General features: G+C 43.2%; 44 protein-coding genes and 1 pseudogene. 20 read left to right on the plus strand and 25 right to left on the minus strand.

What is annotated here, in order from left to right:
• Positions 1-353: 353 nt before the first annotated feature.
• From RM049_RS30965 to RM049_RS31025, 13 genes are all read right to left on the minus strand, one after another.
• Positions 354-2,273, minus strand: a complete 1,920-nt coding sequence (locus tag RM049_RS30965; protein WP_322670370.1) for an iron uptake porin — start codon at positions 2,271-2,273, stop codon at positions 354-356.
• Between the two features lie 551 nt (positions 2,274-2,824).
• Positions 2,825-3,337: a hypothetical protein gene (locus tag RM049_RS30970; protein WP_322706928.1), complete on the minus strand. Its 513-nt coding sequence runs from the start codon at positions 3,335-3,337 to the stop codon at positions 2,825-2,827.
• Between the two features lie 257 nt (positions 3,338-3,594).
• On the minus strand, positions 3,595-4,353 hold the full coding sequence (locus RM049_RS30975) for an isoprenyl transferase (RefSeq protein ID WP_322670359.1): 759 nt from the start codon (positions 4,351-4,353) through the stop codon (positions 3,595-3,597).
• Positions 4,354-4,397: 44 nt separating this feature from the next.
• Positions 4,398-5,336: a ferritin-like domain-containing protein gene (locus RM049_RS30980; RefSeq protein ID WP_322706895.1), complete on the minus strand. Its 939-nt coding sequence runs from the start codon at positions 5,334-5,336 to the stop codon at positions 4,398-4,400.
• Positions 5,337-5,534: 198 nt separating this feature from the next.
• A complete protein-coding gene (locus tag RM049_RS30985) occupies positions 5,535-6,752 on the minus strand; it encodes an ABC transporter permease (RefSeq protein WP_322706896.1) in 1,218 nt (405 codons plus the stop codon).
• A 39-nt stretch (positions 6,753-6,791) separates the two neighbouring features.
• Positions 6,792-8,261 carry an efflux RND transporter periplasmic adaptor subunit gene (locus RM049_RS30990; protein ID WP_322706897.1) on the minus strand — a complete coding sequence of 490 codons (1,470 nt, stop codon included), beginning with the start codon at positions 8,259-8,261 and terminating at the stop codon, positions 6,792-6,794.
• A 396-nt stretch (positions 8,262-8,657) separates the two neighbouring features.
• Positions 8,658-9,299, minus strand: a complete 642-nt coding sequence (locus RM049_RS30995; RefSeq protein WP_322706898.1) for a Uma2 family endonuclease — start codon at positions 9,297-9,299, stop codon at positions 8,658-8,660.
• A gap of 159 nt (positions 9,300-9,458) precedes the next feature.
• Positions 9,459-9,668 (minus strand): hypothetical protein, encoded by a 210-nt coding sequence (locus RM049_RS31000; RefSeq protein WP_322706899.1) that lies wholly within the window; start codon positions 9,666-9,668, stop codon positions 9,459-9,461.
• A 454-nt stretch (positions 9,669-10,122) separates the two neighbouring features.
• Complete coding sequence (locus RM049_RS31005; RefSeq protein ID WP_322706900.1) at positions 10,123-10,578, minus strand: response regulator; 456 nt, start codon at positions 10,576-10,578, stop codon at positions 10,123-10,125.
• A gap of 641 nt (positions 10,579-11,219) precedes the next feature.
• Positions 11,220-11,822: a hypothetical protein gene (locus tag RM049_RS31010; protein WP_322675661.1), complete on the minus strand. Its 603-nt coding sequence runs from the start codon at positions 11,820-11,822 to the stop codon at positions 11,220-11,222.
• 45 nt (positions 11,823-11,867) lie between these two features.
• Positions 11,868-12,893, minus strand: a complete 1,026-nt coding sequence (locus RM049_RS31015) for a glucokinase (RefSeq protein ID WP_322683475.1) — start codon at positions 12,891-12,893, stop codon at positions 11,868-11,870.
• A gap of 84 nt (positions 12,894-12,977) precedes the next feature.
• A complete protein-coding gene (locus tag RM049_RS31020) occupies positions 12,978-13,625 on the minus strand; it encodes a histidine phosphatase family protein (RefSeq protein WP_322675659.1) in 648 nt (215 codons plus the stop codon).
• Between the two features lie 454 nt (positions 13,626-14,079).
• Positions 14,080-17,328, minus strand: a complete 3,249-nt coding sequence (locus tag RM049_RS31025; protein WP_322706901.1) for a WD40 repeat domain-containing protein — start codon at positions 17,326-17,328, stop codon at positions 14,080-14,082.
• A 409-nt stretch (positions 17,329-17,737) separates the two neighbouring features.
• Between RM049_RS31025 and RM049_RS31030 the strand changes: the two genes are divergently transcribed.
• On the plus strand, positions 17,738-19,636 hold the full coding sequence (locus RM049_RS31030) for an ArsA family ATPase (RefSeq protein ID WP_322706902.1): 1,899 nt from the start codon (positions 17,738-17,740) through the stop codon (positions 19,634-19,636).
• Positions 19,637-19,681: 45 nt separating this feature from the next.
• Positions 19,682-19,966: a hypothetical protein gene (locus RM049_RS31035; RefSeq protein ID WP_322706903.1), complete on the plus strand. Its 285-nt coding sequence runs from the start codon at positions 19,682-19,684 to the stop codon at positions 19,964-19,966.
• Between the two features lie 185 nt (positions 19,967-20,151).
• On the opposite strand, the gene RM049_RS31040 is transcribed toward RM049_RS31035, so the two are convergent.
• The 5 genes from RM049_RS31040 to RM049_RS31060 all read right to left on the minus strand — a co-directional run bounded on the left by RM049_RS31040 (position 20,152) and on the right by RM049_RS31060 (position 22,372).
• Positions 20,152-20,514: a hypothetical protein gene (locus RM049_RS31040; RefSeq protein WP_322706904.1), complete on the minus strand. Its 363-nt coding sequence runs from the start codon at positions 20,512-20,514 to the stop codon at positions 20,152-20,154.
• A gap of 399 nt (positions 20,515-20,913) precedes the next feature.
• On the minus strand, positions 20,914-21,315 hold the full coding sequence (locus tag RM049_RS31045) for a hypothetical protein (RefSeq protein ID WP_322706905.1): 402 nt from the start codon (positions 21,313-21,315) through the stop codon (positions 20,914-20,916).
• Positions 21,316-21,317: 2 nt separating this feature from the next.
• Entirely contained in the window at positions 21,318-21,683 is a 366-nt protein-coding gene (locus tag RM049_RS31050) for a retroviral-like aspartic protease family protein (protein WP_322706906.1), read from the minus strand.
• Positions 21,680-21,997 carry a hypothetical protein gene (locus RM049_RS31055; RefSeq protein WP_322706907.1) on the minus strand — a complete coding sequence of 106 codons (318 nt, stop codon included), beginning with the start codon at positions 21,995-21,997 and terminating at the stop codon, positions 21,680-21,682. The genes RM049_RS31050 and RM049_RS31055 overlap by 4 nt, the downstream gene beginning before the upstream one ends.
• A 123-nt stretch (positions 21,998-22,120) precedes the next feature.
• Positions 22,121-22,372 (minus strand): gas vesicle protein GvpG, encoded by a 252-nt coding sequence (locus RM049_RS31060; protein WP_322706908.1) that lies wholly within the window; start codon positions 22,370-22,372, stop codon positions 22,121-22,123.
• 211 nt (positions 22,373-22,583) lie between these two features.
• On the opposite strand from RM049_RS31060, the gene gvpN reads away from it, so the two are divergent.
• From gvpN to RM049_RS31140, 16 genes are all read left to right on the plus strand, one after another.
• On the plus strand, positions 22,584-23,756 hold the full coding sequence (gvpN, locus tag RM049_RS31065; RefSeq protein ID WP_322706909.1) for a gas vesicle protein GvpN: 1,173 nt from the start codon (positions 22,584-22,586) through the stop codon (positions 23,754-23,756).
• Positions 23,753-24,103, plus strand: coding sequence for a gas vesicle protein (locus RM049_RS31070; RefSeq protein ID WP_322706910.1), 351 nt, complete (start codon positions 23,753-23,755; stop codon positions 24,101-24,103). Before gvpN ends, RM049_RS31070 begins: the two co-directional genes overlap by 4 nt.
• Entirely contained in the window at positions 24,090-24,527 is a 438-nt protein-coding gene (locus RM049_RS31075; RefSeq protein WP_322673884.1) for a gas vesicle protein K, read from the plus strand. Before RM049_RS31070 ends, RM049_RS31075 begins: the two co-directional genes overlap by 14 nt.
• Positions 24,528-24,750: 223 nt before the next feature.
• Positions 24,751-25,500: a GvpL/GvpF family gas vesicle protein gene (locus RM049_RS31080; protein WP_322690750.1), complete on the plus strand. Its 750-nt coding sequence runs from the start codon at positions 24,751-24,753 to the stop codon at positions 25,498-25,500.
• Between the two features lie 95 nt (positions 25,501-25,595).
• Positions 25,596-27,413: an AAA family ATPase gene (locus RM049_RS31085; protein WP_322706911.1), complete on the plus strand. Its 1,818-nt coding sequence runs from the start codon at positions 25,596-25,598 to the stop codon at positions 27,411-27,413.
• Between the two features lie 283 nt (positions 27,414-27,696).
• On the plus strand, positions 27,697-28,386 hold the full coding sequence (locus tag RM049_RS31090) for a GvpL/GvpF family gas vesicle protein (RefSeq protein WP_322706912.1): 690 nt from the start codon (positions 27,697-27,699) through the stop codon (positions 28,384-28,386).
• Between the two features lie 240 nt (positions 28,387-28,626).
• Entirely contained in the window at positions 28,627-28,848 is a 222-nt protein-coding gene (gene gvpA, locus RM049_RS31095; RefSeq protein ID WP_163931998.1) for a gas vesicle structural protein GvpA, read from the plus strand.
• A gap of 75 nt (positions 28,849-28,923) precedes the next feature.
• On the plus strand, positions 28,924-29,619 hold the full coding sequence (locus RM049_RS31100; RefSeq protein WP_322673880.1) for a gas vesicle protein GvpC: 696 nt from the start codon (positions 28,924-28,926) through the stop codon (positions 29,617-29,619).
• A 432-nt stretch (positions 29,620-30,051) separates the two neighbouring features.
• Positions 30,052-31,461 (plus strand): response regulator, encoded by a 1,410-nt coding sequence (locus RM049_RS31105; RefSeq protein ID WP_322706913.1) that lies wholly within the window; start codon positions 30,052-30,054, stop codon positions 31,459-31,461.
• Between the two features lie 119 nt (positions 31,462-31,580).
• The gene (locus RM049_RS31110) at positions 31,581-31,943 is read left to right on the plus strand and encodes a response regulator transcription factor (RefSeq protein WP_322651336.1); all 363 of its coding nucleotides are present in this window, start codon (positions 31,581-31,583) and stop codon (positions 31,941-31,943) included.
• A gap of 14 nt (positions 31,944-31,957) precedes the next feature.
• Positions 31,958-32,491, plus strand: coding sequence for a chemotaxis protein CheW (locus RM049_RS31115; protein WP_322673878.1), 534 nt, complete (start codon positions 31,958-31,960; stop codon positions 32,489-32,491).
• Between the two features lie 65 nt (positions 32,492-32,556).
• Positions 32,557-37,794, plus strand: coding sequence for a GAF domain-containing protein (locus RM049_RS31120; RefSeq protein ID WP_322706914.1), 5,238 nt, complete (start codon positions 32,557-32,559; stop codon positions 37,792-37,794).
• A gap of 16 nt (positions 37,795-37,810) precedes the next feature.
• Entirely contained in the window at positions 37,811-40,972 is a 3,162-nt protein-coding gene (locus RM049_RS31125; protein WP_322706916.1) for a hybrid sensor histidine kinase/response regulator, read from the plus strand.
• A gap of 329 nt (positions 40,973-41,301) precedes the next feature.
• Positions 41,302-42,327 (plus strand): chemotaxis protein CheW, encoded by a 1,026-nt coding sequence (locus RM049_RS31130; RefSeq protein ID WP_322706917.1) that lies wholly within the window; start codon positions 41,302-41,304, stop codon positions 42,325-42,327.
• Positions 42,328-42,356: 29 nt separating this feature from the next.
• Positions 42,357-43,586, plus strand: coding sequence for a GAF domain-containing protein (locus tag RM049_RS31135; RefSeq protein ID WP_322706918.1), 1,230 nt, complete (start codon positions 42,357-42,359; stop codon positions 43,584-43,586).
• Between the two features lie 38 nt (positions 43,587-43,624).
• Positions 43,625-45,853, plus strand: a complete 2,229-nt coding sequence (locus tag RM049_RS31140) for a chemotaxis protein CheW (RefSeq protein ID WP_322706919.1) — start codon at positions 43,625-43,627, stop codon at positions 45,851-45,853.
• A gap of 12 nt (positions 45,854-45,865) precedes the next feature.
• Here the strand turns inward: RM049_RS31140 and RM049_RS31145 are convergent, their stop codons facing one another.
• The 6 genes from RM049_RS31145 to RM049_RS31170 form a co-directional block, all read right to left on the minus strand.
• On the minus strand, positions 45,866-46,168 hold the full coding sequence (locus RM049_RS31145; protein ID WP_322706920.1) for a hypothetical protein: 303 nt from the start codon (positions 46,166-46,168) through the stop codon (positions 45,866-45,868).
• An 8-nt stretch (positions 46,169-46,176) separates the two neighbouring features.
• The gene (locus RM049_RS31150; protein WP_322706921.1) at positions 46,177-46,500 is read right to left on the minus strand and encodes a hypothetical protein; all 324 of its coding nucleotides are present in this window, start codon (positions 46,498-46,500) and stop codon (positions 46,177-46,179) included.
• Positions 46,500-46,823: a hypothetical protein gene (locus tag RM049_RS31155; protein ID WP_322706922.1), complete on the minus strand. Its 324-nt coding sequence runs from the start codon at positions 46,821-46,823 to the stop codon at positions 46,500-46,502. The genes RM049_RS31150 and RM049_RS31155 overlap by 1 nt, the downstream gene beginning before the upstream one ends.
• A 19-nt stretch (positions 46,824-46,842) precedes the next feature.
• On the minus strand, positions 46,843-48,027 hold the full coding sequence (locus tag RM049_RS31160) for a hypothetical protein (protein ID WP_322706923.1): 1,185 nt from the start codon (positions 48,025-48,027) through the stop codon (positions 46,843-46,845).
• Positions 48,028-48,291, minus strand: a complete 264-nt coding sequence (locus RM049_RS31165; RefSeq protein ID WP_322706924.1) for a hypothetical protein — start codon at positions 48,289-48,291, stop codon at positions 48,028-48,030.
• A gap of 240 nt (positions 48,292-48,531) precedes the next feature.
• Positions 48,532-48,894 (minus strand): hypothetical protein, encoded by a 363-nt coding sequence (locus tag RM049_RS31170; RefSeq protein ID WP_322706925.1) that lies wholly within the window; start codon positions 48,892-48,894, stop codon positions 48,532-48,534.
• A gap of 475 nt (positions 48,895-49,369) precedes the next feature.
• On the opposite strand from RM049_RS31170, the gene RM049_RS31175 reads away from it, so the two are divergent.
• Together RM049_RS31175 and RM049_RS31180 are read left to right on the plus strand one after the other, a co-directional pair.
• The gene (locus tag RM049_RS31175; RefSeq protein WP_322706926.1) at positions 49,370-49,978 is read left to right on the plus strand and encodes a tyrosine-type recombinase/integrase; all 609 of its coding nucleotides are present in this window, start codon (positions 49,370-49,372) and stop codon (positions 49,976-49,978) included.
• 158 nt (positions 49,979-50,136) lie between these two features.
• Positions 50,137-50,322 carry a hypothetical protein gene (locus RM049_RS31180; RefSeq protein WP_322706927.1) on the plus strand — a complete coding sequence of 62 codons (186 nt, stop codon included), beginning with the start codon at positions 50,137-50,139 and terminating at the stop codon, positions 50,320-50,322.
• Between the two features lie 13 nt (positions 50,323-50,335).
• Here RM049_RS31180 and RM049_RS31185 read toward each other — a convergent pair.
• Positions 50,336-50,810 (minus strand): annotated as a pseudogene (locus RM049_RS31185) (hypothetical protein); the annotation flags it as partial.

Consider the following 50,810-nt stretch of genomic DNA (forward strand, 5'->3'; position numbering starts at 1 on the left):
GAAGGAATAAAGCTGTACTGAGTTTTTTTCAAAAATCAAATATGAGTCCTATAGTTTTGCATAACAGATTTTGGGCAATGCGACTATATTTTTGTCAAAACTAAACAATATTATTCAAAAAACATCCACCGAATTTATACGTATTTATTAGTCGTTATTTTATCCTTGACACTACTTCTAAAGATGTGACTAATAGATAGCCAAAGCATCGAGAAGGGGAGCCTTTGCTTTACTCAAATGCAAGGTGGGGTTCTTTATTGTTAATTTATGCAAGAGGTCTACTGTGAATTTTGTTATCCAATCTCAAAATCCCCCAATTTCTTGGGGGATTTTAACTGCGTAATCTCAATCTCTTAAAATGTGAAAGTAGTCCGAAGTACACCTACAGTCGTAGTCTCATTGTTGCTGTTACCTTCTGGGTTAAATAGAACAAACGCACCAGGGGTAATGCTGATATTATCGCTAACTTGAAGGCGGTAATAGGCTTCCAAATGGTAAGGAGTCGCCCGATTCTCGCCTGTGGGGGTAAGTTGAGCAGAACCACCAGTATCGCTACGGAAAAGCGGCTGACCAAAAAGAATCCCGGCTGTATTTCCTGACTTGAATAAATCTTTAAAGTGAATTCCCGCCATCCAACTTGTAAAGGTGGTGGAAGCATCCACGCTATTTGAAGCAGCATCAACAAATATTGCTGCACCGTAGCCAGATAAGGCTATCTTGGGAGACAATCGCCATGTTACCGTACCGCCAACAGAGTTGAGTGTGAGCGGTGTTCCAACTGCAACTCCTGATAAAGCACCGATATCACTACTAACTAATCCTGTAGCCAAAATATTGATTTCGTGATAACTGTGGGCATAGTTTAAACCAATATCAAAAGCAGGACTTGGCTTGAAGGTTAACTGTGTGGCAATAATACTACTACCACTAAATAAACCTGCTCCCAAAGGTGTAGTAGAAACTCCTGGTACTGCTTCAGCCGCAGATTTTTCCGGTAAATTGGCATTTACACTGCCGTATAAAGCTCTTAAATCAAAATTTGGCGAAATGTTAAAAATAAATCCCGCCGCCGATGCTAAACCAGTACCCGAAGTTCCACCAGAAACCCGTAGTACAGGATTCAAGTTGCCAAAACGAGATATTGACTCTTGTCCTTCACCATAAAAAGGCGTAATTGTTGGGAAAGCATCTGATGTCTCTGCCGCAGTTCCCGCAAACAAGGTTAATTTATTAGCCACGGGAAAGACATATAGCAATTTGTAAACCTGAACGCTGTTTGCGCCAACGCCCGACAAAGTATTGACATTTATCCCCGGAAATTGCGGCTCAAAACTGGTACGAGCGCTACTTGCACTTAAAAGTGGCGAAGCTAATCCTAAACCTTGTTGCAGGCTACCCTCTCCAGTGGCTCCACCCAAAAAATTATAGGCTTGCAATCCAGTAATTAATGAATCTTTACCAGTAAAGCTAGTGGTGAGATTTAACCGTACTCTATTGACTAAGATGATGTTCGGGTCACTATCATTAGGAGCGCCACCGCTAGCACCAACACCAGCAATAATTACCTCACCATTGAGTTTGGTCGTAGTAGAAAACTGATTTGCTTCTAGTTCTGCTGTGCGAGCTTCTACAGCATCTACTCGACCCCGCAATGTTGCCAATTCCGCCGCAAATTGTTCTTGTAGTTTCTGCAATGTGGCTAAATCTTCTTTTTTGACCAAATCACCAGTTGCAGTCGCAATCAGTTCATTTATTCGCTCTAAACAAGCATTTAAGCCAGCAGCAAATTCATAGCGAGTCATCGCCCGATTACCGCGATAGGTTTGATTGGGATAACCTGCAATACAACCATAGCGCTCGACTAAAGATTGGAGTGCCTGAAAAGCCCAATCATTCGGCTGTACATCAGACAATTGCGATACGGATGTTACTTGTGCAAGTTTGTATGAGGTTGGAGATGAACTTGCAGGTTGTGGTGTGATTGGCTGCCATAAGTTAACAGCAGAATCTATTCCTAAATCTTGAATTTTTTGCTGTTCATTGACTGAGGGTAAGTTTTTTTGGCTCTCATTAGCTATCAGCAATTTACTGGAGATATTATTTGCTAAATCGCTTTGATGAGAATAATTATTTTCATAGCTGCCGTCATTTTGATTAACAGCTACGTTTTTATCTGCAATTTTTAAACTAGGAAGGGCTTGCACAGGTGATAACCCGACAATTAAACATAAAAATCCCATCCCACTAGCAAAAGCTAGTAGATATTTTGCCATCATGACTCCCAACACCTATAAAATAGTGGAAAAATTCATTGCGATTTTAAAATGGATTGATAAGTAAATTTAAAGTAGATTTAGCAAGAGAGTCTTGTCAACTTTAAATTTTGGATATCAGGATTTTTTCTGAATTAACTTATCAAAACGTCAGCTTATATCGCAGGTATTAAATTCTAGTAAATACTATTTTCGGAAAGAATTAACAAAACATCATATTGATAGTTTCTATAATTACGATAGCAATCCCAAATGATTTTTGAACAACGCATTGCGTAAAATGCTTGATTCATAAGCCTTCTAAATTTTCTCTGTTCAAATATAAAAAATAATTGCTATATTGACAAAAGAATAATTTCCATAAGTCTGATTTTGTGATATATGAATATAGGTATTGATCCGAGGATTTCGGCTCAATACCTAATAAAGAATAATTGACTCAAAAAAATTAAGAGGCTGCGATCGCTGCTAAATTTGGGTGTAGGCTAAGATTCGGCAAGAAAACAGCATATTGTAGTTCACGATTTCTCTGATTGAGATATTTCAAGTATTCAATCCCACCAATAGGCAACAACCACCGCATCACAATCTTGGTGAACATCCTCACCCCATAATGCCCCTTCCAATCTAGTTCTCAGTCGGCGCTTCAGGCGGAAACCATAATCTTCATTCGTGCCATCACTTACCTCTACTGAATCAGCTCGCCATTTTTTGCCCAAGTCTAAAAGCTCAGACACTTTTGTATCTTGGTTCTCTGTCAGAATGTACAGTGTATCGGCAGGATAGGCAACGAAATGAATGATGCTGGTTTCAGGCATGGGACGATAGTTTGCCATTGCAAGTAGGGTATCGACCATACCACCAAAGCTTAAACCGTTTTCATCTGGTGCAAAGATTGGTTTTGTGAATAGAAAGCTTGACCATAAATTTCTGTGGTTGGAAAGGTCAGTAATCACTTGTTTGCCATCAAACTCATTGAACCGACGCTGCCAAACCAAGCCAGCGAAGAGTTCTTGGGGAGAATAGGATTCCGCAATCGATTGGATTTTGCCTAAATCAAGCATCACATTTACGGTAAGTAATATTTTTAACAAAACATTTGTAACTACCCTTGCAGTTTATTTACCCAGTGCCTGCTATTCTTATAGTTACTTCGGTCTGTCATAGCAGATAGATTATCCTCGATAATGTTTTATTTGTGAGCGCTCATATACCATCGTGGTAATGTGGGTGCTTTTACTTTATCAACAAAGGCAGAAGGCAGAAGGAATATTGCCCTCTGCCTCCTGCCTTCTTCTGGTGATGTCTGGTGTTTGGTACACTAAGCTGATAATGAAGCTTTGACTTGACCAAAACGGCGATCGCGATTTTGGTAGCTCAACAAAGCTTGATGAAATGCTTCTCGATTAAAATCTGGCCAAAGAATATCGGTGAAATACATCTCTGTATAAGCCATTTGCCATAAGAGGAAATTACTCAATCGCATCTCACCGCTAGTACGAATCAGCAAATCGGGTTCTGGAGTGTCTGCTGTGTAGAGGTGTTGTTCTACAAGACTTTCATTCACTTCTTGGGCGCTAAGTTCGCCCTGTTGCACGAGTTGAGCTACTTGACGACAAACTCTGGTAATTTCGTTGCGGCTACCGTAATTGACTGCAATAGTAAAGTGGATTGCTTGATTGTTCAATGTCTCTGTCATTGAACGTTCCATTTCCATTTGTAGAGACTTGGGTAAAGCCGATAAATCTCCAATAAACGAGATACGTACTCCTTCTTGATGCATCTGAGCCAACTCGCGGCGTAGTAATCGCTCAAACAAATGCATTAGAAAATCCACTTCTTCAACAGGACGCTGCCAATTTTCTGTGGAGAAAGCGTAGGCTGTCAACGCTTTGATTCCCCAATCTTTGCAGCAACGCAATAGTTCTTTGAGCGTTCTTGCTCCTTGGCGATGTCCAGCAATGCGCGGTAATCCTCGACTGGTTGCCCATCGGCCGTTACCATCCATGATGACGGCGATATGTTGGGGGATTTTTTGGGGATTTAAATCTATGGGTAATTTTGATTTGTTATTTGTCATTTGTCACTTGTCCTTTGTCTTTTGTCATTTGTCTTTTGTTTTTACTAATGAGTAGTTTCAAATAAATTTTGTAAGTACTCTGGTGTGAGGGTGTTGTTCCAACTCCACAAACGATGCATTGTGTAGGTGAAGGTAAATAGGAGAGTTATTTTGTTGGTTAATGACCAAGCATTCCAGTTGAGTGTACCCATCATCCGGCGAAGAGTACGCATGAGGTTGTTACGCTGATAGTTTGGCGATCGCGTTTTAATCAGGGTGCGTCCAATTCGCATCAACCCAGTATCAGGGAAAGCCCAGACTCCAAACCCCCAGAATTTGGTCATGTGGTTGATTTCATCCTGCGCTAGTTCCTCTAGAACATCCTGGAGTGCGCCTGTGGTGTGAGCCATCAACCAAATATAAAGACAAGTTGCACCGTATTCTGTGGCAATGCGGTGTAAACCGTGGCGATATAAGTCTTCGTGAGGGTCATCTGTGGGAAGATAGCTTCTAACAGTACGAAGTTTTGGGATAATTTTCTCGCCTGTTAATTGGGTGTAGACTTTGATTAATGCGGGTGTGTGCTGACGTTCTTCCTTTTCCCACAAACCAAGTTCTAGCAATTCGCCATCTTTACCGACAGTTCCACCAACAAACCGAGCCATCTGAGGATGCAATTTTTCCAAATACTGCCGACTGGTTTGGGTATAACCGCGAATGGGTGCTTCTGTATCCATCGCACCGATCGATATAGATAAAAATACCTCTGCGTCTAAGCCGATAATTTGATTGCGGTTAATTGTCTGCCAGTCGATGTGTTTCCAGGGACGCGGTTGGGGATTGGCAAACTGTATCGGTAAATCTTGCAGACGAGCGTGTAGTTTTTCGACTGCAATATATTTGTCTATGAGGGAACGAATGCGCTGCTGTGTTCGCAAGTAATGAGGACTGAGATAGCTTTGACCTGCTAAATCTTCTGCAATTGGGCTGAGGGTATTAAGCATATTTTTATACTTAAATTTTTATCTCTATGCCCAATAGCCTAAGCGATCGCACTATCGTTTGTCAGTCGGCTGAAGTCGGCAATTTTATGCGATCGGGTTGCAAAAGTCGGAGGAAAAGTTGGTTAGGGAACTCCAAGAAATAAATTATCCAATCTTGTGAGGTAGTCCTCACAAACGCATTTTTGGGTTAGCAGACTACTAGGCACTTCTCAAAGCCACAATCGGGTCGAGTTTAGCAGCGCGACGTGCAGGAACAACGCCAAAGAATAAACCAATACCTCCAGAGACACCAACAGCCATAGTAATGGCTACAGGAGAAAGACTCGCTTCTAAAGGAGTCAAGGCTCCCACTAATAGGATGCCACTAACACCAACCGCAGTCCCAACTAAGCCCCCAGCCGCAGAAACAATCACTGCCTCAATGATGAACTGGAGCAAAATATCTTGCTCAGTTGCCCCGATCGCTTTTCGCAATCCGATTTCTTGGGTGCGTTCGGTGACGGAGACTAGCATAATATTCATGATGCCAATGCCGCCGACAAACAAGGATATGCCGGCGATCGCAGCTAGCATAATTGTCAATGCACCTGTAATTTGACCGACAGTTTGCAAAGCATCTTTCTGGGTGCGAAGAGTAAAGTCATCTTCACCATTAATTTTGTGTCTTAGACGCAGCAAATTAGTAATTTGAAATTCTGCTGCATCCACACTATCGGAATCACGAGCAGCAGCAACGAGATAATCTAAGGCAATACCATAAGGAGAATTTTTGCCCACAAGTCGGTTTGCTGATGTGGTGATTGGTATTAAGGCAGCATCATCATAATCTGCTCCCACGCTGGAACCTTTTGCTGTTAACGTCCCAATTACTTGAAAGCTGGTATTTCCAACTCGCAATTGCTGTCCTACAGGGTTACTATTACCGAATAGTTTTTCTGCCAAATCTCCACCCAGCACTACCACTTGGTTACTTCGCTTGATGTCTATCTCAGAGAAAAACCTGCCTTTAGCAGTTTCAAAATCCCGCACTGATAAAAAGGAGGGAGTTGTGCCAATGATGTTGACATCGGTATTTCTGTTGCGGTATGTAATTACCTGTCTTCTGTTTAACTCTGGTGCAACTCCTACTACTGTTGGTACTTGAGAAGCGATCGCATCCGCATCTTGCAACACCAGAGTTTTTGGCACTTCAAAGGAGATTCGCTGAGTTTCTCGATTACCTGGCAGTACAAATAGCACATTTGGCCCTAGTGACTCCAGCTGTTTATTAACGTATTTTTGTCCACCTTCACCAATGCCAATCATCGCAATCACCGAGGCATTGCCAATAACTATACCCAGCATGGTGAGGGCACTACGCAGCTTATTTGACAGCAGGGTTTTCCCCGCCATATTCATGCTTTCAAGGAAATTCATATCTTATATAATTACGAATTACGAATTACGAATTACGAATTACGAATTATTCTGTTCTTTTGCCTTCTCAATTTTGTAATCTTTGGGTGGGTTAACAAAAATGCGATCGCCTTCTTTAACTCCCTCTAAAATCTGAGTTTGGTCTTGAATTTGTGCCCCAACTGTAACTTCGCGGAACTGGGGTTTATTCTTTGCATCGGGTACGAGTACGCCAGTTTTCCCCTTTTCGGTGACAATTGACACCGTTGGTAATACCAAGGCATTATTAACGCGATCGCCTAAAAAAGTCAGATCCACATTTAAGCCAGAACGTAGTTTATCTATGCCAGTATCAATAGCAACCCGCACCTGGAAGGATGTCACACCTTGTTCCACCACTGCTTCGGGAGCAATCAGACGTACATGACCTTTAAAAACTTGGTCGGGATAGGCATCAGCGACAATTTCCACCTGCTGTCCCTGTTTCATTCTGCCAAGATCGGCTTCGGGAACTTGAGCTAATATTTCTAAACCGCGTGCTACAGCAACAATTGAACTGGAAGTTGCCGATGCACTAGTAGATGCGGAAGTTGTGGGTGTAACAAATGCACCTGGTTCGGCATACTTTTGGGTAACAATTCCCGACAAAGGAGCGCGAATAATAGTATCTTCCAACTGCACTTGTACACCCTTTAACTGAGCCTCAGCAGATGCTACAGCGGCTTGACGCTGGACAATTTCTTCAGAACGGGTTCCATCTTCTAACAGTACCAATGCTGCCCGTGCTTCGTTAACAGCGGCTTGGCGTTGGTCGATTTCTTCACTGCGAGTGCCAGTTTGGACTAACGAGAATCGTTTTTTAGCTTCTTCTAAATTGGCTCTAGCACTTTTGTCATCGCTGATGGCTTGATCGAGTAATTGTTTATTCTCTGCTCCCTGTTCGTATAGGTATTGATAACGCTTTACCTGTTCGCTGGTGTAATTCACCCTTGCTTGAGCTGCATCAACTTGGGATTGAGATTGAGCAATCTCTTGGGGACGATTACCAGCCTTTGCCGCAGCTAATTGGGCTTGAGCTTGTGCTAATCGGGCCCTCGCTTGAGCGATTTCTTGAGGACGACTACCAGCAAGGGCTTGGGCTAGCTGTGCTTGACTTTGGGCTAAGTTAGCACGGTACTGGCTCCTTTGAGCCTCAATAGCAGCGCTATCCATGCGGGCGAGAATTTGCCCTTGTTGAATGCGATCGCCTTGTTCCACGTATAATTGCGATAGCACTCCGGGATTCTTCGGACTAATATTTACGCTCTGAACTGGCACGACTTTGCCACTAGCTGTAATCCGCAACGTCACGTTTTGGGCTGCTACTGGCACAGTTAGTTGAGCAATATCTTCTTTGTTTGTCCCTTGGTTTACTAAAGTGTAAGTTGTTATAGTACCCACAACCAAAGCACTCCCCGCTATCAGCCCAATCAGCCAGCGCGATGGATGCTTAACTTTGCCAATAACTGGAATTTCTATGTGCGTAGCCATATTATAGAAGCCTGTAAATCTTGCGGTATAAGAATATTTTTTAGTTAGAGGACAAGTGGAGAGTACGGAGTTGTTAAAGCTTTAGAATTAAATTTTTATGAGTTAACTAACAACTAGACGCATAATTAGCTTCACAGTTGCTTAATCTTACTTCATACTAGGCATTCGTATTTCTGTATGTCTTCACCTGAAAGGGTGACTTTAGCCACAGCATATTAGTGCAATTCTGAACTATTCGTGAGAAACAAGATCCCCGACTTTTTTGAGAAGGTGGAAATCTACGGCTGGCAATTCTCACAAATCAGATAGGATTGCTATAGTGCGATCGCGCTTTAGTTGCTCTGTATCCTTTGCTTTTTCCCTACTCCCCATTCCTTACCGCAAAGCAGTTTGTAATTATTGCTGAAATTGGGTTAATAACCAAGCACCAACTTGACTTTGATTTATTTGACGAGTTCGCCCTAATGCATCGTTTAATAAAGAAATTGCTAATCCTGGTAATACCTGAGATTCTGTAATCCGCCTACTACCTTGGTTTTCAATAGCAAAAGCCATAACTTGGGCATTCTGGACATTTAAAATCCAGTATTCTTTCACTCCTAAATCTTCGTATAAAAGTCGTTTTTCACCTCGATCGTCAGCAAGTGAGGTATTAGCCACTTCAATAACTAAATCTGGTGGTGAATATATATCTAAATTGATGATAGAAGTGCCGTAGGGAATGACATCAGCATTTTCACCAATATAGTAAGACACATCAGGTTGAGCTTCCTTAAAGCCTGTTTTCCGATATGTACAATTATCCTTGCCATTTAGAGCAATGCCTTTAATGCTCGCAAACAAGTTAACAGCAAAGATAATAATTGTATGGTCGCTGGCATGGTCATTCCCGATTGGCGGCATTTCAATCCTCATCTGTCCATTGTGGTAGTAGCCCTTGGCTTTTTCGTAGGCAGGATTTTCAATTATTTGGATATATTCATCCCAAGTTGCTGTTATCCAGCTATCGGTTGCTAGTTGGGTCTGTAATTCGCTCATAATATTGCGAAAGAGGAACTTTAACAACGATCATACAAGTTTCATTTTCCAGCACTAAGCTGACACCAAAGCTTTAACTGCATCCTTGCTAACAATTTTCGTAGGGTGTGTTACGCGGGAGGCTAACGCACCGATGGTCTACTTTTACAAAACCAGTCTTTAAGGCGGATGAACGAGTATCTGAGGTGGATGAACGGAGTTCCGAGGTGGATGAACGGAGTTCTGAGGTGGATGAACGGAGTTCTGAGGTGGATTAACGGAGTTCTGAGGTGGATTAACGGAGTTCTGAGGTGGATGAACGGAGTTCCGAGGTGGATTAACGGAGTTCTGAGGTGGATGAATAAGTATATTTGTAATTTGTCTGGGCACAGCTTCTCATTCGCTCAAACCCATGTGCTTATATTGTAGGCTGTGTCTAACCTACAGTTGTAACTTGAGCAAGGGTTTTAGCTATGCAGGAATAGCACGCTTGTAAAGCTGAAACCTGGTCAGGGCAGAGGTTAGGGTGTAGGGTGTAGGGTGTAGGGTGTAGGGTGTGGCTGAGTGGGTGCAGGTTTAAAGCCTCGCCCCACGCGCACGAAAAATCCTTATTTCGCAAGGCAGGTAAAAGCCCCACCCGGAGTGTCTGTCTTAATTTCCCTACACCCCACACCCAATACAACCTGCACCCTGTTCACTTTTCTTGATTTTTCCCTACACCCTACACCCTACCCCCAACACCCTGCCCAGACGAGCTTTCAGCTTTACAAGCGTGCCATTCAGCTATGCAGTCTAGAAATTTATTTCTGGACGGTTAAACAACGCAGATACTTAAACTTACCTACTAGTTTGCAACTAGTAGCTCGGTGCAAAAATTTTCCGTCACTTTTTCCTGTACTTGATTCACAATCATAGAAACAAACTCGTCAAGGTCGAATGGCTTAAGTAAATATTCTTCAAACTCTACATCTGGAATTTGATCGCAAGTACCTGTGGTAGATGTTGAAGTCACAATGATTGGGATATGCTTACCATTGTCTAGCTCTATAGCATCCAATCTATTTAGCAATGTATAAATACTTTCACCTAAAAACCTAATTTCACTGACAATAATGTTGGGTGTGAACCAACTCAGGGTTTCTAAAGCCTCTTCTATGGAACCAGCGGTAATCACATTTGCGCTGAGGTCTTCGAGTAAAAAAGCATACAAATCTCTACTATCGCGATCGTTGTCTACAACGAGTACTTGTACACCTTTGAGTATCCTAACTGCCAAGCAAAAGTCATTGATTAAATTCATAATAAGACCTGCGATTAGGGCTTTAAGGGCAAAGCTATTTGAAAAAACCGTAGTCTTAAGGGAACGAGACAACCGGATAGGTTAAAGAAAAAGTAGCAGAGAACCATTAAATGGTTAAAATTACTAGGTTCTATTCTTATACTATGAGCAGATATATTTGATTTACTAAATGAATTGATTAACTACGACATAAAACGTAGAAAAACTTTTCAAATAAGGGCACGGTATGTTCCCTCCGAAAATCTGTGGTTCAATTAACTGAAAATAGCCATAAAGGATTAATCAACAAAACTATTCCCATTCGCTATCCTCAAGTTCCTTCTAAGTAGGACTTACGCAGAAGAGATCCCCCAACCCCCTTAAAAAGGGGGCTTTTAAGATTCCCCCCCTTAAAAAGGGGGGCTAGGGGGGATCAAGCTTTCAAGTTTTCAGTGCGTAAGTCCTGCTAAGGCAATAATAAGGTGGCTTCAATTTCCTGCTTGGTAGCAGCCGTTACTTCACAATTGCTATGCACTCTTTGAGACGCTGCACCAACGTAGGAGAGGGGCTGAGGGAGAGGTCAAAATAGCACTCGTCGAACTCACGTTATATTAGCCCTGCAATTAATTACAAGGCTAATATAGTAGAAGTTATTAGTTATTTCACTTTTTTAAAACCACATTGAAAGAATTTAAATAGCCATTAATAGTTTTAGCTAATGTCTTCTGCTGTTTTTTGGTAGTGATTGCCATTACTTGATATAGTCTTCCTTCGGCAACATACATTCTACTTATAGTAATTTTCCCTCCAGAATTGATGTACTGAATTTCTTTGCCGGGATGATTATTGTAACTGCGAATGTTTCGTTGACTAATTAAATTACTTTTCGTAGTCTTTAAAGCCATATCCCGTGCATTATTAAGTACAGCTTGAGGATCGGCCATTTCACCGTAACTATAAGGAAAATCATTGTAAGCAACTATGTATGCTACTTGCTGTTTTGGTGGTTGAGCAATAAATATTTCTAAGGTAATTTCCCCCATGTAAGTTTTTTGGGATTCGGTATTTCTATTGGGGTTTCCCGGCATCAAAATTGTAAAACGTCCATCTGGAGCAGTGTATAACTTCCATTGTGGCTGCACGGGTTGAGAAACCTTTGGTTTGACAACAGCTACCGGAGATTTGGGTTGACGCGCTTCCACAAGAACAGAGCCACCACAAACAATGGTGGCGGCTATTAGTGGCAACAGACTTTTAACTGTCATATTTTTTGCCCTTTGAGATAGCGATCTCACTGATGATGCCAGCTGTTATAACCTAGCAGCACATAAAGCAGCACCAATTAGGCCGACTTGCGAGTTGAGGATAATATACACCGGGATCTCTTCGAGGAGGCGGCGCATCCTACCTTTTTGGGTGAAATTTAATAAGAAACCGCTGTTTTGAATTAAGGGCAGAATTTTGGGCGCAATTCCACCAGCGATGTATAAGCCACCGTAAGGTAGGAGTTTCAGGGCGAGATTACCGGCTTCTGCACCGTAAGCTTCTACAAATAATTGCAAAGTTTGTTCGGAGAGGCGATCGCGTTTTTCTAGTGCAGCTGTACCAATGACAGCACCAGGATCGACACTTTTCTCTTCTTGTCCGGCTTCTTGTTCCCAAGTTCTAACGATTTGGGCAATATCTGGTGATTCTGTGGCAAATTTGCGATCGCGCAGAAATTGGTAAATTGCCACAATTCCCATTCCAGAAACCACGCGTTCCACAGAAACGCGCTGGATATCATGTTTACCTAGCAGGTATTTCAACAGTTGAAACTCGATCTCGTTCCGAGGAGCAAAGTCAGCGTGTCCACCTTCTGAAGAAAAAACTTGATAGTGGTTCCCCTGCTTAATTAAAAATCCTTGCCCTAAGCCAGTACCAGCACCAATAATTCCAATGGGGGTTTCGGGTTGAGGTTTGCCAACTTGTAATGTCAGCAAGTCTTCTTTTTGTAAACCTGAAATGCCATAGCCAACGGCGGCGAAGTCATTAATCAAAGAAATATGCGGGATACCCAATTCTTCTTGTAGACGTTCGGTATCCAGGAACCAAGCTAAATTGGTCAGTTTAGCAGTATTTTTGACAATGGGGCCGGCGATCGCAAAACAAGCCTTTTCTGGTGTAGGTGTATTAGCTTTGACCAAAAACTCCTGCACTATCGGTACTAAATCAGGAAAATCGGCACTGTGGTAACTTTCCTGATAAATAGTATGTAAAGCTGGTGAGTCTGATTTTTCAACCAATTGCAGAATAGTTTTCGTACCGCCGATGTCTCCTGCTAGTAATAAAGTCATAGAACTTATTCGGGGATTAATTACTTTATTTGTGGGATATACCCAACCTACCAGAAGCTATGAACACAAATATCTATCAGAGGTTTAGGCAAATCGAATCACTTCTTCTATGTGGGTTAAATGGGAAGTATCTCCCTTTAGTTCCAATAACCATTCTGGATCTTCGCGTACCACTTTTACCAACGAACATAAAGAAGCTTTAACTTCTGTTTTGGCAATTTCCCCCACTAGCCCCATTGCTCCCCCCAACACAGATGCCCCATGTGCGACTAGCAAGATATCCTCTGGAAAGAACTCAGTAGCTAAACATCTGGCAGTTTGCCCAGAACGTTCTCGCACTTTTTCGTGAGTTTCAGGATATTTGGCGGCGATGCGCGAGGTATAGCTGGTGTCAATTCTGGGGAATAATTTTGCTAATGCTGGAGTTGAGAGTCTTTCGGGTTCTTCTGTCATCCAAACTGGATTTAGCCATTCACTCAAGCCTGTTTCGAGTTTAATCGGCAAGTCGAGCATTTCTGCAACTGCATTTGCCGTTTGTACGGTTCGCAGAAAAGGAGAAGCGAAAATATGGCCAATATTTTCTCCTTTTAATCGTTTAGCTAACTGCTGTGCCTGCACCATACCATCATTAGACAAGGGTGGATCGTAGCGTCGTTCAGCGGTAAGAAACCAATCGGGGTTTACGAAGTCGAGGCGGTTAGCGTGTCTTGCTATCCAGACTATTTGACTCATGGGTTTAATTATTCCGATGAATAGAATTCGCCGCTAAACAAATATATAGATATCTGCAAGGACGGCTGCAAATATTAATATAGGACAAAAATCGTAATAATATTTAATAATACTAATGATTAGAAAAAGTTATCATTGCTGTCAATGTAGCTTTTCTTAAAGCCTTGTTCGCCATTTTTTTAAAGCTACATCAACAATAAGTAAGGGACAAAATTTTAAATACCTTCAGCTTTAGATTGTCATCTCAAAATAAGCGAACGTACAGTAAGTATTAGTTACTTTGGAGAAGCCAGCCATCCCAAGAATTTCTCCAGTTTCGGCTGGACGAATCGCACCTCATGTTTTGCTTAAAACCACAAGCAGCTAAACGATCGATACCAAAACAATTCAAATTTGAACAACCAAAATCACCCTCAGTGAACCCGCTAGACAGTTAAACAAACCGTAAGCCGAGTTATTGGTTCTCTGTGGGTACTGATTGCCAAGCAAGGCGATGTTTCCAGTGTGATGTGAAATTAAGTTGAACTGCTTGCTTAAAGTTTTCCAAAGCTACTGAAAACGCTTTCTCTTGTAGCTCACCTTGGTTGTTCAACTGTTTAGGGCATTGTGGATTCCATACATATTTTTGACAAGTTTGGTGGGCAATTTCTAGATCGCTACCATTTTCAGGATTTTGAAAGACGGGATGATAATGTAACCTGTTGCAGCAAACTTGCAACCATTCTTGCCACCCACACTGCCACAAGCGGACTGTTCCATCAAGACTACCACTGGCAATCAGTTTACCATCAGGGCTAAAAGCTGCGGAATTTACCCAATACTCATGCCCGCGCCAAGGTTGACCAATGGAGTTGCCGTCAATATCCCACAAGCGCACTGTCGAATCATTGCTGGCACTGACAATCCACTGACCATCAGGGCTAAAGGCCACAGAATTAACTTCTTTTTCATGCCCGCGCCAAGGTTGACCAATGGGGTTGCCGTTGCTATCCCACAAACGCACTGTCGAATCATTACTGGCACTGACAATCCATTGACCATCAGGGCTAAAGGCCACAGAATTAACTTCTTTTTCATGCCCGCGCCAAGGTTGACCAATGGGGTTGCCGTTGCTATCCCACAAACGCACTGTCGAATCATTGCTAGCACTGACAATCCATTGACCATCAGGGCTAAAGACCACAGAATTAACTTCTTTTTCATGCCCGTGCCAAGGTTGACCAATGGAGTTGCCGTTGATATCCCACAAGCGCACTGTCGAATCATTGCTAGCACTGACAATCCACTGACCATCAGGGCTAAAGGTCACAGAATTAACTTCTTTTTCATGCCCGCGCCAAGGTTGACCAATGGAGTTGCCGTTGCTATCCCACAAGCGCACTGTCGAATCATTGCTGGCACTGATAATCCACTTACCATCAGGGCTAAAGGCCACAGAATTAACTTCTTTTTCATGCCCGTGCCAAGGTTGACCAATAGGGTTGCCGTTGCTATCCCACAAGCGCACAGTAGAATCATTGCTGGCACTGATAATAAACTTGCCATCTGGGCTAAAGGCGACAGAATTGATCCAATTCTCATATTTGCGCTGCGATCGCCCGATAACTCGATCTTGTAATATTTGATCTAGCTCCCACAAACGCACAGTTTTATCGCCACCACTAATAATCAGCTTGCCATCGGGACTAAAGGCTAGGGAATTAACCTGTCCTTCATGTCCCCGCCAAGGTTGAGTCATGGGGTTGCCATTAATATTCCACAAACGTATTGTGCGATCGCAACTACCACTAACAATAAACTTGCCATCAGGGCTAAACACTACAGAATTTACACTTCCTTCATGTCCGCGCCAAGGTTGACCGATGGGATTACCTTGGATGTCCCACAACCGCACTGTCGAATCACTGCTACCACTGACAATAAAGTTGCGATCGGGGCTAAAGGCGGCGCAAATAATTTTTGCCTCATGTTTGTGCCAGGGTTGAGTAATGGCGTTACCTTGTAAATCCCACAAACAAACCGTTCCGTCAAAACCAACAGCGATCATGCGTACCCCGGAGGGGTTGGCGCAGCCATCGCCATTTGGGTTAAAGGTGACGGAAATAACTCCTTCCTTGTGTCCGCACCAAGGTTGAGTAATGGCATTACCTTGTAAATCCCACAAACACACCGTTCCGTCAAAACCAACACTGACAATAGAATCGCCATTTGGGTTAAAGGTGACGGAAATAACTCCTTCCTCATGTCCCTGCCAGGGTTGAATAATGAGATTACCTTGTAGATCCCATAAACACAAAATTCCGTCAATACTGCCACTAACAATAAATTTGCTATCAGGACTAAAGGCTAGACAATTAACCTCTTGCTCGTGTCCCAAGAAAAATTCGGCAGTGGGATTGCTAATGATATTCCATAAGCATACAGTAGAATCACTACTGCCACTAGCAATAAACTTGCCATCAGGACTAAAAGCTACGCAATTCACCTCTTGCTCGTGTCCGCGCAAGTTATTTGCCTCTGTGGGTGTGTTCATTGCTTCCTTTAAGCTTCCCAAAACAGAAGCTAGAAGCTGGTTTGGGTATTTCTCTAGATTCTCACCCATTGTTTGAATTGCCAGCAGCAAACCCTCTAGCGGTTGGACGGGAAGTAAATTCAAAACCCTGGCGGATTGCTCGCGCAGTTTTAATTCAGTCAGCGCAAGGTTTAACTTTTGAATCTCTTGTTCCTGGCGATCGCGCCATCCAACACTAGCATTAATAAATTGATTAGCTTGTTCGCTGAAACAACTAAATATTTGCTCTTTTAGTTCTTTATAAGTCTTTATCTTCAAAACCTGGGTTGCAATATTTTCCCTTTGCCACAGTACATCTAAGGTGTATGCCAGAAGTGGTAAATAATCATTTTGTTGGTGAAAATCATGAATAATTTGCTCAACTAGTCCTTGTTCAAAGGTAACGCCAATTCTAGCAGCAGGTTCAGCGATCGCTAACTTTAATTCGCGATCGCTCATTCTAGTGAGTATACGACTATAGCGATCGTGGAGCTTCGCAAGTTGGGGATACTCACTAAATTTATCCAAAAAATCAGACCGCATTGTTAAAATAATTTTGACAGAGCTATCCTGCTGCTGGAACAATTGAAAGAGACTATCAACAAATTTATCCCGTTCTGGCTTTTGAGTTTTCGTAAAAAGTTCTTCAAATTGGTCAATAAAAATCAGAACGCACTGATAATCTTGTTTGAGTAATGTAACAATCTTAATTAGAGTATTTTCTCTTATTTCTCTAGCAATATCCGCTAGTGGCGATTTTTTTCCATAAGTAAAAGCAAGACACTGATAAAGAGATTTAAAAGGATTCTCATCTGGGTGAAAACTTATATTAATTAATGAATTGTTATTATTTCCTAAATAAGGAATTAAACCTGCCCGAATCAATGAGGATTTGCCACTGTCTGATGCTCCTAAAAGCAAGAGAACATTATCTTGGTTTAAGCGATCGCCCAGATTAGCAATCCACTTTTCCTGACCAAAAAATTTGTCTTTATCTTTAATTTCAAAAGTTTTTAGTCCTAAGTAGGGAGAGTCTATTTTAAGCGGACGATAATGAATGTCCTCAAAATTACTGTCAGAAAAAAAGTCGTATTCAGAAATACCTTGGACATTACACCCAATATTTATATCGCTTTCAGAACTGTTAACCATCTTATCTCCTTACCTTTGGACATCTCTGGCTAAATCTTTACCTCAGTTATAGTTCCTCGGCTAATCTTTGTAAGTACCTCAACAAAATTAATTACACATTCTCTTGTAAAGCTTTCCCTGTCACCGCCCTATAGAATCAAAAGTCGAATTACCCCCCTTAATCCCCCCGATGTATTGGGGGGAAAAAAGAAATATAGTTCCCTCCCCTTGTAAAGGGGAGGGTTAGGGTGGGGTAAAACCCGGATTTGTCAATTATTTCCCACTTGTGTGTACACGGTAGCCTATAGGATAGAAGTTTTGTAAATCCCATCCCATCTGTAAAAGATTAAGGTTTTAAATAGATTTATTCAGCAAAATTACTTAAGTAATTTTCAAAAATATGTAGTAACTTTATCCTAAAACGCCGGAAATGACAAACGGGATGGAACTTTTTGATAACCTACACCTTGCTATGTTTAGCGGCAAAGGTGGAGTCGGAAAAACGACAATCTCCTGCACCTTTGCATATCGTTGGGCGCAGAAATTTAGCAATGAGCAAATTCTTTTAATCTCAACCGATCCAGCTCACTCTCTTGGAGATGTCTTACAAGTTAGCGTTGATGACATTCCTCGTCCCATAGCAGAACTACCCAATCTACTAGTAAGGGCGTTGGATGCAAAGCTTCTGCTACAAAAGTTTAAAGAACGTTATGGTCAGGTATTAGAACTGCTAGTGGAACGGGGTAGTTTTGTTGAAGGAGAAGACTTGTCTCCAGTTTGGGATTTAAATTGGCCTGGACTGGACGAATTGATGGGTTTGTTAGAGATCCAACGCCTTTTCAACGAACAGCAGGTAGATCGAGTAGTAGTAGATATGGCTCCTAGCGGTCATACTCTCAACTTGTTTGGATTGATGGATTTTTTAGACACTTTCCTCCACTCTCTGGAACTGTTTCAAGAAAAGCATCGGTATATTAGCAAGACCTTTGCTGGAAGTTACACACCCGATCGCGCTGACGACTTTTTGCAAACCCTGAAAGCTGAACTATCGCAAGGTCGCCGTCTCCTTCAAGATCCTAAGCATACTGCTTGTTTGTTAGTTGCGATCGCCGAACCAATGAGTTGGTTGGAGTCAAAACGATTCCTAGAAGCCTTACAAACCATGCAGGTTCCTTGCGGAGGGTTGTTTGTTAACCAAGTTATTGGCAGTGCCACTGACCCAGATCGTTACCAAGAACAACAACCACTGATCGGTCAGTATACGGTTCTTGCTAACGGAAAGCCGATTTTTATCGTGCCACAGCAAGATAAAGAGCCTTTAGGGATTCTAGCCCTCGGCCATCTGATCGACCAAATCCATATTCCTCAACTTGAACCGCTATTTCCTATCGATCTACTCCCAGTTCAATGGCCGGAAACAATTCCTCCTAGCTTTGGAGATTTTCTCACCCAAGGTCGCCGCCTGTTATTAATTGGCGGTAAAGGTGGAGTAGGCAAGACCACAGTAGCAGCTGCGATTGGTTGGGCTATGGCTCAACAACATCCCGATCGCAAAATTCGTATGGTTTCTATCGATCCAGCCCACTCCTTAGGTGATGCCTTTGGTTTGAGTTTAGGACACGAACCATATCAAATAACTGCCAATCTTCGAGGTCAGGAAGTGGATAGCGATCGCATTGTCGATCAATTCAGAGCCGATTACCTATGGGAACTGGCCCAAATGATGAGTGGCGAAACCCAAACAAGCGAAGCCATTGAAATGGCCTATGCTCCTGTTGCCTGGCGCAAAATTGTCGATCAAGCTTTACCAGGGATTGATGAAATACTTTCCCTGTTAACAGTAATGGAATTGCTAGAGCAACAAGAAGAAGACTTGATTATTTTAGACACTGCTCCTACAGGTCATCTTCTGCGTTTTCTAGAAATGCCAACTGCATTAGCAGACTGGCTAGCTTGGATTTTCAAACTCTGGATCAAGTATCAGAATGTCCTTGGTCGTACAGAGTTTATGGGGCGTTTACGAACTTTGCGACAGCGCGTGGTCAAAGCCCAAAAAGTGCTAAAAGACCCACAACAAGTAGAGTTCATTGGGGTTACGCTTAACCAGACAAGCGTACTTGCCGAACAACAACGCTTGTTCAAATCTATGCAAGAAATAGGTGTAAGTCAGAATTACCTTGTTCTAAACCGCTTTACTTCTACAGCAACCATTAATTGCGATGACTGCGAGACAAATTTTCCAGGTTTGACAATGGTTCGCTTACCAATGCTTCCTCGCTCAGTTCAGCCTTTAGAACGCATCCAAGCAGCCGCAGCCTGTTTATTTTAACGGCTAATTAGACTAAATACTTTCATACCCAAAGAGAAATTTATTATGCATCGCACTCCAAACCGCAGACAAATTCAAGCCAAACTTAGCACAATGCCTCCTCAACGTTCTCAAGCAACAGTTTACTTAAATGCTTACAAAATGATGTTAGAGAAGGAGCGTTTAGAGGAGGAACTAGAGAAACTCGAAGCACGCCGACATCAGATTCAGCAGCGTCTTGCCATTTTAAACAGTCAAACAATTGCTGAAGAGAACACGCTCCATCAGCAAGCAAATACTGGCTTAGAGGACAATACACCAAAATTCAAAACCTTAACATTGGAATACTAAGTACTAAGATTTCAGCTTGCCTATTCTTCGCACTTCCTTGCTCAACATTGGCTGTGGTCTTCTAAAATATATTTTTCTAAATTTTCATCCCACTTCAACAGCGAACGTTTTTGTTCTAGCTGGCATTCAATTAGTCAAAAATCGGGATTTAGGGGAAAGCCGAGATAGGGTAAAAGCGCGGACGCTCAGGTACGTTTACTACGTGTTTGATAATACTTTAACCCACAAACTCCGCCCCAAATCCCACCTAGAATGGTTCCAGTTTGAACACAAAATAACCAAACAGTAATTAAATATCCTGCCATCATTCCCTGACTTAAACCACTCAGGTTAGGATTTGAGAAACTTTGGTCAGTTTTCAGCGTCCATTTATACCACAGCCAACCAAGAAAAAAACCAATACCAGAACCAAGTAAAGCAAAAATAAATGACCACAAAAATGTTAATAAACCGTAATTCAAATTTTTCAAACGCACTGTAGCAAGCGCAAAAAATATCATTCCTATCAGTGCTGCAATTGTTGCTGTCAATAGAATTAATCTTATCATTCCTCAATTATTCTTAAAGGATAATTGTTTTATATTTTACTAATTTGTTCTGTTGGTGTCATCTTCAACCCATGTTTAGGCTATCGGGCTATAAACTGACATCCTTCATGCCTTGGGTCAGGTAAGTGAAATCTAAGAAAAATAAAAGTATGCCAAGTTGAAAGCTTTTCTGATTAGAGCTTTTGGAGCCAATGTTTCGCACCTTGATTGCGCTGTCGAAGTTTGCAGATAGAAAAACCATTTATCAAGTATTTCACAGCAAATGGCGGAATTTTAAATCGTTGCGATACCCCAAAGGTGGGCAACAAAGCCTGTCTCAAACCCTTATATATTCAGCTTTACGCTAGGCACGAAAATTTGTTGCTTAGTTATTTCTTACTTCTACTCAATTGCCTAAAATTAGCCAGATAGCTTCATAAGGAATGAAGAATCGACATCTAAAAGCCAATTCTCATCAATAAATTCTAGATTTTCATCATAAACAAGAACCAATTCACCAAGTTTTTGAGCATTACTATTTGCAGTTTTTGTATTATCAACAGCATCAGCTATGAGCAAAAACTTTAGTTGTAAAAAACGTTCTTCGTGAGTAACGCCTATTGAACTGCTAACTAATTCGGCTTCGAGAGTACGAGGTAACGTAATTTTCTCATAATATTCATCTTGTTCATCCCAATAGCCACACACTTTATAATCACACTGGTCAAGATGTTCTTGAACAAGAAGATTAGCATTTAAACTTTGTAATATTTCAGTTAAATCTTGCCAAACTTGATAATTTTTTAATTCGAGCCTTGTCATAGTTATCCCAACGTTAATTCACCCGATTGTATATCAACGACTAACCGACGATTTGTTAACCATTGACGACCGAGCAAAACTTCTGTTAAATCTTTGCCAACATGTACAGGTATGTCAAACTCTTGACCGTCAAATAGTACTTGACCAACATAGATTTCAAATTTTACATCCCCGCGTGCAGTTCGCATTGTTTGCTCTCGTAAACGCTCCCAACCAAGTGCATCTATATCTTGCTCATTAATCGCTAACCAATGCGAAAAACCTGTATCAAACATCGCCTCAACAGGTAATTCTAATCCATCTGATGTGATTAAATTAATTTCAAAAAGTAGTGCATCCTCATCACCAAAAAAACCAGAAATCGTCATATTGTGCCGCAAGCCCCAGACTCATTAATCCGAAAAGCATAGTGTATTTTGCCTGGATGCTGTTTGCGACACCGTAATGAAACTACTTCTAAATCTTTATCAACAAAATATTCTCCACTATCCGGTTCAACTGCAACAAACCAGTTGTAGTGAGTTTCAATTAATTCTGATTTGACTCGCTCAAAAATAGGTTTACAACGTTGGTAAAAAGCCTCGCGTTCGGCTTCATGTCGTGCTTTTTGTTCTTCATTCCACTGAATTTCGGGGAATATTCGTCCCCTGCGTGCGGTACGAGTGGGTTTGGTTTCAGTCATGGCTGATTATATTCGGAATCGCAATACTTATATTTTCTCTTATCCACACATCACAGATTAAATTCGATGAAAAAAGCCTCGCGTTCGGGGGTGTAGTTCCTCCTGTGCCTTCTACCTCCTACCTTACTCTTGTGTCTCATCGCCTTCCTGCTTTTCTGCTTCCAGAATCGCTAATAAAAGAGCTTCTTCCTGAATTTCAAACTCTTCTTCAGAAAGTTCTCCCATATCAAAAGCAAGTTGGAGTGCTAGAAGCTGCTTGCTGAGATTTTCTTTATCATCAATTTCAGTACTTGCTTGTTCTAAAATTTTTTCCCCAAGCCACGTTACCCCCATTAATGGGCCAGTAATCGGTAATAGTAAGAAGCGCAGAACCATATTAATTTACACTTGTGTAGATTTGTTACAGCCGTCTCACAAGACCGTAATCTTGCTGATGACATTATATAAAACATTACTTAGTCTTATGTTGATGCCAAAATGTGTTGGATTTGAGTTCAGTTAAGGCTTCTTGACATCTGTATTTTATATTCCCGATGTGCAAAAAATTACTTTTACATAAAATTATTACTTACGAGGTACTTAGAGCTTGACAACAGTATTAAATGCATCTCCCCAACGATTTGTCAATACCCCTGCTGTTCAACGTATCGCTCAACGTGCTTTGCGCTATCTACAGTCGGGTTTTTCAGTACATTTACGTGGTGCGGCCGGAGTCGGAAAAACTACTCTGGCAATGCATCTAGCTGATTTGCTCAACCAGCCTATCATCCTCTTATTTGGAGATGATGAGTTTAAAACCTCAGACTTGATTGGTAATCAATTAGGTTATACCCGCAAAAAGGTTGTTGATAATTTCATCCACAGCGTTGTGAAAGTTGAGGATGAACTTCGGCAACACTGGGTTGATGCCCGATTAACTCTAGCTTGTAAAGAAGGATTTACGCTGGTTTACGACGAATTCAATCGATCGCACCCGGAGGTAAATAACGTTTTACTCTCCGTACTTGAGGAGAGGTTGTTGGTATTGCCAACAAATCAACAGCGAGCAGAGTATATCAGGGTTCATCCTAAGTTTCGGGCAATTTTAACATCAAATCCTCAAGAGTATTGTGGAGTTCATGCAACTCAGGATGCTTTGATGGATCGTGTTATTACCATCGATATGCCTCCACCTGATGAACTAACTCAGCAGGAAATTGTAGTTCATAAAACAGGCATAGATTCTGAGAAAGCAGACAAAATCGTGCGCTTAGTGCGGATGTTTTGGAGTCGATCTGGCTCTGGGCTGGGCGGTGGATTACGTTCTTGTCTGATGATTGCTAGAATCTGCCACGAACACGAAATTTCCATCAATTTCGGAGATTCTTACTTCCAAGATATTTGTGCCGATATCCTGCTTTCTCGCACGAATCAACCTCTGATAGAAGCAACTCGGCTACTGGAAGAGGTTTTGAGTGAATTGCATCATAGTACAAATACTCAATCTCAGCCGACTGAGATCATACCAGACAGCCAAAATCAGATTGTATTGGAACAACGAGTACCTTACGAGCATGAAGTCTACAACTACCTGTGCAATTCTCCAGGAAGGCGTTTCTCTGAATTGGCAGTAGAGTTAGGGATCGATCGCAGTCAAATTGTAGCTGCACTCAAGTCTCTCAGAGAGCAGGGAGTATTAGTACAAATGCAGGGCAATGCCGAGCCGCAGAACATCTCACAGACACTTGCTTTTGATTCTGGCCATTTAATAAACAAATGAGTACTAATACTAATCGGGGAGCTATCACCACATCAACTCAAGGTTCTACCTTGGCAGATATTCTAGAACGGGTTCTAGATAAAGGCATTGTGATAGCAGGAGATATTTCTGTTTCCGTCGGCTCCACAGAACTGCTCAACATCCGAATTCGTTTGTTGATTTCTTCTGTTGATAAAGCCAAAGAGATTGGAATTAACTGGTGGGAAAGCGACCCCTACCTCAATAGTCAAGCTCGTTCCTTATTAACAACTAATCAACAACTTCAAGAGCGTGTTGCCAGTCTAGAAACAGAACTGCGATCGCTTAAAGCAGTCAATCCTATTAATAATCAGAATGCAGGCGATTAGCAAATCAAAAGGTTCCGATTCAGGTTTAGCGCCGTTGTTACTGACGGTTGTTGAACTGATACGCCAACTCATGGAAGCTCAGGTGATTCGGCGAATGGATGCTGGCAACCTCAGCGATTCTGAACTAGATCGAGCTGCCGAAAGCCTGCAAAAGCTTGAACAGCAAGTTGTTCAGCTTTGCGAGATATTTGATATTGACCCAGCCGATCTAAATATTAACTTGGGTGAAATGGGAAATTTACTTCCCCAATCTGGAGGATACTACCCCGGTGAAACCTCTAGTCAACCCTCTATTCTAGAACTCCTCGATCGCCTATTAAATACGGGTGTTGTGGTTGAGGGTGACTTGGACTTAGGACTGGCTCAATTAAGCTTAGTTCATGCCAAGTTAAGATTAGTACTCACTTCTAAACCCCTTTCATAGGGTGTAGGGGGTAGGGTGTAGGGTGTAGGGAACCCAGGGTTAAAAGCGTGGGATTGAAAACTTGGACACCTTATACCTCGTGCCACTTTCATTCGGTATAATTCTTCTTTTTTGGTAAGCTCTAAACCCACTCATACAAGGATTTTCTAATCCCTACACCCAACACCCCACACCCTGTTTTTGGTAACTTTTTTATCTATATTCTTCTTGGTAATACATTCTTATGAGTTATGGCTTTTACATTTACGGAATTTTGACCTTGCCCGCTCCACAAAATTTAAATTTACAGGGCATAGATCGGCAACCTGTACAAATTAAAATTTTGGATGGTTTTGCAGTCATTTACTCCGAAGCACAGCAAGAGCGTTATTTGGCAAGCCGCCGTAACCTGCTAAGTCATGAGAAAGTCCTTGAGGACATCATGGAAGCAGGCGATCGCAATTTATTACCCATGCAATTTGGACTTTTGATTTCAAGCTGGGAAACGGTTTCAGAGCAATTAATTCGTCCTCATCAAGAAGAATTGACGCAATTGCTTGCGAAGTTATCGGGTTGTCGAGAAGTTAGTGTCAAAGTTTTTTGGGATACTGAGGCAGAAATTCAGGGATTGTTAGCAGAAAATCCAAATCTCAAAACTGAAAGGGATAAGCTAGTGGGTCAACCCTTGAGTATGGAGCAAGCGATCCAAATAGGGCAAGCCATCGAACGGGGAATGAGCGATCGCAAGCAAGGCATCATAGATGTATTTCAAGGCACGCTCAACTCCATTGCTCTCGATATGGTGGAAAATACTCCCCAAATGGACACAATGATCTACAATGCAGCCTACCTAATTCCTTGGGAAGCAGAATCACAATTTAGCGAACACGTTGAAGCACTCGATCGTCAATTTGAAAACCGTTTGCGAATTCGCTACAACAATTTTACTGCCCCCTTTAATTTTGCTCGTCTTCGATTATTGATTTCCAAATGAATTAATTTTTTTCACTGTGAATAGCAGTAAAAATTGATAATGAAAAATTATTGAAACTTGTGAATTTTTATATACATTTTATTTAAGTAAAATCAATGGACGACATATTTAAAGGATTTGAACAGCTATTAGAAATTGCCAAAGCTTTAGAAGAAAAAGTAGAGAAAGGAGAGTTAAAAACTTCTATTGAAATTCGCTCTCATAATCTCAGCAGTATTCCCCGGCAAGGCAATATTCCGAGAAAAACTAGTTCCAGCCGAGTTCGAGCCAATTCTACTGATGCAGCTGCACCAATGGATAATGCTGATGATGTCACCACCCCATCAGCTAACAAGAACTCAAAAGCTTCTTGGCAAGGTGTCGGCGGCTTGGCTGATGTTCTCAAGGAAATCAGAGAGTTAGTTGAAATTCCCCTTAAACGTCCAGATTTATTGGTTAAATTAGGGTTAGAGCCTCCGTGTGGGGTTTTGCTAGTTGGCCCGCCCGGTACCGGAAAAACTTTAACAGCCCGTGTTTTGGCAGAAGAGTTAGAGTTAAACTACATTGCCATCAATGGCCCAGAGGTGATGAGCAAGTATTACGGGGAAGCAGAAGCTCGTTTACGAAGTATTTTTGAGAAAGCAACTCGTTCTGCTCCCTGCCTAATATTTATTGATGAAATTGACAGCCTTGCCCCAGATCGCAGCCAAGTGGAAGGCGAAGTTGAAAAAAGACTAGTGGCGCAGTTGCTTGGGTTAATGGATGGATTTGCCAAAACGGAGGGCGTACTTGTATTAGCGGCAACAAATCGTCCCGATTATCTCGATCCGGCGCTTCGTCGTCCGGGACGCTTCGATCGCGAAGTTCAGTTTCGGGTTCCCGATCGCAATGGACGATTAGAAATACTGACGATTTTGACAAGTGCCATGCCCTTGGAGACTGCGGTTAATTTAGGAGCGATCGCTGATTTGGCTGTCGGTTTTGTCGGTGCCGATATCAAAGCTCTTTGTCAAAAAGCAGCCTACATTGCCCTACGTCGTCAAGTCCCCTCGCTCAACAGTCCCATTCCTGAGAACATGGCTGTTATGCAGCAGGATTTTCTAGAAGCAATTAAGGAGATAAAACCCTCAGTTCTCAGGGATGTAGCAGTTGAAGCACCAAGTGTCAGTTGGGATGACATTGGTGGTTTGGATGATGTTAAACAAAAACTTCAAGAATCTGTAGAGGGCGCACTCCTTTATCCCGAACTATACGAGCAAACCAAAGCCAAGCCTCCCCGTGGGATTCTGTTGTGGGGGCCGCCGGGAACGGGAAAAACATTACTGGCAAAAGCGATCGCTTCGCAAGCTAGAGCCAACTTTATTGCTGTGAATGGCCCGGAATTACTCAGCCGATGGGTAGGAGCCGCAGAACAAGCAGTTAGAGAACTCTTTCGCAAAGCTCGACAAGCAGCGCCTTGCGTTGTGTTTGTAGATGAAATTGATACCTTAGCACCAGCACGGGGAAGATTCACTGGTGATTCTGGAGTTAGCGATCGCGTTGTCGGTCAACTACTCACCGAACTGGATGGGTTGCATGAATGCCCTAAAGTATTGTTAGTAGGAGCAACCAATCGTCCAGAAACCCTCGATCCTGCTTTACTCAGAGCCGGAAGATTGGACTTACAAATCAAAATCGATCTACCAGATAGAGCCAGCCGATTAGCGATTTTACGAGTTCACAATCTAGATCGTCCCTTGCTTGATGTCGATTTAGAAACCTGGGCGACAGTTACCGAAGATTGGAATGGCGCAGACTTGGCTTTGTTGAGCAATCAAGCTGCTTTAAGCGCAATTCGTCGATACCGCGCCCAGGGATTGACTGACTCCAGCCTGATTCAGATTACAAATGATGATTTCCAAGTTACATATCAAATGCTTGCTAATCAGCACTAATCTGAATAGTCTCTTATTTGAAACAACGCAGAAGTTAACAACAGAAGCTACTTAACGCGATGTACAACTTATCCTTAGAACCCCTCTCCAAACCTCTCCGCCACAGGGAGAGAAACTTTGATTCTTGCTCTTCAACGCTAGTAGGGAAGGGGCTGGGGGTTAGGTTTGAGAGAACGTTGCACACAGCGATACTTACTCTTTGGAAACACCTTTGATGTAAAAATAAGTGTCCCAGAGAACTTCATGTGTACAAACTTAATTACTTAATAAGTATCCCAAGTTTATGTCAGTATACGCCTATGCTCTTCTAGTACCCACCGCATCAGAGCTTGTTCTACCTTTTGGAATGGAAAGGAATACCGAACTCGTTTACTGTTCTGGTTTAGGTGCGATCGTAGAACCGGAAATCTCAGTAGAGGGAATACAAGCAACAGATGAGCGTTTACTTCAAGCTGTATTAATCCACGATCGCGTGATTCGAGAACTCTTTCAACAAACTCCCCTTCTTCCCTTACGCTTTGGCAGCGGTTTTACCTCGCAAGAAAAACTGCTGAATCATCTAGAACAGCACCAAGAGCAATATCTAGAAACCCTTACTCAGCTAGCAGACAAAGTTGAGTACACTTTAAAATTGACACCCAGTTCTTTGCTTGATGAGTCTGACACTATTGATGCTAGAGGAAAAGCCTATTTATTAGCGAAAAAACAACGCTACCAAACACAGCAAGCATTTCAAGCACAACAATCCGAACAGTGGGAACTCTTGAATCAGTCAATTCTCAAAACATACACAGATGTGATCTGTGAAACTCGACAGGCAGATGTGCGGCAAATCCACTTTTTGGCACAGCGCAACGATTCAACGCTCAGTACGCAGCAGCTTTACCTCTGGCAGGTACAATGCTCGCACTGGCAATTGGCACTCAGTGAACCTCTGCCACCCTATCATTTTCTAAAAAATACTCTCAGATAAATTCATAAAAAATAATAATTATAACTTTCCCAGAAAAAATGAAGATGGGCTGATTATTTCTTTAATTTTTTTCTAAAAAAATATTGTTAACTTTTTAATATTTTTTTTATTTTATTATATTTATCTCATATTTTTGGGAACACTAAACTCAGGAAGAATAAAACACATTGTGTAATTTTTACCTACTGCTCAATCAGAGCAAGATGAAACCAATAATCAGAGTTGTGAGAGTAAAAGAAAATGGCTGTTGAAAAAGTTAACTCATCTTCTAGTCTAGCTGAAGTTATTGACCGGATTTTGGACAAAGGAATTGTAGTTGATGCTTGGGTACGTGTTTCTTTAGTTGGTATTGAACTGCTATCAATCGAAGCTCGGATTGTAATTGCTTCAGTTGAAACTTACTTAAGATATGCCGAGGCAGTTGGTTTAACATCTCAGGCTGCTGTTCCATCTGCTGCTTAATAGCACATTATAAAAAGGGAGTCTTCATGGCTCCCATTTAATGTTTCTAGTTAACAAAATAGGAGAATTCAGCTGATGGCTCTCAAAAATTTGTGGGAACAAGAGCGATCGCAGCGATTGCAAATAACTGCTGAACGCCGTCAACAAGTTAACCAGTGGAAACAGCTAACTCAACAAGAATTGCAGTTGGAAGCAGATTTACTTCATCAAGAATTGAGCAGTTCTGTTACTAGTCTTCACCACAACAGAAAGTTACAACAGCAGCAATTTCAGCAAGAGATTGTAGAACGGCAATTAGAAATATTGCAAATAAAAACAGATGTCTGCCAACGCCAGCAAGAATACCGCCAACAGAGGACAGCAAAGGCTCAGACATTATTTCAAGATTTGCAAAATTTCCGAGCAATTTTACATAAAAGTGTTTGGGGCGACCGCACTCATGAACAAGTAGTTGCCCCACCTTCTGCTAAAACAGAAAAATTAGTGGCAACGGTTCCAAAATGGTCAATCTCTCGTTCTGGAATTAAAGCCACTGGTTTTCGTCCTTCCGTCAATACCATGACTAGAAAAGTGCCTGAATCGAATGCAGATACTAAATCTAAAGTGCAGCAATATATTCAGCAAGCCCAAGGAGCTACTTTAATAGAAATTGAAGAAGTGATTGGCTTAACCAGGGTGCAAACGATAGATATCCTGCGCTCCTTGATCAAGCAAGGAGTACTAGAACAACGCGATCGCCAATACTTTATTCGGCAACAAGCAATTTCTTAACAAATTTGATTCCAGCTCATTTTTTGTAATTGCAGACTAGCGGCTCTTGCGATCGCTTGTGTCTTTTGCCTTCAGGAGGCATAGCACGCAATCGATAAACATTAAAGCTGGTATATGCTTTGTAGTATTCAAAATTTCCATCTTTTTTTAAGGTCTGTATTGACAAGCAATTGTCTCAGTATATGTAACGTTGCAAAACTAATATAGATAACTTATTTCTAATTAAAAAAAGAGCTTAAATCTTTGTTCGAGCTTCCAGCTTTGAACTTTCAAAATGTCCGGATTGGAAAGGGATATAACAAGCTGGGGTAGCTCGATCGAGGTTTTGAACTGTGCTATTGGCGATCGCAAAATGAGGTTAGTAAGCTGGATTGTTTGATAAATTCTAATCTAAATGCAAAACTCAAGATATACAAGGAGGTGCGATCCATTGTGAATCAATTGATCGAGCAACTTCAAACTAAATTATTCACAGGTAGGCTGAATCTTGAAGCCAGGGACGGGCCGACTTGGACGCTATATTTTCGTTTAGGACGATTAATTTGGCAGGGTGGCGGTTCTAATGCCGATGAGCGATGGCGACGGCACTTGTCGCAATACTGTCCTAATCTGGATGTGGCAAAGTTGGAGGGGCTTGTCTCTCCCCAGGAAAGTTATCGCGAGTATTGCATTCTTAGTAAATTGCGAGAACAAAAATTAATCGAACAACAACAACTTGTTAGCCTGATTACAAGCTTAATAGCTGAAGTCCTGTTTGATATAATCCAGTACGTTGAAGCCAAAAGAAATGGCAACAATCCAGCAGGGCAGTTGTCACCTACTACCGTTGTTGGTGCAGTTCCTGGGTTTCTCCTAGCTGTACTACCAACTGAGGAAGTATTAAAACAGGCTACACAAGTCTGGCAAGAATGGCGAGATGCAGGATTAGCAAGTTACTCGCCTAATTTATATCCTGTTATTCAACAACTTGAACTACTCCAAGGACAAGCATCCTCTAAACAGATTATTTCTCTAGTTGATGGCACAAAAACTTTACGAGGTTTAGGGCAAAAAAGCGGTCGGGATGCCTTAGTTTTGTCTCGGTTCTTGATGCCATTGGTAAAAACAGGGGCGATCGCTTTTTCACCCACCCCAAGCCCCAGGAAGGTTGGGATTAGTCAAGAAACTGGCAAGCCCTCCAGTGCAGTTAATAATCCTAATTCTTCATTGAAGACAGAAGAGAACACTGTTATACAAGTTGCTCCCCCAGCGACTAGCAAACAAATTGTCACGCCGTCGAGTGCAGTTAATAATCCCAATTCTTCACTGAAGACAGAAGAGAACACTGTTATACAAGTTGCACCCCCCGCGACTAGCAAACAAATTGTCACTCCGTCGAGTGCAGTTAATCATTCCAATTCTTCACTGAAGACAGAAGAGAACACTGTTATACAAGTTGCTCCCCCAGCAGCTAGCAAAGCAATTATTGATGTCTCCAGACCTTTAGTAGCCTGTGTGGATGATAGTCCGACAATCTGTCGCAGTTTGGAGGAAATTCTTACCCATCAAAATTATCGCTTTATTGGCATTCAAGACTCTTTGACGGCAGTTTTAAAGCTAATTAAAAGCAAGCCCGACTTCATTTTTTTGGATCTTTTGATGCCAAAAGTGAATGGTTATGAAATTTGTTCTCAAATCCGTAAAACTCCAAGTCTTAAAGATGTGCCGGTTGTCATCTTAACGGGGAAGGATGGAATAGTAGATCGGATGCGAGCAAAATTAGTAGGGGCAACTGACTTTTTGGGTAAACCCGTAGAAGCAGACAAAGTACTCAATGTGCTTCACAAGTATTTAAACGTTTAGATTGAAGCGACAATCATGCCAGTAGCTCCTCTACACCCATTTTCAAAACAGATTTTGGATGTTAATTCATTTGTCGCAATCATGTTTCAAAATCTGAATTAAATAGCTAGGAAATAAAAATGAAAAAAGTTCTTTTAGTTGAAGATAGCCTCACAGAATCCGAAAAGATGACACGTTACCTGGAGCAAGGAGGATATTCAGTTTATGAAGTTCGCAGTGGTGAAGAGGCTCAACTGCGCTTGAAACAACAAAAACCTGACTTGATTCTACTGGATTTGATTTTGCCAGGTCAAAGTGGATTTGAGTTCTGCCGCAAGTTGAAAGCCGATCCGACAACAAAAGCAATCCCGGTAGTGATTTGCTCAACTAAAAACACAGATGTTGATAGAACTTGGGGCAATATGAGTGGTGCTGATGGCTATTTAGTCAAACCTGTAGATGAAAATACCTTGCTCCAGACTGTTAATAAATTTATTCGCTAAAGGAAACTGGGGCAATGGTACAGGGCAATGATAGCTTTAGAGCGCTACCTATTAATAGCCAATTTCGACTTGAAAACTCTCCCCAAGGAAACAACCAGAGGTTTTTAAGATTTCCGTTGAATGGAAAGGTGAATGGTTTACTCCCACTAGCTGATTTGCGGGGAGTAATTCAGGTTGCGCTGACCGAGATTTTGCCAGTACCCCAGGTAGCAGAATTCTTGTTAGGCATCATGAATTGGCGGGGAGAAGCTATCTGGATTCTTGATTTAGCAAGTTTGTTGGGAGCAACACACTGGTGTCGGCGAGAAAGTGTGCGTAGCTCTGGCATGGCGATGCTCGTTCAAGTCCAGAATCAAACCGTCGGGCTGTTGGTGGAGCAAGTCAATAGCATTGAAGTTTATGACCCCCAAGAGCGGTTAGCGGTTTCGGCATCGATGTTACCTGCCCGACTAGGCTCGTTCTTGCAGGGTTACTTTGTGGATTCTCAAGGTAGCCCTTTGATGTTAATTGACACCCATGTTGTGATTCAAGCCCTTCAGTCTCTTTAAAGTTCAGAGCTTCCTGCCTTCTGCCTGATTAACTTACTTTAACAACCTTCATAGCAAGAAAGATTATGGTAATGCATACACGTAGCCAACCACACTCAAATTCCGGCAACGGTTATAAGGACACCGATAACGGGCATACCGTCGATCTAAGAGCAAAACAGCAAATCTCTTCTACTCTAGAAGAATTGCGAACTGAACTGGATCAAGCTGATTGGGTGGAAACAGGGCCATTGCGAGACAGAATCCGCAAATTAAAAGAATTGGTAAGTGTTTTGCCATATCAAGACGGAGGAGATGGATTCGAGGTAGAGCAATTACAGGCGATCGCCAGCAGAATCCGTCAATTTTCCGATCTAGATACCTTGCTTGCTACTGCTGTCATGGAGGTACAAAGCGCACTGCAAGCCGATCGCGTGGTGGTGTATGAGTTTACGAATCCGACACTGGGGATAGTTGCTGCGGAGGCGATGAGGGATGGCTTTACCCCAATGCTGAAGGAAAAACTGCCCGCCGTCACTTTTGGGTTAGGTTCTGGCAAGGTTTATCAACAAGAAAAATTAGTAGCGATCGTCGATACCTACACTGCAAGCTTGTCCCCTTACCAAAAGCAGCTTATGGAGCGGTTTCAGGTCAGAGCTTGTTTGAGCTTGCCAATCTTAACAAAAGATGGGGTTTGGGGCTTGTTGGTAGTGCAGCAATGCACTGCTCCTCGCCAGTGGCAGAATGCTGAAATTAGGTCGCTAAAATTGCTCGCGCAGGAATTAGAAGCGCAACTGCAAGTTGCCGTGATTCAGGCTACGTTGCAACAAGAAGTGGAAAAAGACCAAATCCTGACTGGTGTAGCGAATAAAATTCTCCAGTCCAAAGATGTAGATACCATCTTTCGCATTGCCACCCAAGAAGTACGACAGTCACTAAAATGCGATCGCGTAGCAATATATCGTTTCAATCCTGACTGGACTGGGGAATTTATTGCTGAATCTGTGGGATCTGAGTGGGTTTCTCTGTTAGAAGAACAGCGAAATAATCCAGCAATTGCCAAGAACGTTAACTATTGTAGTGTTAGGAACCTTGCAGAGGAAGGGGGATTAGCTGGGACAACAGGGCGATCGCACAGTGCAGATAGCTACATTCAGCACACCCAAGGCAAAACTTTCCATCGCGGACAGATATATCGAGTCACTAATGATATCTACAGCGGTGGTTTTTCTGACTGCTATATCAAAATTTTAGAAACCTATCAAGCCAAAGCATACATTATTGTCGCCATCTTTCAGGGAGAACAGTTGTGGGGCTTGCTGGCTGCTTATCAAAATTCTCAGCCTCGTCAGTGGAAAGATAGTGAAGTGCGACTGCTGGTGCAGGTTGCATCTCTATCTAGTATTGCTATTCAACAGTTGCAATATCAGCAACAACTTTATAACCGTTCTGAGGAGTCTGCCAAACTTGTTGAACGAGAACGTACTGTTTTCGGCATCATTGAAAAGATTGGACAAGCAACGGATCTTCGCACCCTTTTCCGCACTACAACCCAAGAGTTGCGGCGATTTTTAAAATGCGATCGCGTTGTCGTTTATCAATTTTATCCAGACTGGAGTGGAGAAGTTATCGCTGAATCTGTGGTTGCTGGTTGGTCGTCCCTGTTGGATATTCAGGAACAAGAAAGCATTTTAAAAACAGGTATGGTATCTTCAGAGCGTTGCCATGTTAAGGATTATGGCTCCCCTGTTAAACCTGATGCCGATACCTATCTTAAGGAAACGCAGGGTGGAATGTACGCCAAAGAAAAGCGCTTCCGCAAAGTCAACGATATTTATGCTGCTGGTTTTTCACCTTGCTATTTAGAAGCATTAGAGAAGTTCCAAGCCAAAGCGTACATCATTGTTCCCATTTTCCGCGCTGGTAATCTCTGGGGTTTGTTAGCAGCCTATCAAAATTCTGATGTCCGCAAATGGACTGATGAAGAGACCGGTGCTTTGTTGCAGATCGGCGAATCGTTGAGCATTGCTCTCCAGCAAGCTGAATATATCGAACAGCTACGGTTAAAAAATCTAGAAATGACCCAAGTAGCTGAAGTAGAAAATGCGATCGCCCGAATGACGGATAGAATGCGTCATTCCCAACACGCAGAAACGATTTACCGCACTACCTTGGCAGAATTGCGGCAGTTGTTCAAATGCGATCGCCTAGCAATATATCGCTTCAACTCTGACTGGAGTGGTGAATTTATTGCTGAATCTGTAGGAACTGACTGGGTGCCTCTGGTTGGCCCCGATATCAAAACCGTATGTGAAGACGAACACCTACAGCAAACCCAAGGCGGGCGCTATCGCAACAATGAAACCTTTGCCGTCAATGACATCTATACTGTTGGTCATGCCCAGTGCCACATCGACCTGTTAGAGCAGTTCCAGGCTAAAGCCTACACCATCGCCCCTATTTTTGCTGGAAACAAACTTTGGGGTTTGTTAGGAGCTTACCAAAATAGCGGCCCGCGCCAGTGGAATTCCGAAGAGGTGCGATTGCTGACCAAACTGGGCATTCAGTTGGGGTTAAGCGTGCAGCAAGCCGAGTACATCGGAGAACTGAAAACGAAGAATGCAGAGTTGGCACGGGCAGCAGAAGAGGAACAGGTGCTGACAGGGATGGTGGAAAAAATTCGCCAAGCTCAAGAAGCAGATACAATTTTCCTGAATGTGCTGCCAAGTTTACGCAAACAACTACAGTGCGATCGCCTAGCAGTATTCCGCTTTCATCCCGACTGGAGTGTGGAATTTATTGCCGAATCCGTAAAAGATCAATGGCTGTCTTTGGCTAGTTCCGACATCAAAACGATGTGGATGGACGAGCACTTACAAGAAACTCAGGGCGGACGCTATCGCAATCATGAAACCTTTGTTGTCAATGATATCTACGCTGTCGGTCACGTTCAGTGCTACCTAGAGATATTAGAAAAAATCCAGGCCAAAGCTTACACAATCGCTCCGATCTTTATTGAAAACAAACTCTGGGGCTTTTTAGGAGCATACCAAAATACTGGCCCTCGGCAGTGGAAATCCAAGGATGTGCAACTGTTGCGAAAAGTAGCAGTGCAAATGGGTATAGGCTTGCAACAGGTTAAGTATATCGAACAGCTCAAGAAGAAGAATGCAGAGTTAGCCAGAACCGCAGAAGGGGAACGAGCGCTAACACGGCTGTCAGAAAAAATCCGCCAAGTTCAAGAGCTAGATACGATTTTCCGCAACGCCTTACCAGAATTGCGATCGCATTTGGAATGCGATCGTCTTGCAGTGTATCGCTTCAATCCAGATTGGGGTGGAGAATTTATTGCCGAATCCGTAAGTCGGGAATGGGTGGCTTTGGTTGGCCCCGATATCAGGACTGTCTGGGAAGACGAACACCTCCAACAAACCCAAGGTGGACGCTATCGCCACAACGAGACGTTTGTTATCAATGACATTTACACTTCTGGCCATGCCCAGTGCCACATAAAAATTCTCGAGCAATTCCAGATGAGAGCTTATATCATCACCCCGATTATTGCCGGCAACAAGCTCTGGGGTTTGTTAGGAGCATATCAGAATGACGGGCCGCGGCAATGGCAAGATAATGAAATCAACTTGGTAGCGAAAATCGGCACGCAGTTTGGGGTAGCCGTCCAGCAATCGCAATACTTACAGCAAACCTTAAACAAGAACGAGGAACTGATCAAACTGGCAGAACGGGAAGTAGCAAACGCCCGATTTTCCTATCGCTTGCCTAGTCGGTTAACAGAGATGGCTCAAAGTCATAGTGATGTTCTGGAATTTGTCCAGTTTGCCACCCACGAACTTCGTCAGCTACTAAAAGTAGATCGAGTTGGAGTTTACCGTTTTGAGCCTGATTGGTCTGGAGAATTTGTAGTTGAGTCTGTGAGTGGGGATTGGCCTAAGCTTGTGGGAACTAGCCTTGCCAGAGTTAGAGATAGCTTTCTCCAGTACAACAAAGGCGGGCGTTATGCCCGTAAAGAAAGTTTGCGGGTTGACAATATATATACTGTCGGTCATGACGAATGCCACATCCAATTATTAGAAATGTGGGGAACTAAAGCCTACATGATTGCTCCGATTTTTCAAGAAGATCGGCTATGGGGGCTGATGGGAGTTTATCAAAATAGCGCCCTGCGCCAGTGGGAGCAATCAGAGGAGGATGTTCTCAACCAAGCCAGCGTCCAGATTGGTATTGCCCTCAATCTTGCAGAGTACCTCAAACAGGTGCGTACTCAAGAGCAGCAACTAGCAGAAGCAGCAGAGCGCGATCGCACCGCACGGGAAAAACTGCAACAAGGAGCAATACGCGTTCTCATGGCTTTGGAACCATCCTTCAGAGGCGATCTCACCGTTCGCGCTCCCCTATCTGAAGATGAAATTGGAACGATCGCCGATGGTTACAACACGACGATCCAAAGTTTGCGAGATTTAGTCCGACAAGTGCAGATTGCTGCTGGCCGAGTGAGTGAAACTTCCAGCAATAACACTATCTCAGTAGTTAAACTATCTGACCAAGCTCAACAGCAAGCAGAACGCCTCGAAAATGCTCTAGAACAATTACAAATGATGGTAACTTCCACCCAGGTAGTTGCTACTGATGCCCAAAGAGTAGGACAGGCTGTTCAAAGAGCTAATAACACCGTCCAAGCTGGCGATTCCCTGATGGAAAGAACCGTAGATGGCATTTTGGAGATTCGGGAAACCGTCTCCGAAACAGCGAAGAAGATTAAACGCCTTGGTGAAGCTTCTCAGAAAATCTCGAAAGTAGTGAGTTTGATTGAAAATTTTGCCACTCAAACTAATTTGCTGGCACTCAATGCGGCGATCGAGGCTACCCGTGCCGGAGAGTATGGCAAAGGCTTTGCAGTGGTTGCAGATGAAGTTCGTTCCCTGGCTTATCAGTCAGCTAGTGCCACCACAGAAATTGAGCGACTCGTCCAAGAAATTCAAAGTGGAACCAACGAAGTTACCCAAGCAATGGAAGTAGGGATTACCCAAGTTGTCCAAGGCTCGAAATTGATCGATGAGACTCGTCATTCCCTGAGTGCGATCGTCGCAGCTACCAACGAAATTGGTGGACTAGTACAAGGAATTAACCAAGCAGTTTCCACTCAAAGTCAGCAATCTCAGATGTTGACAGAAGCGATGATGGATGTTTCGGCGATCGCCCGCAAGACTTCACAAAGTGCAATGCACATTTCTGAGTCTTTTGAGGAACTACGGATGACTTCACAACAACTGGAAACCAGCGTTAGCCAGTTCAAAGTTGATTAATCTCGCAAAATGTGTTATGAACCCCGATCCCAGTAATCAAGAGCAGGCTTTTCTTGCGGAAGCGGCAGAGTTATTGCAAACCATTGAGCAGAATCTGATCGGTCTACTTGATGAAAAAACAATAGAAAAAGTTCATGCCTTGATGCGAAGCGCCCATACTATCAAAGGGAGTGCTGCCAGTGTTGGGCAAGAAACTATTCAGACAATTGCCCATCATTTGGAAGATGTATTCCAAGCGTTATATGCTCCAGAACTGGAAATCGATCCAGAATTGGGTGCTTTGCTTCTAGATGCTTATGAGTGCCTGCGAACTCCATTAAGTGCAGCCTTGATGGGCTTATCCTGCAATGAGGCAGAAATACTCGATCGAACTGCTTCCATCTTCGCCCAACTCCAACATAAACTAGGCGACTTTTTTGGTCGTGAGGCTCCGCTTCCCAGTTCGGAAGAACTTGGCTTTGATGTGGTAGAGTCAATCTTTTCCGGGAGCGTACTCCAGGATTTGCAACAGCTGGAAACTGACATCCAAAGCCAAGATCCGCAACAAATTCAAACAACACTCAACTCCCAAGCAGAATTTTTTGTCGAATTAGCAGCATCTTATGGCTTATCTGGATTGGAAGAAATTGCCCAGGCGACCCTAAACGCGCTCAAAGCGTATCCAGACAAAGTACTGCAAATCGCTCAGGTGGCTTTAGAAAATTTTAAAGCAGCTCAAGCAGCAGTACTCGCAGGCGATCGCACTCAAGGGGGAGAAATATCTCCACAATTGCGAGAATGGGCAGGGTTAACTATTCCTGTCCCAGAACCACAAGGGGAGCCAGTTGCGATCGCTGCTCAACCAACACAAACGACTACAACTGAGAATCAGCCATCTCCTCTCCTCAGTGCGAACGAAGCGGAATCAATTTGGTCGTTTTTCCCGAAGCGGACTGATAACTCCGTACCGAAAGCGCCAGAGGTACTAGAACCAATTTCTCAGGATTCGGTAGTAGTCCCCTCTGCCATAGATCGGATTTTACAGTCAATCTGGATCGGAGATCCACAGACATCCTGCCGATATTCAGACTCAGATCGGCCAGCCTCTCCACCACCAGCACCAAGCCTCCAAGCTCAGTCATCGGCATCACTTCCCAGTATCCGAGTCGCAATAGAACAGCTCGATCGCCTCAGCCACACGATTGGGGAATTACTAATCAACGAAAACCAACAAAACCTACAATCTAACCACATCCACAAAGCAGCTCAAGATACTCTAGTACAGTTTTTGTACTGCCAACAACAACTTAGTAAAGTTTCTACTTGGTCGGATCGACATCTGCTGCTTCCCGAACGCAAGCAGCGACATATACATGCATCTCTAGGCTCAGTTCTCCCTGCTTCTCCAACTGCCGAAGCACAATCTAAATTTGATGCCTTAGAAATGGATACCTATAGCGAGTTGCACATTCTCCTGCAAAATCTGACAGAAGATATGGTGCAATTAGGAGAACGGATTGAGGCTTTTAATACCTTAGTTCAGCAATCTCGCTTCAGTCTCGGAAAGCGCAAACAACTGCTTTCAGGAGCGCAGGAAGATTTGCTGCAAGCCAGAATGGTTCCACTGGGAACGGTGTTGAATCGATTTCCCCGGCTGCTGCAACAGATGGTAGCAACTTATCATAAGCCTGTTGAACTCAAGCTTGGCGGTACGAAGGTGCTGGTGGATAAAGCCATTTCTGAGCAGTTGTACGATCCCTTACTGCACATGATTCGCAATGCCTTCGATCACGGCATTGAACCGATAGAAACCCGCCGTCACCAAGGTAAACCAGAAACCGGAACAATTACAATTCAAGCTTATCATCAAGGCAACCGCACTACTATTGAGGTACGGGATGATGGTCGAGGCTTGAACTGGGAATCGATTCGTCAGCGAGGTATAGAAAAACACCTGCTGACTCCCGAACAAGCCGCCTACGCCTCCGAAGACCAACTAGCAGAGTTATTATTTGAACCAGGCTTTTCTACCGCTAACCAGATTGGTGAGTTATCTGGGCGTGGTATCGGCTTAGATGTCGTTCGCACTCAATTGCAAGCTTTACAAGGTTCGATTGTAGTGCGATCGCTTTCAGGGCAGGGAACCACCTTTATCCTACAATTGCCTCTGAGCTTGACAACAGCACGCTTGCTCGTTTGTCAATCTCAAGGTATTACTTATGCCTTGCTGTCTGAAGGAATTAGCCAGGTTTTATTACCGCAGCCAGACCAGATTCAAGTGCAGCAATCTTTACACGGGCAAGGCAGCCAAAAATTCTGGCAGTGGGGAGAAGGGCAAAATCAGCAACTAGTTCCCATCCGCCCGCTTGCCAATTTGCTGGATTACAAATATCCTTTATCCACCCAAGACCACAATTTAACCCTCAGTCCTTTTCCAGTCAAACAACGCAACACCGTAGAACCTCTGCTACTGTTGCAAACAGAGCAGCAATATCTGTGTTTGCAAGTCGATCAGATTTTAGTCGAGCAGGAATTAGTAATTAAATCCCTCGGCAGAGTCCTGACTTTACCTAGTTACATCCAAGGCTACAGCGTGTTGGGAAATGGTAGCCTCACCTTAACCGTTGACCCGTTGGAGTTAGTTCGTCAAACCTGGGAGACAGATATAATGCCGACTTCCCCGACATCAATTGCAACTAAACTATTACCCGCGCCTGAGCCTGTTCTGGCTCTAGAGGGTCAACAATCCCAGCTAACGATAACGCAACCGCAGCAACAGCCTATTGAAGTCAATACAGCCGTTGCTCAACCTAACCAACTGACGGTGTTAGTAGTGGAAGATTCAGTTGTACAAAGGCAAAGTTTGGTGCAGACGCTCCAGAAAGCCGATTATCAAGTGTTGCAAGCAGGTGATGGTCGAGAGGCGATCGCGCAAGTGCTGCAACACGGTGATGTCGATCTAGTGATTTGTGACATTGAAATGCCGCGGATGAATGGATTTGAGTTTTTAGAACACCATCGCCAAGACGAGCGTTTATCAGGGATTCCTGTAGTGATGCTGACTACCCGTAGCGGACAAAAGCACCGCCAATTAGCTTTAGCTCTAGGGGCGAAAGCTTACTTGACCAAACCCTATTCCGAACAGAACTTCTTGGCCGCGATCGCGGAACTGGTTCATCTCCGAATGGCACGCTTGTAAAGCTGAAAGCTCGTCTGGGCAGGGTGTTGGGGGTAGGGTGTTGGGTGTAGAGAAAAATCAAGAAAAGTAAATATGAGTGGGGATACAAATAAATTTCTGACTTACTACACCCACTCAGCCACACCCCACACCCAAAAGCCTTATATATAATGGGTTTGCCGTTATCAAGCGTGCCATTCGGTTCATATCCCTTAGCAAGAAAGGCAGAAGACAGAGAGCAGTATTCCTCCTGCCCCCTGCCCCCTGCCTCCTTCACCCCCTGCAAGCAGCTATCGCCATCTACCGAGTTAACCCCTGCCCCCTGCCTCCTTCACCCCCAACCACTTGCTATGCTTAACACTCCCTTTCCGTTTAAGCGATTATCAGGCGCTGTGACCGAAAACGACTCATTACGAGTCGTTGTTTTTACGATCGCAGACTATTTATTTGCCCTGCCAGTTGGTGCAGTTCTCAAGGTGATTGCTTGTCCTCCTATTAGCAGTACGGTTGAAAGTGGGATCGGGATGGTCGATTTGGGAGCGCAAACTATTACGATTGTGGACTTGCGCCAGAAGTTAATTCCGCAAGTACAAGACCAACAGGCGCATCAAGTTCTCTCTGCGGTTGACACTTCAGGGCGCTTTTTACTTCTGACTCAAACGCGGACTGGGGAAATTTGTGGCATTCCTGTGGACAAGCCCCCTGCCTTAATCGATATTCCTTTGGAAGTTGTGCGTCCTGTGCCTTGGTCTTATCGGCAAGTGGCAGAGTTAAGCTGTGTGAGCCACATGGCTGTTTTATCTGTAACACCAAACGAGGAACCACTCAAAGTACTTCTTTTTGGTATGAGCCAGATATTGGCTGATAAGTTGGGGTTGCCGGGAACAACCCAGCTATTGGCTCCTGGGCTGACATCAGGCGAACAACGGCAAAGATTTCTGCGTTTTTCCTTGGGAAATCAAGGCAGTGGATTGCTACCATTCCACTCATTACAGGACATTATTCATCTCGCTAGCCAAGAAATTTCCCCAGCTCCGGCCTTACCAAGTTGGATTTTAGGTTTCTATAATTGGCAAGGACAGATGCTGCGGCTGGTTGACTTGGAACATTTGCTTGGTTATGCGCCGCTTTTAAAGCGGCACTCACGACCAGAAAAGCCAATGGTTCTGGTTATCGAGCTGCAAAATCAGGTAATCGGATTTTTGGTGGCTCATGTCTACGATGTAGAGTGGCAGGATTTACAGCAAGCACAATCAGCACCAACCGACTTTTCCCCAAACAAACTACTAAATTTTGTTCGAGGTATTCTACCAGGCGATCGCTGGATTTTAGACACCAGAGCGATCGCCCAGACATTGCAATGGCAAACCCACTGATTTAACTTGATGCTGCCAAGGAGTTTTTCGTGACGATCGCAACCTTAGACCCTAATTTTGAAACCCAGCCTGTTGAAAATCAAATCCCGATAGAAGAAATTTTGGCTAATGTGGCTCTAATCAAAGCAGTCTTTCAATCTGCTAAGGGGCCAAAGGTCGCTCAATTGCAGCAGAAGGTAAGTCAAATCGAAGCTTTTATCCAAGCTTTGGCTAAGGATTCGCCCAGTGACAATGATGACAATGTGCAAAGGGCTTTTCAACTCCAGCGAGAACAACTTGTGACCATCGAGCGGCAAATGCAGCAGACAAAAGGCCAAACTGCACTTTTGGAGGTTACAGTCAGCGCCCTTCAAGATGTTCTCAACGCCGATCGCGTCCTGATTTATCGTTTTGAAGAAGATAATCGCTCTCGAGCGATCGCTGAAGCTACACAAGCGGGTTGGATATCCCTGCTCAACCAATCCCTACCGATAAATTTGTTTGTTACTAAACCCGATGTTAGTGACGCAACTGAATTATTAGAACTAACTGGGCGCCAACAGCAATTTTGGCAACGCTTTCAGGTGCAAGCTAGCCTGTGCTTGCCCTTGATTGTCAAACAACAGCCTTGGGGTTTTTTAGTTATTCATCATTGCCTTGCACCCCGACAATGGCAGGAATCAGAGCGCAGTTTGCTGCAACAAGTAGGAATGATGTTGACAATTAACTTGCACTCGGCTGAAATAGTAGCTCCACCTGCTCAACAGCTTGAATCCCTCGATCTGTCTGAGTTACTAGTGCCATTCCAGCAGGTGAGCCAAACCGTACAAGAAGGAGCAAGAATTGCCGAACTGACCAGTGAGCATTTAATGTCTATTCAAGATACTGTTGCTTTTACAAATAAACAGCTGCAATACCTCGGTGAATTCTGTCAGCAAACTTCTGGCTTTGTTCGCCTTGTGGAAAGCTTAAGTACCAAGATTCAGATTTTGTCTTTGAATACAGCCATCGAAGCAACAAAAGCTAGCGAGCAAGAACGAGGTTTGCTAACTGCTGCCGAACAGGTGGAAATTCTCGCCCATCAAGCCCGCGAAAGCACCCTAAATGTAGAGGAATGGTTCCAGGAACTACAGGTGACAGCAGTAGATGTTGCTTCTGCTATCGAACCGTGCAATGGACAAATAAGTGCGGGGCTGGAATCAATCGCACAAATCCAGGAGCAATTTAAAGCGATCGCTGACATCGCTGCTTGTACCCTCAAATCAATGCCGAAACCATAGAATTGTCACAAACCCCATAGAAACTGAGAGTTACGTTCATGAGTACCGATTTTGTCCCCCAACCGCAGAACGACGATCGCTTTCTAGAAGAAGCGATCGATTTGTTACTGTTCTTGGAGCAGGAGTTGCCTAACTATACAAAAGACAGTAACCCCGGTACAGCTTTGGCTCTCATGGAAGCTGCTGGCTCTCTGCATTCGATTGCTATAGCAGCCGAACTAGATACCATTGCGATAGTTGCGGCTGCACTAGAAGAGATTTTTCAGCTTTTGCATCAGTATCGGGCAACTATTGACGCTCCAATCGCCTCCCTGTTATCGGAAGGATTAGATTGCCTACAGATGCTGCTGATGGCATTTTTAACAGCCTCAAAAATTGAGGAAGTAGAAATTCTGGAGCGGATGTCTGCCATTGTTGCGCGTCTGCAAGCAGAATTTGGCGATTCCCAGGATACACACCTTGAGACATCGCTAGAGCAACCGCAGGAACATCAACCAGTTATTCAGTTTAACGATTCCTTGGCCGAGCTAGAAGCTTCTATATCTCTACCAGAGCAAGTTATAGTTAAAGACAAGGAAAGTCTTGACAGGAAACTAGTAAGTGAAACTAACCTCCAGGTTAGTAGCTTTAGTCACCTAGATGCTGAACGGCTTTCCGCCAATGTAGAGGAACTAGTAAACCTGGAGGAAGGAGATTTTCATGCTTGGTTGGGGGATTTTTCCCTGCCTACTGAAACTTCTGTTGCATCCCTAGTTAAATCTTTGAGCGATCGCCATCCACTCTCTTTGCAACAATCCATTTCTACGATTGTTGCAACAAGTATTCCAGCCGCTACCCCGATCAATCTTCAGCATCTCGAACAACTAAACGCGCTAATTGCAACATTACTAACTAACTACGATCGGCAAGCTTGTCAGGAAGAACAACAACAATATGCGATCGGGCGGTTGCTCCGACAAGTTAAACGATTACAACACCTGCTCGATAACCTACAGGAATGGTCAGGACGTTTAGCAGCAATTTCAGATACCCTTTCTCCTCTAGCTGCTTCTCGCTCTCAGCAATTATACAGTACTCTGCAATCTGTCTTGGCCCAAGCGTCTCAGGTGGCATCAACTGTTGATTCGCTCAATAACAATCATCATCAACTCAAACAAGAACTCATACAACAGGAAAAGTTACTTAAGCATTCTTCCAATTTAGTCAAAACAGTTACAACTATTCCTTTAAAAGTAGCCTTAGAACCGTTGCATCGGCTTTGGTCTCAGTTACAAGCTTTACAAGATAAGTCTGCTAGACTACATTTACAAATTAGCGATATCCAAGTCGATCGGGCATTTAGCGATCGCCTCCGTGTCCTTCTGTTGCATATAAGTTGCTATTTACTAGAGCAAAGCATTGAGTCTGGTCAAACGCGCCAACACCTTGGTAAAAATAGCAACGGGATCATCGAAATTCAAGTTTATCAGCAAGGAAATCAACTGATTATTGATGGCTGTGATGATGGTGCAGGACTTAACTTATCTCAAATTTATCAACCTGCTTTAGCCCAAGGGTTCGCCCTGACAAAACCAGGGGATATGTTACAAGTGACTGAACTGGTACTTGAGCCAGAGGTTTCATCTGTTTTGTGCGATCGTGCTGCCTTAGAGTTAGGAGTAGAATTAACTGAAGTTTGCAAGCAATTAACAGCTATTCAGGGAAGAATAGTACTGAAGTCTAAAGCTGGACATGGTACAGCCTTCTCGCTCCAAATTCCCCTCGATCGCAAAATTGCTCAACTTATCGTCTGTCAAGCTAACTCCAGAGTCTATGCATTTATTGCCGATTCTGTAGAGCAGATTTGTCTATCCCAGTCCGAACAAATTATCCAAACTCAAGCAGGACGGATGTTATTATTGCAGTCTTCTGGCACCAGTGGCTTGCTTGGTTATGCTGAGGAGGATCTAACAACAGAAATGCTCGTCCCTATCTACTTATTGACTGATGTGCTGACTTGTCCTAACTACCTTCCCACCTCAGTTACTACTTACAGCACAGATACACTAAATGCTTTCAAACAGGATAAGCCGTTATTAGTATTTCGTTACTTAGACAAACGATGTGCTTTAGAAGTAGATTGCATCATCGGCAAGCAATCCTCTGCAATCCATCCTCTGGGGGAAGCAACCCCGGTTGCTGCTTATATCCAAGGAACTAGCATTCTTGCCAATGGGCAACTTAGCCTGGTTTTGGATGGTCAGCTTCTCACAAAATCTCTAGCTTGAATCCCCAGAGGGTTACTCAGCAGGCTTGCAACGGATTAACCAAGCTTTAATCTCCCTGAGTTCATTATTTTGATCGGCGATTTGGTTCTCAATATCTTGGAAGCCGTAAGCGATATTTTTTGAAATCTCTGCTTGGTTCCTGACAAGATGATCAAAATTTCGCTTATCATTAAGGGCTTTTTCAGCAGCAGCTACAGCAATTTGAGTAGCCTGCTGTTTCTCAAACTTTAGCTTATTGTGCCACCAGGCTATCCAGCCAGATAATGCACCAATAAAAGCTAGTAGAAAGCTGGCAGCACTAGCATCAAATTTCATAATTATTGCTAAATCAATTCTCGAACTAAAGCCTTTCCAGTAGTACCTAAAATCAGTCCAGTATCATCCCAAACGCCGCAAACAATTCCAGTGTATCCAAATGGAATTTCGTAATATCCACCGGCGCCAATTCTGTAAGCAAAATTAGTTTTAGAAGCCGAACTACCAAAATCGATGCATAAAGGAGCATTACTATAATTCCAAATAGTTGCACCTTTGCGGTTGGGATTATCAGCTATTAAAGTTTGCATAGTAGTGCTAACACTAACGCTCGTAGGCGTAGCCACACCACTAGTACCAGAGTTAATAGTAGTAGGATTCCAAAGAGCCATTAATAACTACACTCCACAAACGAAAGCTTACAATTACTTGCGGCAATAGCAGAAATCTTGCCAGTATAAAGATTATGTTTATTAATCTCGTAACTTCCACCTCGCGGTTTGATAATGATTCCTTTGTTCTTGACTGCGTTGGAAGATTTCCCAAGAATTAAAGTGATATCAATGCTGTAATTATTGACAAAAATTGCATAAGTTCTGTTAGCGTTAGCATCTAACAAAAGAGTTACATTAGTATTTAAACTCTTTTCATCATTAGTACATTTATCGAATGGAATAGCAGAATCATTCGATGAATCTGAGGGATTATTAAGCATTAAATTAAAGCCTCAATCTTTAAATTCCACTGAGCGAAATTCGACTCAGGAGTGTAAGGAAGGTATCGCGAAGCTCGGATAATTTGGGTAATACCAAACTCAATACTGTATTAACAATGCTTCCAAGAGTCTGACCGAGATTACTAGTCAGCATCAATGCATTATGCAACGTGGTCGCAAAAGTCAGAACTGCCAAGGCCTTTTCAACGTATGTGTTTTCAGCAACGGCTGTCACTAATCCACTAATCCCACCCGTTACCTGTTGACCTAACTTGTTGTTAATGACGTTTAATAGTGCTAAATTTGCACCGTTTACAACAGTACTTGAAGCGCTGACCACGGTAGCAAAACCAGTATTTACTGATGCTTTAATACCCGCTATTGCACTTCCCAATACACCCTGCGTTTGTTGATGTTGTGCGGCGATAAATGCCTTTAATTCAAATACTTCTGCTTGTCCCATATCCTTCCCGTCCTTACCATCTCTGCCAGGGAAACCATTTCTACCGTTAATACCATTTCGCCCATCTCTACCAGGAATGCCGGGTAACTGCACTTGTACAACAGTGGTGATACCGTTCTGTCCGTTCGTGCCGTTCGTACCATTTCTGCCAGGTAATCCCGGCAGACCCCGATCGCCTTTGTCACCCTTGGGGCCTCTCAGTCCTTGCAATCCTTTGACTAACTGAACTGTAGCGATTACAGTAGTTGCGATCGCAAGTGCTTCACCCGCTTTTTGCAATGCTTGACCACCGAGTTTTGCAGCTTGCTGCCCAATTCCTTCTGCTTTGATACCTTGTTTGTAGGCTGTGGTGGCGTTTTCATTGGCTGTTGCAGCATTCCTCACCGCACCATCAGCTGTCAGCTGTGCCTGTTTGGCATTCTCAAGAGCAGTTTTGCCGAAATTCTCAGCACGAGTTGCTGTTACCTGCGCTGCACCCGCTTGCAATTTAGCCGCTTCACCAATACCCTTAGCATCAAGCGCGATATTCTTCACTTGTGCGGTCAGTGACTCGTTAGCACCGATGCGGTTTTGCAACCCTAGCAACTTGCCCAGAATACGCGATACATCATTGCCAAGCTGTACTAACCCACTTTCTACGGCATCAATACGCCCACCTAATACATTGAGGGTTGCCAGTTGTTCGATAAGCGTAAATATTGTAGCGATCGCATTGAAAGCCTCCAGTAATCTACCCGCCAATCACCCTGTCGCAGCTAAGGCTTCACTGCTAATACCCACAGCTTTTGCAGCGGCAGTTACAGCGTTGCCTACAGCAGTTTCCAACTTCCCAATTGCCTTGCCGAGTGCATTGACCTGACTACCAAAACCATTGACCAACCCGCGTAAGCCAGATACCTCTGTTGATAGATTTAATGCATCTCTGGCAACAGTAGCAGCTTTAGTGCTTGCACTTGCGGATTCAGTTACAGCTTGCGCTGATTTACTGATAGCTTGATTAGACAAACCCTTTGCTAGTTCTGCATCTGACGCAACACTGTTAAGTGTGTTTTTTATCGATGGTATTTCTTTCTCTAAACTACTAAGCTTACCGCTATTCTTGCGTTCTATTTGTGCTAATCGTTCTGCTTCTCGTGTGTTCCTTGTATTAAGTTCTCTGAGGTCTGCATCAGATATTTCTAATTGTTTGTTTACCCGATTTAATCGTGCTTGCTCACCTTCAAGTTGAATAGTTTTCGCTTGTGCTTACTTCATTTGTCTAGCATACTCAGCAGCATTACGCTCTACACGAGTAGCGGATTCCCTTAATCCTCGTTGTTCGATTTCAAGTAATCGTTGTTGTCTGGTATTTTCTACTATTTGCAAGAAGGCATCACTTGCAGCTTTTTTTGCCTCTGCAATTTGAGGTTGCAGTTTGTTTGTAGCTACCACCACAGCACCAGCTACAAAAGTTGTAAGTTCTGGCTGTAATGATGATTTGATTGAGTTTTTAAGCGATAATTCATCAACTGGTTTGATGCCTGCAATCTGTTGTTTTAGTGTGTTAATTTGTGATTGTAAATTCTGGCAACAGTCGCACTTGCCAGCGCAATCGAGCGCTGATTGCATACTCCCAATTACGCTAGACATACTCATATATTTAGCCGCAATTCCTATTTATTAATTGATTAGATAAACCTTCAATCTGCGCCCAATCAGAATTGCTGATGCACTGACCACTACAGCCAGTGCCACAAGCAACTTCACAATCGGATAGTGATTGATAAATACCTGGGGTGCTATATACAGATTTTTTTATGCAAGCCCCATTAATGCAATCGTATTTAACGTCTGGAAGAGGGTCAGCAACGAAACTTTTAGAAACAATATAACCGTTACCCCAGTTTGCAAGAAAAATCCTACCATCACACGATGAGACTAAATTCATGCTGGGGCTTGCGCTGACCAATACAGGGTTATCGTCAGCAAAACCAGGATAAGTTTCTGTGTAGTCGCGGTTTCCAGTGTTATACAGTCTAGTTATTAAATTCCAAGTACCCCTCTTACACGGTTAATCCAGAAGTCAGATCATCAAAATAATTCTATGAAAAATAACCGCAACGGACAAGCGGCTGTTTTTACGGCCAAGGAATATTCTCGAATCCGTAATCACATCCAAAGCCAAAAATACAAATTACTTTTAGACTTAGCATGGTTTACTGGGGAGAGGTGGGGGGCGCTGGTGCAAATGAAGATTGCGGATCTTTACGATGCTGAGGGTAATCCACTTAAATTGATCACTTTTCGCGCCAGGACTCGTAAGGCTGTAGGTGGCAAAAAGAAAACCCAAAAGACCCGACAAGTACCAGTACATCCAACTCTTCACGAAGCTTTGAAAGCATACACCCCAGAAGATCCAGATTCGGAGTGGCTATTTCCTTCCAAGAGGGACTACACCGAAGGGGAAATCCCCAAGCACATCACCCTCAGATATGCGGATATGGTGTTTCGAGAAGCTGTGCAAAAAGCTGGGTTGGAAAGCCGAAGACTCAGCACTCATTCCAGCCGCCGGAGCTTTGTAACCCATTTGGCTCGTAACGGTGTGTCGTTACGAATTATCCAAAAGCTTTTGGGATATGCGGATTTGAAGATGTTGGCGGTTTACATCGATGTCAACGACCAAGACCTTGAGGGCGCGATCGCTACTCTATAACTAAACCATCTGACAAAGTTTACTCAGGCAGGTAAGCTGGACTAGGTTGATAACACCTAACATCACTGCATTGGATTTACTTGCGCGATGCCTGCGGCGAGCTACGCTAACGCACTGCCGAGGATAAAGTGCGATCGCATTTTTCACAGGACAAAAATATGACCACTGAAACCAAAGAACAAACTGTACAAGAACTGATTCAAGAATTACAAGAGTTTCCTGGGGATCTGCTAATTTGTCTGACAGATCCCTATGGCGAACGTTTCACCATCATCGGTTTTGAGGCTGGGTCTGACTGTGTAAATGTTGTCATCTCTGCTTCGGACGATGACGACGGGGAATAAACTTAGTTATTCGTCATTCGTCATTCGTCATTGGGCATTGGGCATTGGGGAATGGGGAATGGGGACTGGAGACTAGGAGCGCCAGGAGCGAATCAACTTTTGGCGGCTGCCCATCCGCGATCGCAATCTCAACCTCCTGCTTCCGACTTTGGGCCAACTGCGATCGCACATTCCCCCCGGCAATATGCTGATGCTTAATCTTCCCCCCAGTCTTCCAGCAATAGCGGTAATAATGGTTATCTTTGCGATTAGAAGGACAGTATTTTTCTACCCAGTGAAGATGTTCTGGAACGGGTAAAATGTGTTCTGGAACATCGGTATAGTCCCCGAATCCTGGGGTTTTTTGTTCTGGAACAGGATTTTGTGTATCACGTTCCAGAACAAAATTCTGGTTGTGACTACTGACTAATTCAGATGACTGTGTATCCTGTTCCAGAACCTGACTTTTCCCGTTAAGTCTGTTTTGCAAGCTGCCAACCTTCACAGAG

Source organism: Nostoc sp. DedQUE04, assembly GCF_034530995.1.
Taxonomy (GTDB): domain Bacteria; phylum Cyanobacteriota; class Cyanobacteriia; order Cyanobacteriales; family Nostocaceae; genus Nostoc.

Coding starts and splice junctions, on each gene's coding strand:
- RM049_RS30980 (WP_322706895.1), bottom strand. CDS start 5,336: ATGCTTAATACCCTCAGCCCAATTGCAGAAGATTTAGCAGGTCAAAGC.
- RM049_RS31080 (WP_322690750.1), top strand. CDS start 24,751: ATGAGTTATGGCTTTTACATTTACGGAATTTTGACCTTGCCCGCTCCA.
- RM049_RS31055 (WP_322706907.1), bottom strand. CDS start 21,997: ATGACTGAAACCAAACCCACTCGTACCGCACGCAGGGGACGAATATTC.
- RM049_RS31090 (WP_322706912.1), top strand. CDS start 27,697: ATGTCAGTATACGCCTATGCTCTTCTAGTACCCACCGCATCAGAGCTT.
- RM049_RS31150 (WP_322706921.1), bottom strand. CDS start 46,500: ATGGCTCTTTGGAATCCTACTACTATTAACTCTGGTACTAGTGGTGTG.
- RM049_RS30965 (WP_322670370.1), bottom strand. CDS start 2,273: ATGGCAAAATATCTACTAGCTTTTGCTAGTGGGATGGGATTTTTATGT.
- RM049_RS31060 (WP_322706908.1), bottom strand. CDS start 22,372: ATGGTTCTGCGCTTCTTACTATTACCGATTACTGGCCCATTAATGGGG.
- RM049_RS31180 (WP_322706927.1), top strand. CDS start 50,137: ATGACCACTGAAACCAAAGAACAAACTGTACAAGAACTGATTCAAGAA.
- RM049_RS31110 (WP_322651336.1), top strand. CDS start 31,581: ATGAAAAAAGTTCTTTTAGTTGAAGATAGCCTCACAGAATCCGAAAAG.
- RM049_RS31130 (WP_322706917.1), top strand. CDS start 41,302: ATGCTTAACACTCCCTTTCCGTTTAAGCGATTATCAGGCGCTGTGACC.
- RM049_RS31145 (WP_322706920.1), bottom strand. CDS start 46,168: ATGAAATTTGATGCTAGTGCTGCCAGCTTTCTACTAGCTTTTATTGGT.
- RM049_RS31155 (WP_322706922.1), bottom strand. CDS start 46,823: ATGCTTAATAATCCCTCAGATTCATCGAATGATTCTGCTATTCCATTC.
- RM049_RS30970 (WP_322706928.1), bottom strand. CDS start 3,337: ATGCTTGATTTAGGCAAAATCCAATCGATTGCGGAATCCTATTCTCCC.
- RM049_RS31170 (WP_322706925.1), bottom strand. CDS start 48,894: ATGCAATCAGCGCTCGATTGCGCTGGCAAGTGCGACTGTTGCCAGAAT.
- RM049_RS31050 (WP_322706906.1), bottom strand. CDS start 21,683: ATGACGATTTCTGGTTTTTTTGGTGATGAGGATGCACTACTTTTTGAA.
- RM049_RS31115 (WP_322673878.1), top strand. CDS start 31,958: ATGGTACAGGGCAATGATAGCTTTAGAGCGCTACCTATTAATAGCCAA.
- RM049_RS31140 (WP_322706919.1), top strand. CDS start 43,625: ATGAGTACCGATTTTGTCCCCCAACCGCAGAACGACGATCGCTTTCTA.
- RM049_RS31005 (WP_322706900.1), bottom strand. CDS start 10,578: ATGAATTTAATCAATGACTTTTGCTTGGCAGTTAGGATACTCAAAGGT.
- RM049_RS31020 (WP_322675659.1), bottom strand. CDS start 13,625: ATGAGTCAAATAGTCTGGATAGCAAGACACGCTAACCGCCTCGACTTC.
- RM049_RS30990 (WP_322706897.1), bottom strand. CDS start 8,261: ATGGCTACGCACATAGAAATTCCAGTTATTGGCAAAGTTAAGCATCCA.
- RM049_RS31030 (WP_322706902.1), top strand. CDS start 17,738: ATGACAAACGGGATGGAACTTTTTGATAACCTACACCTTGCTATGTTT.
- RM049_RS31120 (WP_322706914.1), top strand. CDS start 32,557: ATGGTAATGCATACACGTAGCCAACCACACTCAAATTCCGGCAACGGT.
- RM049_RS31075 (WP_322673884.1), top strand. CDS start 24,090: ATGCAGGCGATTAGCAAATCAAAAGGTTCCGATTCAGGTTTAGCGCCG.
- RM049_RS31100 (WP_322673880.1), top strand. CDS start 28,924: ATGGCTCTCAAAAATTTGTGGGAACAAGAGCGATCGCAGCGATTGCAA.
- RM049_RS31125 (WP_322706916.1), top strand. CDS start 37,811: ATGAACCCCGATCCCAGTAATCAAGAGCAGGCTTTTCTTGCGGAAGCG.
- RM049_RS31010 (WP_322675661.1), bottom strand. CDS start 11,822: ATGACAGTTAAAAGTCTGTTGCCACTAATAGCCGCCACCATTGTTTGT.
- RM049_RS30975 (WP_322670359.1), bottom strand. CDS start 4,353: ATGACAAATAACAAATCAAAATTACCCATAGATTTAAATCCCCAAAAA.
- RM049_RS31175 (WP_322706926.1), top strand. CDS start 49,370: ATGAAAAATAACCGCAACGGACAAGCGGCTGTTTTTACGGCCAAGGAA.
- RM049_RS31070 (WP_322706910.1), top strand. CDS start 23,753: ATGAGTACTAATACTAATCGGGGAGCTATCACCACATCAACTCAAGGT.
- RM049_RS31085 (WP_322706911.1), top strand. CDS start 25,596: ATGGACGACATATTTAAAGGATTTGAACAGCTATTAGAAATTGCCAAA.
- RM049_RS31045 (WP_322706905.1), bottom strand. CDS start 21,315: ATGACAAGGCTCGAATTAAAAAATTATCAAGTTTGGCAAGATTTAACT.
- RM049_RS31025 (WP_322706901.1), bottom strand. CDS start 17,328: ATGGTTAACAGTTCTGAAAGCGATATAAATATTGGGTGTAATGTCCAA.
- gvpA (WP_163931998.1), top strand. CDS start 28,627: ATGGCTGTTGAAAAAGTTAACTCATCTTCTAGTCTAGCTGAAGTTATT.
- RM049_RS31040 (WP_322706904.1), bottom strand. CDS start 20,514: ATGATAAGATTAATTCTATTGACAGCAACAATTGCAGCACTGATAGGA.
- RM049_RS30995 (WP_322706898.1), bottom strand. CDS start 9,299: ATGAGCGAATTACAGACCCAACTAGCAACCGATAGCTGGATAACAGCA.
- RM049_RS30985 (WP_322706896.1), bottom strand. CDS start 6,752: ATGAATTTCCTTGAAAGCATGAATATGGCGGGGAAAACCCTGCTGTCA.
- RM049_RS31015 (WP_322683475.1), bottom strand. CDS start 12,893: ATGACTTTATTACTAGCAGGAGACATCGGCGGTACGAAAACTATTCTG.
- RM049_RS31035 (WP_322706903.1), top strand. CDS start 19,682: ATGCATCGCACTCCAAACCGCAGACAAATTCAAGCCAAACTTAGCACA.